This is a genomic window from Anaerosporobacter sp., assembly GCF_031551385.1.
Taxonomy (GTDB): domain Bacteria; phylum Bacillota; class Clostridia; order Lachnospirales; family Lachnospiraceae; genus Anaerosporobacter.
The window spans coordinates 1-56,551 of record NZ_JAVBNS010000004.1; the positions used below are offsets into that span (position 1 = coordinate 1).

General features: G+C 34.4%; 65 protein-coding genes (1 of these 65 cut by a window edge). 44 read left to right on the forward strand and 21 right to left on the reverse strand.

Features of this window, described 5'->3' with window-relative positions; all coding sequences use genetic code 11:
• Positions 1-259: 259 nt before the first annotated feature.
• Together RMR19_RS00120 and RMR19_RS00125 are read right to left on the reverse strand one after the other, a co-directional pair.
• A complete protein-coding gene (locus RMR19_RS00120; RefSeq protein ID WP_310601517.1) occupies positions 260-1,021 on the reverse strand; it encodes a helix-turn-helix transcriptional regulator in 762 nt (253 codons plus the stop codon).
• 9 nt (positions 1,022-1,030) lie between these two features.
• A complete protein-coding gene (locus tag RMR19_RS00125; protein ID WP_310601518.1) occupies positions 1,031-1,219 on the reverse strand; it encodes a helix-turn-helix transcriptional regulator in 189 nt (62 codons plus the stop codon).
• A gap of 124 nt (positions 1,220-1,343) precedes the next feature.
• Between RMR19_RS00125 and RMR19_RS00130 the strand changes: the two genes are divergently transcribed.
• From RMR19_RS00130 to RMR19_RS00140, 3 genes are all read left to right on the forward strand, one after another.
• Complete coding sequence (locus RMR19_RS00130) at positions 1,344-1,751, forward strand: nuclear transport factor 2 family protein (RefSeq protein ID WP_310601519.1); 408 nt, start codon at positions 1,344-1,346, stop codon at positions 1,749-1,751.
• 498 nt (positions 1,752-2,249) lie between these two features.
• Positions 2,250-2,642, forward strand: a complete 393-nt coding sequence (locus tag RMR19_RS00135; protein ID WP_310601520.1) for an ArsR/SmtB family transcription factor — start codon at positions 2,250-2,252, stop codon at positions 2,640-2,642.
• A gap of 554 nt (positions 2,643-3,196) precedes the next feature.
• On the forward strand, positions 3,197-3,436 hold the full coding sequence (locus tag RMR19_RS00140; protein WP_310601521.1) for a hypothetical protein: 240 nt from the start codon (positions 3,197-3,199) through the stop codon (positions 3,434-3,436).
• A gap of 374 nt (positions 3,437-3,810) precedes the next feature.
• Here RMR19_RS00140 and RMR19_RS00145 read toward each other — a convergent pair whose 3' ends face one another.
• Complete coding sequence (locus RMR19_RS00145; RefSeq protein WP_310601522.1) at positions 3,811-4,398, reverse strand: helix-turn-helix transcriptional regulator; 588 nt, start codon at positions 4,396-4,398, stop codon at positions 3,811-3,813.
• A 426-nt stretch (positions 4,399-4,824) separates the two neighbouring features.
• Between RMR19_RS00145 and RMR19_RS00150 the strand changes: the two genes are divergently transcribed.
• From RMR19_RS00150 to RMR19_RS00160, 3 genes are all read left to right on the forward strand, one after another.
• Positions 4,825-5,004, forward strand: a complete 180-nt coding sequence (locus tag RMR19_RS00150; protein WP_310601523.1) for a hypothetical protein — start codon at positions 4,825-4,827, stop codon at positions 5,002-5,004.
• Complete coding sequence (locus RMR19_RS00155; protein WP_310601524.1) at positions 5,005-5,745, forward strand: DUF6678 family protein; 741 nt, start codon at positions 5,005-5,007, stop codon at positions 5,743-5,745. It abuts the gene before it with no gap.
• Between the two features lie 112 nt (positions 5,746-5,857).
• Entirely contained in the window at positions 5,858-6,373 is a 516-nt protein-coding gene (locus RMR19_RS00160; protein ID WP_310601525.1) for a hypothetical protein, read from the forward strand.
• A gap of 118 nt (positions 6,374-6,491) precedes the next feature.
• Here RMR19_RS00160 and RMR19_RS00165 read toward each other — a convergent pair whose 3' ends face one another.
• Positions 6,492-6,623 carry a hypothetical protein gene (locus tag RMR19_RS00165; RefSeq protein WP_310601526.1) on the reverse strand — a complete coding sequence of 44 codons (132 nt, stop codon included), beginning with the start codon at positions 6,621-6,623 and terminating at the stop codon, positions 6,492-6,494.
• On the opposite strand from RMR19_RS00165, the gene RMR19_RS00170 reads away from it, so the two are divergent.
• From RMR19_RS00170 to RMR19_RS00190, 5 genes are all read left to right on the forward strand, one after another.
• Positions 6,568-6,849 (forward strand): aquaporin, encoded by a 282-nt coding sequence (locus RMR19_RS00170; RefSeq protein ID WP_310601587.1) that lies wholly within the window; start codon positions 6,568-6,570, stop codon positions 6,847-6,849. The genes RMR19_RS00165 and RMR19_RS00170 overlap by 56 nt on opposite strands.
• A gap of 124 nt (positions 6,850-6,973) precedes the next feature.
• The gene (locus tag RMR19_RS00175) at positions 6,974-7,411 is read left to right on the forward strand and encodes a GNAT family N-acetyltransferase (protein WP_310601527.1); all 438 of its coding nucleotides are present in this window, start codon (positions 6,974-6,976) and stop codon (positions 7,409-7,411) included.
• Positions 7,412-7,622: 211 nt separating this feature from the next.
• Positions 7,623-8,372 (forward strand): hypothetical protein, encoded by a 750-nt coding sequence (locus RMR19_RS00180; protein WP_310601528.1) that lies wholly within the window; start codon positions 7,623-7,625, stop codon positions 8,370-8,372.
• Between the two features lie 332 nt (positions 8,373-8,704).
• Entirely contained in the window at positions 8,705-9,139 is a 435-nt protein-coding gene (locus tag RMR19_RS00185; protein WP_310601529.1) for a DUF3592 domain-containing protein, read from the forward strand.
• A gap of 8 nt (positions 9,140-9,147) precedes the next feature.
• Positions 9,148-10,119 carry a DUF3592 domain-containing protein gene (locus RMR19_RS00190; RefSeq protein WP_310601530.1) on the forward strand — a complete coding sequence of 324 codons (972 nt, stop codon included), beginning with the start codon at positions 9,148-9,150 and terminating at the stop codon, positions 10,117-10,119.
• A gap of 51 nt (positions 10,120-10,170) precedes the next feature.
• Here the strand turns inward: RMR19_RS00190 and RMR19_RS00195 are convergent, their stop codons facing one another.
• Positions 10,171-11,121, reverse strand: a complete 951-nt coding sequence (locus RMR19_RS00195; RefSeq protein ID WP_310601531.1) for an alpha/beta hydrolase — start codon at positions 11,119-11,121, stop codon at positions 10,171-10,173.
• Positions 11,122-11,316: 195 nt separating this feature from the next.
• On the opposite strand from RMR19_RS00195, the gene RMR19_RS00200 reads away from it, so the two are divergent.
• The 4 genes from RMR19_RS00200 to RMR19_RS00215 all read left to right on the forward strand — a co-directional run bounded on the left by RMR19_RS00200 (position 11,317) and on the right by RMR19_RS00215 (position 13,564).
• Positions 11,317-11,448 carry a hypothetical protein gene (locus RMR19_RS00200; RefSeq protein ID WP_310601532.1) on the forward strand — a complete coding sequence of 44 codons (132 nt, stop codon included), beginning with the start codon at positions 11,317-11,319 and terminating at the stop codon, positions 11,446-11,448.
• A gap of 71 nt (positions 11,449-11,519) precedes the next feature.
• The gene (locus RMR19_RS00205; protein WP_310601533.1) at positions 11,520-12,083 is read left to right on the forward strand and encodes a DUF7832 domain-containing protein; all 564 of its coding nucleotides are present in this window, start codon (positions 11,520-11,522) and stop codon (positions 12,081-12,083) included.
• Positions 12,084-12,279: 196 nt separating this feature from the next.
• On the forward strand, positions 12,280-12,783 hold the full coding sequence (locus tag RMR19_RS00210) for an RNA polymerase sigma factor (RefSeq protein ID WP_310601534.1): 504 nt from the start codon (positions 12,280-12,282) through the stop codon (positions 12,781-12,783).
• Complete coding sequence (locus RMR19_RS00215) at positions 12,773-13,564, forward strand: zf-HC2 domain-containing protein (protein ID WP_310601535.1); 792 nt, start codon at positions 12,773-12,775, stop codon at positions 13,562-13,564. Before RMR19_RS00210 ends, RMR19_RS00215 begins: the two co-directional genes overlap by 11 nt.
• A 101-nt stretch (positions 13,565-13,665) precedes the next feature.
• Here the strand turns inward: RMR19_RS00215 and RMR19_RS00220 are convergent, their stop codons facing one another.
• Positions 13,666-14,781 (reverse strand): site-2 protease family protein, encoded by a 1,116-nt coding sequence (locus RMR19_RS00220; RefSeq protein ID WP_310601536.1) that lies wholly within the window; start codon positions 14,779-14,781, stop codon positions 13,666-13,668.
• Between the two features lie 324 nt (positions 14,782-15,105).
• On the opposite strand from RMR19_RS00220, the gene RMR19_RS00225 reads away from it, so the two are divergent.
• From RMR19_RS00225 to RMR19_RS00240, 4 genes are all read left to right on the forward strand, one after another.
• Positions 15,106-18,045 (forward strand): DEAD/DEAH box helicase, encoded by a 2,940-nt coding sequence (locus RMR19_RS00225; RefSeq protein ID WP_310601537.1) that lies wholly within the window; start codon positions 15,106-15,108, stop codon positions 18,043-18,045.
• An 11-nt stretch (positions 18,046-18,056) separates the two neighbouring features.
• On the forward strand, positions 18,057-18,458 hold the full coding sequence (locus RMR19_RS00230) for a (deoxy)nucleoside triphosphate pyrophosphohydrolase (RefSeq protein ID WP_310601538.1): 402 nt from the start codon (positions 18,057-18,059) through the stop codon (positions 18,456-18,458).
• A 43-nt stretch (positions 18,459-18,501) separates the two neighbouring features.
• Entirely contained in the window at positions 18,502-19,377 is an 876-nt protein-coding gene (locus tag RMR19_RS00235; RefSeq protein WP_310601539.1) for a TIGR02452 family protein, read from the forward strand.
• 119 nt (positions 19,378-19,496) lie between these two features.
• Positions 19,497-19,889: a hypothetical protein gene (locus RMR19_RS00240; RefSeq protein WP_310601540.1), complete on the forward strand. Its 393-nt coding sequence runs from the start codon at positions 19,497-19,499 to the stop codon at positions 19,887-19,889.
• A gap of 98 nt (positions 19,890-19,987) precedes the next feature.
• On the opposite strand, the gene RMR19_RS00245 is transcribed toward RMR19_RS00240, so the two are convergent.
• The 3 genes from RMR19_RS00245 to RMR19_RS00255 all read right to left on the reverse strand — a co-directional run bounded on the left by RMR19_RS00245 (position 19,988) and on the right by RMR19_RS00255 (position 22,874).
• Positions 19,988-20,962: a hypothetical protein gene (locus RMR19_RS00245; RefSeq protein ID WP_310601541.1), complete on the reverse strand. Its 975-nt coding sequence runs from the start codon at positions 20,960-20,962 to the stop codon at positions 19,988-19,990.
• Between the two features lie 122 nt (positions 20,963-21,084).
• Positions 21,085-21,852, reverse strand: a complete 768-nt coding sequence (locus tag RMR19_RS00250; protein WP_310601542.1) for a nucleotidyltransferase domain-containing protein — start codon at positions 21,850-21,852, stop codon at positions 21,085-21,087.
• Complete coding sequence (locus RMR19_RS00255) at positions 21,852-22,874, reverse strand: nucleotidyltransferase domain-containing protein (protein ID WP_310601543.1); 1,023 nt, start codon at positions 22,872-22,874, stop codon at positions 21,852-21,854. Before RMR19_RS00255 ends, RMR19_RS00250 begins: the two co-directional genes overlap by 1 nt.
• Positions 22,875-23,099: 225 nt before the next feature.
• Here RMR19_RS00255 and RMR19_RS00260 point away from each other — a divergent pair, with 225 nt between their 5' ends.
• From RMR19_RS00260 to RMR19_RS00290, 7 genes are all read left to right on the forward strand, one after another.
• The gene (locus RMR19_RS00260) at positions 23,100-23,969 is read left to right on the forward strand and encodes an alpha/beta fold hydrolase (protein ID WP_310601544.1); all 870 of its coding nucleotides are present in this window, start codon (positions 23,100-23,102) and stop codon (positions 23,967-23,969) included.
• A 109-nt stretch (positions 23,970-24,078) separates the two neighbouring features.
• Complete coding sequence (locus RMR19_RS00265) at positions 24,079-24,612, forward strand: RNA polymerase sigma factor (RefSeq protein WP_310601545.1); 534 nt, start codon at positions 24,079-24,081, stop codon at positions 24,610-24,612.
• Complete coding sequence (locus tag RMR19_RS00270) at positions 24,596-25,225, forward strand: hypothetical protein (RefSeq protein WP_310601546.1); 630 nt, start codon at positions 24,596-24,598, stop codon at positions 25,223-25,225. Before RMR19_RS00265 ends, RMR19_RS00270 begins: the two co-directional genes overlap by 17 nt.
• A 17-nt stretch (positions 25,226-25,242) precedes the next feature.
• Entirely contained in the window at positions 25,243-25,743 is a 501-nt protein-coding gene (locus RMR19_RS00275; RefSeq protein ID WP_310601547.1) for an NUDIX hydrolase, read from the forward strand.
• 16 nt (positions 25,744-25,759) lie between these two features.
• Positions 25,760-26,647 carry a S66 peptidase family protein gene (locus tag RMR19_RS00280; protein WP_310601548.1) on the forward strand — a complete coding sequence of 296 codons (888 nt, stop codon included), beginning with the start codon at positions 25,760-25,762 and terminating at the stop codon, positions 26,645-26,647.
• 287 nt (positions 26,648-26,934) lie between these two features.
• Positions 26,935-27,432 carry a hypothetical protein gene (locus RMR19_RS00285; protein WP_310601549.1) on the forward strand — a complete coding sequence of 166 codons (498 nt, stop codon included), beginning with the start codon at positions 26,935-26,937 and terminating at the stop codon, positions 27,430-27,432.
• Between the two features lie 372 nt (positions 27,433-27,804).
• The gene (locus RMR19_RS00290) at positions 27,805-28,221 is read left to right on the forward strand and encodes a YjdF family protein (protein ID WP_310601550.1); all 417 of its coding nucleotides are present in this window, start codon (positions 27,805-27,807) and stop codon (positions 28,219-28,221) included.
• A 140-nt stretch (positions 28,222-28,361) separates the two neighbouring features.
• Here RMR19_RS00290 and RMR19_RS00295 read toward each other — a convergent pair whose 3' ends face one another.
• Together RMR19_RS00295 and RMR19_RS00300 are read right to left on the reverse strand one after the other, a co-directional pair.
• Positions 28,362-29,366 (reverse strand): DUF1848 domain-containing protein, encoded by a 1,005-nt coding sequence (locus RMR19_RS00295; RefSeq protein WP_331654577.1) that lies wholly within the window; start codon positions 29,364-29,366, stop codon positions 28,362-28,364.
• A 172-nt stretch (positions 29,367-29,538) separates the two neighbouring features.
• Positions 29,539-30,405, reverse strand: coding sequence for a MerR family transcriptional regulator (locus tag RMR19_RS00300; protein ID WP_310601551.1), 867 nt, complete (start codon positions 30,403-30,405; stop codon positions 29,539-29,541).
• 252 nt (positions 30,406-30,657) lie between these two features.
• Here RMR19_RS00300 and RMR19_RS00305 point away from each other — a divergent pair, with 252 nt between their 5' ends.
• Positions 30,658-31,338 carry a class I SAM-dependent methyltransferase gene (locus RMR19_RS00305; RefSeq protein ID WP_310601552.1) on the forward strand — a complete coding sequence of 227 codons (681 nt, stop codon included), beginning with the start codon at positions 30,658-30,660 and terminating at the stop codon, positions 31,336-31,338.
• A gap of 166 nt (positions 31,339-31,504) precedes the next feature.
• Here the strand turns inward: RMR19_RS00305 and RMR19_RS00310 are convergent, their stop codons facing one another.
• The 3 genes from RMR19_RS00310 to RMR19_RS00320 form a co-directional block, all read right to left on the reverse strand.
• A complete protein-coding gene (locus RMR19_RS00310) occupies positions 31,505-32,155 on the reverse strand; it encodes a CPBP family intramembrane glutamic endopeptidase (RefSeq protein ID WP_310601553.1) in 651 nt (216 codons plus the stop codon).
• Between the two features lie 500 nt (positions 32,156-32,655).
• The gene (locus RMR19_RS00315; protein WP_310601554.1) at positions 32,656-33,480 is read right to left on the reverse strand and encodes a zf-HC2 domain-containing protein; all 825 of its coding nucleotides are present in this window, start codon (positions 33,478-33,480) and stop codon (positions 32,656-32,658) included.
• Between the two features lie 2 nt (positions 33,481-33,482).
• On the reverse strand, positions 33,483-33,956 hold the full coding sequence (locus tag RMR19_RS00320; RefSeq protein ID WP_310601555.1) for an RNA polymerase sigma factor: 474 nt from the start codon (positions 33,954-33,956) through the stop codon (positions 33,483-33,485).
• 248 nt (positions 33,957-34,204) lie between these two features.
• Here RMR19_RS00320 and RMR19_RS00325 point away from each other — a divergent pair, with 248 nt between their 5' ends.
• The 12 genes from RMR19_RS00325 (at position 34,205) to trxA (ending at position 45,444) form a co-directional block, all read left to right on the forward strand.
• Positions 34,205-35,176, forward strand: coding sequence for an effector binding domain-containing protein (locus tag RMR19_RS00325; RefSeq protein WP_310601556.1), 972 nt, complete (start codon positions 34,205-34,207; stop codon positions 35,174-35,176).
• Positions 35,177-35,326: 150 nt separating this feature from the next.
• The gene (locus RMR19_RS00330; RefSeq protein WP_310601557.1) at positions 35,327-35,767 is read left to right on the forward strand and encodes an Rrf2 family transcriptional regulator; all 441 of its coding nucleotides are present in this window, start codon (positions 35,327-35,329) and stop codon (positions 35,765-35,767) included.
• Between the two features lie 465 nt (positions 35,768-36,232).
• Positions 36,233-36,832, forward strand: a complete 600-nt coding sequence (locus RMR19_RS00335) for a type IV toxin-antitoxin system AbiEi family antitoxin domain-containing protein (RefSeq protein WP_310601558.1) — start codon at positions 36,233-36,235, stop codon at positions 36,830-36,832.
• A 367-nt stretch (positions 36,833-37,199) separates the two neighbouring features.
• Positions 37,200-37,595: a pyridoxamine 5'-phosphate oxidase family protein gene (locus RMR19_RS00340; protein ID WP_310601559.1), complete on the forward strand. Its 396-nt coding sequence runs from the start codon at positions 37,200-37,202 to the stop codon at positions 37,593-37,595.
• A 37-nt stretch (positions 37,596-37,632) separates the two neighbouring features.
• Entirely contained in the window at positions 37,633-37,812 is a 180-nt protein-coding gene (locus tag RMR19_RS21955) for a DUF362 domain-containing protein (RefSeq protein WP_310601560.1), read from the forward strand.
• A gap of 4 nt (positions 37,813-37,816) precedes the next feature.
• Positions 37,817-38,176 carry a hypothetical protein gene (locus tag RMR19_RS00350; RefSeq protein ID WP_310601561.1) on the forward strand — a complete coding sequence of 120 codons (360 nt, stop codon included), beginning with the start codon at positions 37,817-37,819 and terminating at the stop codon, positions 38,174-38,176.
• A 268-nt stretch (positions 38,177-38,444) separates the two neighbouring features.
• Positions 38,445-39,125 carry a phosphoribosylaminoimidazolesuccinocarboxamide synthase gene (locus RMR19_RS00355; RefSeq protein WP_310601562.1) on the forward strand — a complete coding sequence of 227 codons (681 nt, stop codon included), beginning with the start codon at positions 38,445-38,447 and terminating at the stop codon, positions 39,123-39,125.
• Positions 39,126-39,315: 190 nt separating this feature from the next.
• A complete protein-coding gene (locus RMR19_RS00360; protein WP_310601563.1) occupies positions 39,316-40,743 on the forward strand; it encodes an MATE family efflux transporter in 1,428 nt (475 codons plus the stop codon).
• A 205-nt stretch (positions 40,744-40,948) separates the two neighbouring features.
• Positions 40,949-41,899 carry a phospho-N-acetylmuramoyl-pentapeptide-transferase gene (locus RMR19_RS00365; RefSeq protein ID WP_310601564.1) on the forward strand — a complete coding sequence of 317 codons (951 nt, stop codon included), beginning with the start codon at positions 40,949-40,951 and terminating at the stop codon, positions 41,897-41,899.
• 249 nt (positions 41,900-42,148) lie between these two features.
• Positions 42,149-44,308, forward strand: coding sequence for an anaerobic ribonucleoside-triphosphate reductase (nrdD, locus tag RMR19_RS00370; protein WP_310601565.1), 2,160 nt, complete (start codon positions 42,149-42,151; stop codon positions 44,306-44,308).
• Between the two features lie 57 nt (positions 44,309-44,365).
• Positions 44,366-44,893: an anaerobic ribonucleoside-triphosphate reductase activating protein gene (gene nrdG / locus RMR19_RS00375; protein ID WP_310601566.1), complete on the forward strand. Its 528-nt coding sequence runs from the start codon at positions 44,366-44,368 to the stop codon at positions 44,891-44,893.
• A gap of 236 nt (positions 44,894-45,129) precedes the next feature.
• The gene (trxA, locus tag RMR19_RS00380) at positions 45,130-45,444 is read left to right on the forward strand and encodes a thioredoxin (RefSeq protein ID WP_310601567.1); all 315 of its coding nucleotides are present in this window, start codon (positions 45,130-45,132) and stop codon (positions 45,442-45,444) included.
• Positions 45,445-45,529: 85 nt separating this feature from the next.
• Here trxA and RMR19_RS00385 read toward each other — a convergent pair whose 3' ends face one another.
• The 6 genes from RMR19_RS00385 to RMR19_RS00410 form a co-directional block, all read right to left on the reverse strand.
• Positions 45,530-46,072 carry a GNAT family N-acetyltransferase gene (locus tag RMR19_RS00385; RefSeq protein ID WP_310601568.1) on the reverse strand — a complete coding sequence of 181 codons (543 nt, stop codon included), beginning with the start codon at positions 46,070-46,072 and terminating at the stop codon, positions 45,530-45,532.
• A 51-nt stretch (positions 46,073-46,123) separates the two neighbouring features.
• A complete protein-coding gene (locus tag RMR19_RS00390) occupies positions 46,124-47,236 on the reverse strand; it encodes a hypothetical protein (RefSeq protein WP_310601569.1) in 1,113 nt (370 codons plus the stop codon).
• Positions 47,237-47,292: 56 nt separating this feature from the next.
• Positions 47,293-47,547 (reverse strand): hypothetical protein, encoded by a 255-nt coding sequence (locus RMR19_RS00395; protein WP_310601570.1) that lies wholly within the window; start codon positions 47,545-47,547, stop codon positions 47,293-47,295.
• Between the two features lie 51 nt (positions 47,548-47,598).
• Positions 47,599-48,216 carry a glycosyltransferase family A protein gene (locus RMR19_RS00400; protein ID WP_310601571.1) on the reverse strand — a complete coding sequence of 206 codons (618 nt, stop codon included), beginning with the start codon at positions 48,214-48,216 and terminating at the stop codon, positions 47,599-47,601.
• Between the two features lie 50 nt (positions 48,217-48,266).
• On the reverse strand, positions 48,267-48,938 hold the full coding sequence (locus RMR19_RS00405; RefSeq protein WP_331654582.1) for a GNAT family N-acetyltransferase: 672 nt from the start codon (positions 48,936-48,938) through the stop codon (positions 48,267-48,269).
• Positions 48,939-49,003: 65 nt separating this feature from the next.
• Positions 49,004-49,423, reverse strand: coding sequence for a GNAT family N-acetyltransferase (locus RMR19_RS00410; RefSeq protein WP_310601572.1), 420 nt, complete (start codon positions 49,421-49,423; stop codon positions 49,004-49,006).
• 746 nt (positions 49,424-50,169) lie between these two features.
• Here RMR19_RS00410 and RMR19_RS00415 point away from each other — a divergent pair.
• The 3 genes from RMR19_RS00415 to RMR19_RS00425 are packed head-to-tail and all read left to right on the forward strand — an operon-like array spanning position 50,170 to position 53,225.
• Positions 50,170-50,865: a response regulator transcription factor gene (locus tag RMR19_RS00415; RefSeq protein ID WP_310601573.1), complete on the forward strand. Its 696-nt coding sequence runs from the start codon at positions 50,170-50,172 to the stop codon at positions 50,863-50,865.
• Complete coding sequence (locus tag RMR19_RS00420) at positions 50,840-53,074, forward strand: sensor histidine kinase (protein WP_310601574.1); 2,235 nt, start codon at positions 50,840-50,842, stop codon at positions 53,072-53,074. Before RMR19_RS00415 ends, RMR19_RS00420 begins: the two co-directional genes overlap by 26 nt.
• Complete coding sequence (locus RMR19_RS00425; protein ID WP_310601575.1) at positions 53,058-53,225, forward strand: hypothetical protein; 168 nt, start codon at positions 53,058-53,060, stop codon at positions 53,223-53,225. The genes RMR19_RS00420 and RMR19_RS00425 overlap by 17 nt, the downstream gene beginning before the upstream one ends.
• A gap of 112 nt (positions 53,226-53,337) precedes the next feature.
• Here the strand turns inward: RMR19_RS00425 and RMR19_RS00430 are convergent, their stop codons facing one another.
• Positions 53,338-54,663: an MATE family efflux transporter gene (locus tag RMR19_RS00430; RefSeq protein ID WP_310601576.1), complete on the reverse strand. Its 1,326-nt coding sequence runs from the start codon at positions 54,661-54,663 to the stop codon at positions 53,338-53,340.
• Positions 54,664-54,961: 298 nt separating this feature from the next.
• On the opposite strand from RMR19_RS00430, the gene pdaA reads away from it, so the two are divergent.
• Complete coding sequence (gene pdaA / locus RMR19_RS00435) at positions 54,962-55,726, forward strand: delta-lactam-biosynthetic de-N-acetylase (protein ID WP_331654581.1); 765 nt, start codon at positions 54,962-54,964, stop codon at positions 55,724-55,726.
• A gap of 371 nt (positions 55,727-56,097) precedes the next feature.
• Positions 56,098-56,551 carry the 5' portion of an AraC family transcriptional regulator gene (locus tag RMR19_RS00440; protein ID WP_310601577.1) on the forward strand. 14 nt of this gene lie beyond the right edge of the window, so 454 of the gene's 468 nt are visible here — the first part of the coding sequence; its start codon is at positions 56,098-56,100; its stop codon lies beyond the right edge, outside the window.

Here is a 56,551-nt window from a genome sequence, read left to right on the forward strand (position 1 = left end):
TTATCTATACTGCAATGTATAGATGAAGAAAAGTAATAGAAGAATTACAAAGAACCTTGCGAGTTTGAATAATACCAACTTAATACAGATTATTTTATATGACAGGTAGTCTTTACGATTGCCTGTCATATTTAAAATATGGGTATTTTGCCTTCTATAGCAAATCTTTTGTTGCCATGTCAATAAAAAGCACGCCATGGTAAAGGGATAGCATAATAGCGGGAATTTGTAAATAATAGAAATATAGCAGTGTAAGGTGTTATCCCTCTCCGCGCTCCGGAATAGGCGGTGCGTAAACTGATGAAAGCTGCGCCAGATATTGGACAAAATTTTCACGCAGACATTCAGGCGCAAGGCATTCACAATCTGCCCCTAATTTAAGCAAAGACTTGTAGCCCTGCTCGTTGTCGAGAACAAAAACCCTTGCAAGCCAAGTGTTTTCACTTTCTTGTTCAATACAGTCTGGACCAAACTCGTCAATAATAGGGTCAATTGCCCTTTCGTGGATGCGCAGAAGAGCAGGCAAGGCTTTTTCTGCTTCTGGAAAAGCGGGTTGCAGCAGTGGCTGCGGATTAAATGGACGAGGCTCAAATCTTTCGTCTATCAGTGCCACCTCTGACATACGGGATAACTTGAAAATGCGAAAATCCTTCCGCTTCAAGCAATATCCCTCAAGATACCAGCTCATAACTTTCAGAATCAAACGATATGGTTCCACTGTTCGAATGGTTTGGCTCAACTTATGGTCGCTGTAGGCAAAGTGTACTAGGCAGGTTTTCTCCATCGCCGTTTCCAGCAGATTAGCAAGCTCTATGCTATGGCTGCTTCCAACCCAAGGAGATGTGTCGATGACGAAGCGGCCGGCTTTTAATTCAATGGTTTTACGCTGTTCCTCCGGTATAAAACCTTTGATCTTCGCCAGTGTACCTACCACCTCATCTCCTGACCGTGTCGTACGAATGCTGCTAAGGCCCATTAACAGGGGCGTAACATCTGCCGTTGAAAAGAGCTGTTTTTCCAACTTATAGTTTTACATGATGCCTACACCGCCCCCAACGCCAGGATAGGATACAATTGGAACACCCGCCTGATTGATGGCGTCCAAATCGCGTTGTATAGTCCGTGTCGTAACCTCGCATATCTTCGCCAGTTCAGGTATGCTTACCCGTCTGCGTTCCAATAAAATCATAATAATAGAAATCATCCTGTCCATTTTCATAGTGACTACCTCCGTAATAATTTTTATTATACCACAAAACCACGACACATAGATGTCGTGGTTTCTATGTTATTCTGTAAATGTAATTACACGATAACCATACAAATTATAAGGAGGTACACACATGGACAACAAGAAAAAGTATAAAAAAGGAACGGAACCTTTTTTTAACATTGTTATGGAGGGATTGAAAGGTGAGGTGGACGGCGAGTGGTTTGGGGATACAGTTGCGGAGAACGCAGTTTTTGATTTTCTGTATAATTTTCCCGGATTTACAAACAGATTTGAGAGTCGCGACGCCTATATGAAATGGTTTGAAGGATACTCGAACGAGCTTCATTCCGCCGATAATCTTAGAGTTTACAAGGCGGAAGGCGGTGTTGTTGTATTGGAGTACGAAGTCCATGGAACAGTTCCCAGCGGTAAAGCATACGACAATCGGTTTTGCTCCATTGTCACCATCAAAGACCGGAAGATCGTATACTGGCGGGACTACATGGATTCGCTGGCGGTTATGTTAGCAAATTCGTAAGACCATGGCCTTACATTCGGCTTTCCTCTACGGGAGCTAAGACGATGGATAGATCAATAATACAGAAAGCGAGGACAGCTAAATGCTGTCCTTACTTTCTACCTGCTGGAAATCATCTTTTGCATGGGGGTACGCAACCTGATGGCTGGGTATGTTCCCGCATCTTTTCGCACATACTTTCTCTGCCTATACAGGCGAATGACGGTCTGTGACCAGAAAAGCAACTCGGAGCGTCCTCTTTGTTGTTGGATATGGCACTGCAATTAAATTTTCTTTGGAAATTTTTGGTTTCCGCATCATTTAGCCCCAAAGGACATTTGGAATTGGTGTACATAAAACGCCTCCTGTATTTTGATTAGGTAATTACCAAATTAAATATAACACATTAAATCAATTAGGTCAATAGCGAATTAAAATACAATTCGTCGTTGACCTGATTAAAGATTTATGATACATTTAATTCATTGGATTGTAAAATAGTAGGATAGGGGGATTGGAATGGATAAATTATTGGTACTGAAAGCGTTGGCTGATGATTCCCGCATGAAACTGCTGTCATTGCTTTTGGAGCGTACCTACTGTGTGCGTGCGCTAGCGTGGAAGTTGCAACTTTCTGAAGCGACTGTATCCCAACATCTCAAAGTGCTTCGGGAAGCAGGTTTGCTGGTCGGTGAAAAGCGTGGCTATTTCATGCATTACGAGGTGCAGTGTGGTGTGCTACACGAACTGACTAGAGAGCTTGAAGCATTGACGGAAATTAAGCGAGTGGTCTGCTCGCCAGAAATTGGTGGATGCCCACTTGCCGAACAAGGAGAAGGGCACGCTCGGCATATGCTGAAAGAGACACGAAAGAAGCATTGTCCTTATACAGAAGATAACACAAATCAGTAAATCAGATTTGTGAGCAACTTTGATCCTCAGATATTGCTGTTAGGTACAGTCAGCAGTAATCAGATAAAAACGTGGCAACACTTTGGCAACAGAAAATCAGTAAGCCAGAATAAGATGTGTAATTGAGATAAAAAAGAGGCATTTCCCATACGATACTTAAACAAATACATTTAAGTACAAAAGTGAACTTGCCGAGTTTGAATAAAACCAATTTAATAAATATTATTTTATGTGGCAGGTGGTCTTTGAGATTACCTGCCATACTTGCATTATTTCTTAACTAAGAGAAATAGTTCCGTTGCTAATACTGTTAAAAAATAAGCATGATATTCAACTTCTACCTGAAAAATGAAATTCACCAGATGATAGAAGATTTTTGTGAAAAAAAGACTGACATTTCGTTTTGAAAAATGTTAAAATATGAGTTGAAAATGATCAAGTAATTACAGAGTAAACAATAAAATCGTTATTTGACGCCATATGGTAAGATTCTATTTTTATTCGTCAATTCTGTATCGTTTCAAAATAATAACTAATTATGGAGGATGATAAAGATGAAGCGTGTGAAAGCAGCGTGTATTACGCAAACATTGCATTTCATGTTGAAAGAGGATCTCGGACATGACTATGCAGTAAAAATGGTTGACCAGGAGGTATTAAAGTATAAAGGGAGCTTGGAAAAATCGAGAACAAAATATAAAATCTTATCAGAAGAACGTCAAGACGATGGTTCTGTGATTATGGAGATTAAAAAGCAGTATAATACCTCACCAGTGGGTAATTACTTGGAGTAGGAAGAAAGTCTTGGAGTCAATAGTAAGAATAAAATTGAAATAAGAAAAGAATATATGAAAAATCGACACTAAATATTGTTTGAGCTGAACGTCTGAAGGCTTTGATGATATTTAGTGTTTTTTTAATCGCAAAAAAGGAAGGAGGAAAGGCAATGACGAAAACAAAGTTTCAAAGTCTTATTTTTACATTAATGATGGCATTTTGCGTGTAAATATTTTGGTGGAGAATTTGGAGATATATGTATTTAATGCTATTTTCAGAAAGCAACTTTAATGTTGTTTTCTGAAAATAGTTGATTTGAAAAGGGTTGTATATATAATGCTCTCAGTGGCAACACTTTGATAACTTCAAATTTGCAGAACTAGAAGGCTTTTTACAAAACAAAAGATTTCAGCAACCAAGTGAATAATAGACAAACTACAAAGGCTATAACAGCACAGAGAAAAGCTGAGAATACTTTTTGGTAAGGACGCTTTCCATATTCTTCTGCTTTTTCAATCTCATCTAATCGTTTTCCTTCTGTAAAGGATATGATTTCTCTATAGGTCTGAATATTGTTGCTTTTTTTGTATTTTTCAATCCTACAAGCATAATACATGGATATTCCCCATATTACAGCAGATATAAGCAAGCCATAATAACTGAAGAATGCAGATAGGGGAACAGCCGATAAGATGGATAGTAATAATAAAATTGTAAATATTGTACCATCGTGATAGAATTTCTTTAATTCGTTTTTGTCAATTTCTTCTTTCATAATTTCGATATCTCCTTTAATCAATTGATCAAGAGATATGTTGAACAATGAACTTAGTAAAAGAAGACTATGAATGTCGGGATAATTTTTATTGTTTTCCCAGTTGGAAATAGTCTGTCTGGTAACATAGATTTTTTCTGCCAGTTCTTCTTGTGATAAGTTCATAGTGGTTCGATATTTCTTTATTTGGGTATGAAGCTCCAAGGGGTGTCCTCCTTTCTTATGGGTTCTCTTGACCTGTATTCAGCATAATGGATTAAAGAAAAAGCGTCTATCAAAGTGCTTTGACATAGCATGATTTAAGTATGTCAAAAGAGTTTTACATCCGCATAAATACAGTGTTTAAGGGAGGTAGGTGCTAATCTTATGATAAATCAAAGGAACACCAATAACAATACCTCAAATAAATTTTCAGATGAAATGAAAGCGCTATAGATTGTACATCGTAAAATGGTTATAAATTTTGCAAAGAAATCATGATGTATAAAACAGATGCTGTAATTCAATAGATTAAGAACGATAAGAAACGAACAGTTAATCTTAGAGAGAAGAGTATCTTTTGTTTTGGAAAAATGTACTTTTATACTAATATGAAATATAATAGTAGTATGAGCATTGCAGAACGTATAGATGAAAATTAGAAATTATAGAGGTGTATATATGGACGCAAAATGTAGTTCTTTTAAAAAGTGGTATTTAAATCATAAAGAAAAATGGTTTATTCAAGATATTGTAATAGAAAAAAGCCACATAGAAAAGAAATACGGACATCACTATTCATTAGATTTTAAGACAAACAGGAGGATTTGAATGGATATATACAGGAAGCAAAGAGAAGAAATGAATATGCAAGAGCATTTTCAATTTATATATAAGGAGTTCACGAATTCTCTAAATGTTTACAGCGGAATTATTGAGCCAATAAAGATACCTTTTGCTGGTGAACAATTTGGAAAAGTTTTTGATGTTCGATGGAAAGGAGATATTCATTTCGTAGTAACAATGTCAAAAAGAATTCTAACACCAATGTGGTATTATGTTATACGTGATAAACAAAAAATATCAAGTAGTTACTGTTTTTCTAAAGTTGACAAGGAATGTATCTTGCATATGCAACATTTGATAGATGATATAGAACGTGGACGGTACAATAAAAAGAAAACGATGAAAGAACAAACAAGAATACTTGTTGAAAAACGTGGACTTACAAGTTATATGAATCATACAAAATGGAAAGAATTACTGCATGAGATAAATACGAATATGAAGGATATTCCATTAATGTATAAGACTTTTTTGGACGATATAGAACCAAGAGTCTTTTGGTCCATATGCGGTGATGAGGATATTAATCATATTGATCCGATAATAATTGAATGGATGAAGTTTAAGCCAACATATAAAGAATATGAATATCAAGGACGTTTGATGGAGCCTAAAACTATCACAATAGATATAGAAGAGCAGTTATTGTCTGTACTAACAGAATATAATATACCTTATGAATATGATGAAAATGAAAAAACATACATTGTATTTGGGTATAAATAACTAGACCACTTTAAATTTGTGGAGCTGAATAATGAAATGAAACAAGTCTGATATTCTGTAATAGGGTGTGATGAGACATAATAAAGAAAAATTAATTTCATGAGGATAAAAAATGTCAAATAGTATATATATTGAAAGAATAACCAAGATAAATGTTCATATGAGTAACGGGCTGACAAGCGTGTTTTTAGATGTCTTTGGGTTAAGTGGGTCAAGATTGGCAAAAACCGAAAGAGAAAAAATGATAATGGTTTTTGTTTTAGAAAAGAATCAGGCTGTTGTTGGCAATGGGACTGTAGGTTTTGATATAGGTGATATGCCTTGGGATTACAATGATTTTGATAATAACCGTATGTTTGTTTTGTCTGTTATAAAAGGAATGAAAACTAAATTAGGCTGGGAAACATTAGACTATGAACCATGTATGGAATTGTTATTGGAGAAAATAATTGATTTTGAATCATTAATATTACGAATGGTACAAAGTGACATTAATGTTGATGAAATTAACGCTTGGATTGAAGCCACAGAGCTAGATTTATATGACCAAATTTTAAAAGGGTTCCCAGTATGCCCAAAGCATAATGTGTTTTTAACAGTTCATGGCTGTCATGTATGTACAAATTAAGCAATATGCTGTCATTGTAATTATGTATTGAACATGATAAACTAATAATGAATTTTATAAAAATTTAAGAAATGGAAGGTGTATTTTATGGCAAAAATGCAAAAATATATTGCTGAATTCATTGGCATATTAACATTGGTTCTAATGGTATCGCAAATGCTGGTGGTGTTGGTGGTGCAATTATCATAGAAATCATTCTAACATTCTTCTTTGTTTTTACAATTTTAGGTGTTACTTCTGATGAAAGCAAAAGCAGCGTTGCAGGAATTGTAATTGGTTTGACTCTTACATTTGTGCATATAGTAGGTATTCCACTTACTGGTACGTCTGTAAACCCAGCTCGAAGCATTGGACCAGCACTTTTTGCAGGTGGAGATGCACTTACAAATGTATGGGTATTTATCGTAGGACCATTCGTTGGAGCGGCTTTGGCAGCAGTTGTATTTAAGTTTTTTAAGGCGAAAAAACAAGCATAAGCAAGTGTTAATTGTGTAATAGGGGCATAATATTTTCAAGAAATGTTATGCCCCTACGAGGTTCTTATTCTTGTTACGAAACGCTATAGTTGGTCAAATTAGTTAGGTAGAAAGGGAGTAGCACATGAAAATAACTGAAATGTTTCTAGACGATATCAAAATAATTCTTCCCATGTACATAGAACACTATAATGAATATGAAGGTGGCTGCTGGACGGTAGAAACAGCGAGAAAGCGGATACAGCAGGTAGTTAGAATGGACGATTCTTTTTCACTCATTATGAGAGATGAAGAAGAGAATGTAATTGGATTTGTAATGGGTTATTTCAAGCAGTATGATGACATTGTTGCATATACATTAGAAGAGATTATTATTTCTCATAAGGAACAGAATAAAGGATATGGAAGTATATTGCTTAGTGAATTAGAGAAAAAGGTGAAAGAAAAAGGTGGAGCAGGAATAGAACTGCAGGCTGTAAAAGATGAAATGCATGAAAAATATTATGGTAAGGCAGGATATTTTGACGCAGGAAACTTTGTTATGAAATGCAAATGGTTTTGATGATCATGCTTAGTATGCTGTCAGCAGAGGAAAACACATTTCTTCTTTATTATACTGAAAAAGCAAACTTGTTACTTGGGGGCAAGATTGATTATAGGGTCTGAATATGCTATACTTTCATTGGTGATTTTTCTACATAAATTGCCACAATGATAGTCAGATAGCTAGATTTACATAATGGACATAATAAACTACGAAATAGGAGGATATTGTGAAGAAAATAATTTTTGGAGTTATAGTATGTAGTATATTGCTCTTATCAGCGTGTAATGTTAAAATTTCAAAGGATTCTAATACAGAATCTTCTGTTACGAATCAAAACAATGAAATATCAAAAACTGAAAATGAAACGTCAGAAAAGGATAAAACAGAAGCAAACCCTGATAATAATATAACAGCAGAACATGACGATTCATCATCACTACCAATCGATATCGAGTATGTATCTTATGATGATACTGCCGAATGGAAGGATACCGCAGTAAAACTCGGTGAGTATTCTGTAAACATTCCAGAGGAGTGGGGCGTGGTTGATGGTACTGAATATGGTCTCTTAAATGGTGCGTTTTTTGTGCCACCAGAGGTGGATCAAGAGAACTTTAGATTTAATAGCCATGTAGCAGTTGAAATATCAGAAGAACCACTATATGGTGGTGCTGCATATGATTATTCCTTGGAGAGTATACAGAAAGATTTTTTTGCTTCTATGATTGTCAGTACTTTTAGTAAAATGGGTGGACTTTCTGATTTGAAGTTTTCTGTTTGGAATAATAATGGCAGTTACATTTATATTGTTGATTTTATGCGTAGCAATGAAACAATTACTATGTATCAAACAACATATTATGTTATGTATCCTGACAAAACGATATTGGTATACGCAACTACCTTTGGAGAGGATTCTGTGATTCCTGTGCATGAGGCAGCTTGCCATTTGATTAATAATTTGCCACAGGATTAATTTTAACGAACATATGATTAATTGCTGGCATAAGCTACGGCAATTGTGATACATAAGCTTGGTTTTGGTAAAAAAGGTAGTAAGAACAAGTACTCCTTCACTCTTATATTTTATAGGAGTGGAGGAGTTTTTTTGCTTTTACGATGTTTTAGTGATGTGAATGTGAAGGCTAATGCTGTGTAGTAACGATGTCCACGATATCTCCTATACCTAAAACTGCTGTGTAGTAATTAATATTTTCTATCACCAAAAAACATGATATAATATGGTTGCTATTGAAAACTTGTGTCATTTGAACAGGTAATATAATTTGTATTTTGAGGGAGTCAATAATGTCCAACTTTGGTTTGAAAAATATTATTGGAATAATCGTTGGTATTGGAATCATTGTAATCAACGTAATGAATTTCATTAATAAAGAAGCACTTATGCAGAATGGTTTAGAAACAACGGCAATTGTAACGGAGATTAGTACTAGAGGGAAAAATAGGAGCATTAGTACTAAAGTTTATGTCAAATATACAGTAGATGATGTGTTCTATAATAATCACCTGAGTATTCAAAATTATGGAAGGTACATTGGCGAGGAAATAGCTATATTATACAATCCTAATAATCCGAATACGATAACACCAAGAGATCGAAGCATTGCAACAGATGATACGGTTTCCTTGGCTTGGTCTTCTGGAGCAGGAGTAATACTCATTTTACTTAGTATATCATTAGGACGAAATAATGTAAAAAAAGTAAAACGGGAATGGAAATGAGGTCTATTATGAAAAAAATTTTAATCACTTTATTAGGAATTGCCTGTATACTGTTTGCTGTATTGGCGATTATTGGTACAATAGACGAATATATTTCCTATGAGGATTTAAAAAAGACGGCATCAAAAACGACTGGAACAATCGCTGAGATAGAGCGAGAATATTCAGAAAATAGTAGGGGACTTATAGATATAGATTATATTGTAACAGTGAAATATAATCATGAACGTGTGGAGTACACAGGAATTGTTACGTATAGAGACGGCATGTATAAAGGAGAAAAAACAAATATTTACTATAACCGAGACAATACAAATGAAATATATACGACTGTAGAGGGCAAGTACATTTGGAAGGATATCGTACTGTTCATAGCCATTTTAATCGTCGGAATATTATGGATTATGTATGTATTAGGGAAGCTACCGATTATTGAGACGATATCGTTTTATCGTGCAATTGGTGTACTCTTCGTTTTTGCTGGAGTATATGCTTGTATTGTAAACATAGATTCAGAATATTCATACTCGAAGTTTAATAAAACGTCAAAGGAAGAAGTTGCTGTTGTAAATGAGGTAGAGGTGATACCAACGGGTACGCGTAGAACTGGTGGTAGCAAGCATAGATATAAAAAGACTACATACACATCCTTTGTGCAAATCACCTATCAAGTAAATGGTATCTCATACACACAAGATTTGAAACAAAACGATACGATCTCTTCATTGAGTAAGGGAGATAAAATCTCTATATTTTACTATACGGATAATCCCTATGAGGTACAATGGGCAGTCACAAAAGGAAGCCGTATAAGAGGTTTTATAGTGACTCTTATATTGGAGATGGCGCTTACGGCAATTGGTATCGTAATCATACTAAAAGATAGAAAATCAAGAAAAGCTAGAATAGAAAATCACATTTCAAGTGAGATAACAAAAAACGGAAAAGCTATCACAGTAGACAGCTCTTCCGAGTCATGATAAGTGTATTTCATTCGTAATATCTAAATTTATGTATTTGGTAATCGATAATTATCTGTCACTACAACCAAAAATCTGTTTTAGAAATTGGATACGATGAGAAAGACCTTCTTTCGTAAGCTCATTTTCAAGTGCATAGTCGTAAGCATGTACTGTACCCTTTGTTTTATTCAGAATTGTAGCGACACCAGCTTTTTGAAGTGCTTCTGCATAAAGAATTCCTTCATCGCGGAGACAATCGAATTCTGTGACTTCTACATAAGCTTGTGGTAGATCAGCAAAGGAATCAGCTTCTAAAGGAGAGCTGTAGGCACGAAGTCCTTGGTCACCATCTCGCATATAGAGTTTGTAAACCATATCTGTAGCAGGAGCATTCCAAACAGGAGTATCAATAAATGTCTTCATAGATTCTGTTTCTAATCTGGCATCGGTTGTAGGATAAATAAGCATTTGTCCTGCGGTTTTAGGACCATTTTTATCCCTTGCCATTAAAGAAACGGCAGCAGCGAAGGAACCACCAGCACTATCACCAGCTAAAACTATTTTTTGCTTATCAATACCCAAAGAAGTAGCATTTTGATATGTCCACAATAGAGTTTGGTAGCAATCTTCTACAGGGACTGGAAAGGCAACAGCTGGTGCAAGTCGGTAATCTACACATACAACTTTGCAGCCTGTTCCAAGAATATATTCACGAAGAAGTGCAAGTTGGAATGGATTTATTGGTAAGATAAAGCCACCTCCATGATAGTAAACCAAACAAGGAGCTGGTTGATCAGAAATGGTTTGTGGCTCCATAATTTGTAGATCGATTTGTACATCGTCATAACTAGGGATAGACATCTTAGTAACTTTAATCTCTTCATCGGAAGTATTGTTATTCCACTCAGTGAAAAACTGTTCAATCATAGCCTGAGTAACTACTTGGTCGCCTGCTAAAACAGGTTCCAATATTTTTCCGATTGCTTCAAAATCTGGGTGTATCGGGTATTTGTTCGTCATAATTTTATAATATCCTTTCGTAGAATAAGATTGTTATATTATGAGGTGAAATTTCCCACACAATATAATGATACTAGGACAAATAATCATGTGTAGCAATCCGTAGTATACATTGGTTACAATAATTAGTTTACCATATTTCAACAGATAATGAAACCTTATCGCAGCATATTATATTAGCAAGGAGCGGTAAAGTTGGGTAGAGATATTATAGAACCCATTATTTTAGAGGAGAAAAGAATTACTAAGGGTGATAACATAGCAACAATTAATGATGCCATTGAGGATATTGAAAATGCAATGGGTTGGGAAGCGTTTGCTAAATAAAGTTTAGTTTGATGGAAAGCAACAATGAGGAATGCATTAATAAGGAAAATTTGCGTAGGAGGGAAATTATAATGTTATGGGGATTAACAAAAGGTAGAAAAAAAGTAAAAGAGAAAGCAGAAATTAAGAAGCAAGAACATAATAATGAGAATGAACGAAACAAAAAATTCGAATATGATAAGTCTGAATGGTACTGGGATTCAGCCAGTGAAAGATTTTGTGAAGAGCAGAACAAGACGCAAGAGGAGCTTACCGACGAAGATAATGCGAGAATTTGGGAGTATGCCGGAAATCATATTGCTTTTTTCGTAACATGGTTAATTGAAAATGATTTTTATTTTGGTGATGGTGAAGACTTTTTTAAAGAAGATTTAAAACTTGTTAAGGAAAGAAAAATGACAGGAAAGGAATTCTTGACAGATAATTGTGATGAGGTTCTTTCACGAGGTGATATCTGTGAGGAAGTTTTGGAATTTGTAGATCGTTATTATATAGATAAATATATGGCTGATTATAGTGATTTTGTAGAAGAGAAGATAAAGAAAAGTGTTTATGGAATCGCATTTTCATGGGAGGATTATGATGGGGTTAGGAAGGTAATAGATGATGCGTACAGGGAACATAAAAAATACTGATGATTTAATAGACAGAAGAGAGGGAAAACCAAGACCTTGTAGAGCAAATGTGCTTTCTATGAGGTCTTTTATTTGCAAAGAAAGAGTTCAAGATAGAAAATAATAATAGAAAGTAATAATAGGATAACTACAAACTAAAATTTCCTTGTTACCTTTTAGCAGAAACGACGACTAATAGATGAAAGGAGAAGGGGTGATGAAAGAATTTGAAGAGATATATACGCTATATCAAAAAGATGTCTATCATTTTTTGCTAAAACTATCTGGATATGATGATAGTGCAGCAGAAGAATTAACACAAGAAAGTTTCTATCAAGCATTTGTTTCCTTTGGACGATTTCGGGGAGAGTGTGAAGTGAAATCTTGGTTATGTCAGATTGCAAAAAACATCTATTATTCGCATGTTAGAGCGCAGATCAAACAAAATAATATGAAAGCCAAAGTAGATGTGAATCAAGAAGTAAAAGCAGTAAGTGCGATTGTAGAGGAAAAAATAATAGGCATGCATATTAAAAAGATAATTCAAGAACTTGAGGAAAGGGACAGGAATATTGTAGAGTATCGGTTGTTTGGAGAATTACCATATAAGGAAATCGGCATATTATTGGACTTAAAGGACGCAACAGTAAAGGTACTTTTCTCAAGAGCAAAAGTAAAAATCCAAAAACGATTGAAGGAGGAGTATGGCTATGAAATATAAATGCGATATGGTGAAAGACATTATGCCACTTTGCTTGGATAAGTCAGCAACGGAAACTAGTGAGCAGGTTGTGATAGAACATTTAGCAGAATGCAAGGAATGTCTGAACTATTATAATTTACTGAATAAAGATATCTCACTTGATGGTGCAAGTGGCGAGTCAGAAATGAAGTATTCTGTTTTAGCAAAAAAGCTTAGGAAGAGAAAGAGTATTCGAGTAGCGATAATTGCACTATTTGTTTACATTTGTGTTTTCCTAAGTATTAATTACGCCCAAGGATATCGAATGAATCCTCAAAGTGCGGCAGATATAAGCGGGCGATTGAACTACAAATCAAAATTACTTGGCAGTTATGAATGGAATACTTGGAAATTTTATATATACGATAGCTACAGTTGCTATGATGTTGTCTTAGTTAAAAAAGCATGGCTCGGCTGGAAAGTTAATGATACTTGTTTAAGTTGGCCGAAATTTTTTGAAACTGAAGGAAAGAATGGAATAGAGATGGCAGGAGCATTGTTTCACTGGTCGTATAATGACGGAATTCAACTATTTTCTTATGTGGTTAATGATGAAAGAATAAAGAGTGTAGAGGTAACAGTCTTTGGAGAAACGAAAATAGAATCGATTACGCAGAAAGGATTTCATATCGTAACGTTTGAAACATCCGATATTGGTATTACAAATGATGTAGTGGCAACAGCATATGATGATATGGGAAATGTTCTTTATACATTAGAGGAAGAGTATGGATATTGGATTTGGAAATCTGTGGAGTAGGAAAGCGGAGTAGGATTTAATTTTGAATAATAAAAATGATATAAGCAAGGGCGGCATTCGATTTGTTTCTGAATGCCGCCCTTGTTTATCTTACTATATTATTACAAATGTTGAACGGCATACTCCATCAATTCACGTTCAGCAATAATTTCTGACGGATACGGATAGCTCTTGGCAGTTTTCTCAAAACGACGTTTAATTTGTTTGGCTTTCTTCGTATTGTTATTGCCAACTAACGCATAAACATAATGTGTTCGTAGAACAGAAGGAGAATTTTTCATACGTTTTAGAAATTTCTTCTGATCTCTTGTAAACAATTTTACTAGTCGTGCTGGTCGGTTTTGTCCAATTAGCTCGCAGTAGATTTGATCGTTAATCAGAAGTTTACGGTGTACTCCAACGATATTTGCATCCATTTGAAAGAGGCGTTCTATCTCCATATCAGCCACTTCAAATTGCTTTTGATCCAAAAGGCGGTTGCAGTTAAAAACACGAATCGTAGCAATTAAAGAATTTTTCAACATAGCATCAGATGGAATGAAGAACCATTCTTCTGGCATATTCTGAAGGCGAGTTCCTAGTGCCATCTGTTCCCCAATCTTTAATTGTACAAAAAAGTAACGTAATGCTTCTGGATTCTTTCTTAGTGAAAAAACATCATATCCATCATTATGTACAAGTGTTAGACGCAATGGGATTCCATTTGTTACAGCAAAAGCAATACCAGTCACGGAAAAAACCATACATAGATACGAGAGGATAGAAGTATCAGGGGTAAAAAAAGCAATTACTCCAGACAAGATAGAAGTAATTAGGTTGAATAGAACCCCACCTAAAAGATATAACGCATATGGGGTATTTTCATCTGTTTTATCTGGTGGTCCCATTAGGCATTGTCCACCTGTGCCAGCTAATGATAGTTTACGAAGATGTAATTTCTTATCTTTCTTTAGCAACATAAAACTTCCAATACGAAAGGAATTAAAGTGATAGCCTGTTAGCAGACCACCAAATAAGTGCCCAGCTTCATGAATGATAAGTTGAAAGACAAAGGATAGGAATATTCCCAATAATGGTAAAAGCATGACTGTTCCAAAAGATAACCCAGCCTCGCCCATTGCCAGCATACGGTTGGAAAGTAGAAAACCAATAGCAAATCCAGCTAGTAAGGAACAAAGGATTATAAGGAATTGTTTGATTTTATCTTTTTTATTCATAGTTAGAATTCTCCTTATGTTTTTGTGTATTTTGGTGTTGTACATACCATAATTATACAGAGCGAAAAGGAGGTTGTCGATGAATAATTGAATAAAATGTTGAAAATGAAAGAAAAGCAGCATAGGTATTTAGAAACAACAGAAAATCAATGATGTTAAGTAAATTTGCTTGTATAAATAGTAACTTATAATCTTAACCAGTTGTTTTTCATTTTTGATATTGTTTGTTATTGGAAATATATTGTGTTAAAATAGTTTTAAACAAAGAATAAAGCAGATTAATATGTTTTAGGGAACGATACTTAGGCTAGGGGAGAAATAATAATGGATAATCAAATAGAGGAACAGTTACAACAAGGATTTGCAACTGCTTTTATTGATACAAATGTAGCATCAAATTTAGCGTATAAGCCAGAGTTTGTATCGAATAATTATAAAGAAGGACGTAAAGTAATCTCATCGATTGAAGATGAACTATTAAGGTGCCAAGAATTTTCTATTAGTGTAGCATTTATTACGATGAGTGGAATTACACCTATCTTGCAGACTTTAAAGGAATTAGAAAATAGAAATGTCTCAGGGTGCATTCTAACAACTGATTATCTGAATTTTAGTGAACCAAAGGCACTTAAAAAGTTATCTGAGTTAAGAAATATTACATTAAAGATGTATACTACTAATAACGCACAAGAAGGTTTTCATACAAAGGGATATATTTTTAAGAGAGATGAAATCTATCGAATCATTGTTGGAAGTTCCAATATGACATTAAGTGCACTTACTACGAATAAAGAGTGGAATACAAAAATTGTATCGACCACACAAGGGGAATATACCCAAGATATTATTTCAGAATTCAATCAGTTGTGGAATTCGGAGTCTACTCAGAGTTATGAAGAATTTATCGAAGAATATACTGCAAAATATAATGCTATAAAAAAGCAACGCACTATTGCAAAAGCAGCAGAGATTCCTTCTATAGAGCAATACCGATTGCAGCCAAACGCTATGCAGACAGCTTTTATTGTAAATCTGCAGAAAATTCATGAGGCAGGAGAAAAACGTGCTTTATTAATATCTGCAACAGGAACGGGAAAAACATATGCTTCTGCCTTTGCTTTACGTGAAGAAAATCCTAAGAAAGCATTATTTTTAGTTCATAGAGAACAGATTGCGAAACAGGCAATTGCCAGTTATAAAAAAGTATTTGGAAACATAAAAACATTCGGTTTACTTTCGGGTAATTCAAAGGACTATGAAGTAGACTATCTTTTTTCAACAATGCAAATGATGGCAAAACCAGAAACGCTTGAATGTTTTGGTAAGAATGAATTCGAGTTTATTATCATAGATGAAGCGCATAGAGTTGGTGCGGCAAGTTATCAGAATATAATGGAGTACTTCGAACCTGAGTTTTGGCTTGGAATGACAGCATCTCCGGAGAGGACAGATAACTATGACGTGTATCAGGCATTTAATCACAATATTGCATATGAAATACGTCTTCAACAAGCATTGGAAGAGAATCTTCTTTGTCCGTTCCATTATTTTGGAATCACGGAATTAAACATTGATGGTGAAGCAGTAGATGAAAAAACAGGATTACTTAATTTTAATAAGCTAACCTCGGATACTCGTGTAAATTATGTGATAGAGCAAATGGAATACTACGGATATAGCGGAGAAAGAGTGAAAGGATTAGTCTTTTGCAGTTCAAAGAAAGAGGCAAGCACTCTAAGTGATAAATTTAATAATCACGGATATCAAACAATCGCATTAACAGGTGAGGATAGTCAGGAAAAAAGGGAATTAGCAATTGAGAGATTAGTATCAGATGATATAGAGAACAAATTGGATTATATTTTTACTGTCGATATTTTCAATGAAGGTGTAGATATACCAGAAATTAATCAGGTAATTATGCTCCGTCCAACAGAATCCCCTGTAGTATTTGTCCAACAACTTGGACGTGGATTGCGAAAAGCAAACGGAAAAGAGTATGTAGTTATTCTTGATTTTATTGGTAATTACAAGAATAACTTTATGATTCCGATTGCATTGTCAGGTGACCGAAGTTACAACAAAGATAATATTCGTCGATATGTACTGGAAGGTGAACGTATTATTCCCGGTTCTTCTACCATTCATTTTGATGAAATTTCAAAGAAGAGAATATTTGCGGCTATTGATACAGCTAATTTTAGTGATATTAAATTGATAAAAGAAAACTATAAAAATCTAAAAAACAAGTTAGGACATATTCCAAAGTTGCAGGATTTTGATAAGTATGGAGAAATGGATGTTTTACGGATTTTCGATAATAGTAGTCTCGGTTCCTATTACAAATTCCTTGTAAAATACGAAAAGGATTATGCAATACGTTTATCCGATGCAGAAGAGAAGGCAATTGAATTTGTATCAAAGAAATTAGCAAGTGGTAAGAGAATTCATGAGTTGGAGTTATTGAAGCGAACACTGATGCATCATCATGGTTTAATTGGAATGCTAAAGAAATCTTTAAGTAGTGAATATGGAATTTCGTTACAAGATAAGTCAGTAGAGAATGTGGTAAATGTAATGACAAATGAATTTCCAGTAGGTACAGGAAAGCAAACATATTCAGAGTGTGTATTTATACAAAAAGACAACCAGACAGGAGATTTCCGTATCTCGGATTCATTTGAGAAAATGTTAGAGAATCCAGCATTCTATGAAATCTTAAAGGAGTTAGTAGCGTTTGGTATTGAACGTTACAAAGTTAATTACAGCAACCGATATCAAGATACCAATTTTGTGCTTTATCAGAAGTATACATATGAAGATGTATGTAGATTGCTGGAATGGAAAAACAATGAGGTGCCTTTAAATATTGGTGGATACAAATACGACAAGCAAACACAAACTTTTCCTGTGTTTATCAACTATGATAAGAGAGAAGATATTCAGGATACTATAAAATACGAAGATCATTTTGTCAGTACCAATAAGTTGATTGCGATTTCTAAACAAAGCAGGACAAAGGAATCGGAAGATGTTCAAAACTTTTTATATGCAGAGCAACGAGAGATTAAAGTGGAATTATTTGTTCGAAAAAATAAGGATGATAAGATTTCAAAAGAGTTTTACTATCTTGGACGCATGAAGGCAACAGGACAAGTAAAGGAATTTATAATGGTAAATACAGAAAAAACAGCAGTGGAGATTGAATGGTTACTTGATACGCCAGTGCGCGAAGATATTTATGAATACATTGTAAATGGTTAATGGAGGAACGAATGAAAATATGTAAAGTAGTAGCTGCAATTATTATTCATGAAGATAAAGTGTTTGCAACACAACGTGGATACGGAGAATTTAAAGATGGTTGGGAGTTTCCGGGCGGAAAAGTTGAACAAGGTGAAACTCCTCAAGATGCATTGGTACGTGAGATAAAAGAGGAACTAGATACTGAGATTGAAGTTGGGGAATTGTTAGAAACAGTTGAATATGATTATCCTAAGTTCCATCTTTCTATGGATTGCTTTATCTGTAAGGTTATATCAGGAGATTTAGTATTGAAAGAGCATAAGGCAGCAAGGTGGTTGACAAAGGACATGTTAGATAGTGTTGATTGGTTAGAGGCGGATAGAGGGGTGGTTGAGAAGATAAAAAAGTCGACTATTATAAATTTGAAATAAAATTGAAAATGAGCGATAAAGTGAGCGATAATACAATTCAGAAATGAGGAAACCTTATGTTCAACAAAAAAGAAAAAACATAGAAGTATTTCAACACACCGAAAACCTAGTTAAGACAAATCCCAAATTAAAAGATGCACTTCAAAACTCAAGTGCAAGACAATACATCATAAAAGAAACCGATGTATTAGAAACGACAAACACCCAGCGTTTTGAAGAACCATGTAAAATAATTGTATCAAAAAAGAGAAGTCTTGAAGCAGCAAGTGCTTATACAGGGCAGAAGGTATGTGTACATAATTTTGCCTCCGCAACAAATCCAGGAGGCGGAGTGACAAGAGGATCGAATGCACAGGAGGAGGCAATCTGCCGATGCAGTACGCTATATTTTAATATTAGTGAGAGTAAGGTAGTAAGAGAATTCCATAATTATCACAGACAGATGCTAAAGGAAGAAAAACTTAATGTGACATATAATGATGACTGCATCTATACACCAGAGGTTGTTGTATTTAAGTCAGATACGATGGTTCCAGAATTGCTAGAGGAAGATAAGTGGTATAACGTAGATATCATTACTTGCGCAGCACCAAATCTTCGAGAACGTCCAAACAATGCGATGAATCCAGGTGGTGGGAGTAAACCAATTCGAGTAACTGACCGTGAGCTAAAAGAGATACACGTAAAGAGGATGAGGCGGATTCTTGATATTGCAAAAAAAGAGCAGGAAGATGTAGTGATTCTAGGGGCGTTTGGTTGTGGAGCATTTTCCAACCCTCCTCGTGTAGTTGCAGAAGCAATGGCAGAGGTGGTAAAAGAGTATCAGTATGATTTCTTAACGATAGAATTTGCGGTGTATTGTGTTCCTAGAGATACAACGAATTACGATGAATTTAACAGACGATTAGGAAAAAGATAATTCGAAAAATTTGACTTGTAACAGTTCCTAATTCCTAAGAAAACACTGGAAAAAACAAGAGCTATATGATAGAATTATAAAAAATCTAAAATTAGACATTATTCAAGGAGAAATCTATCATGAAGAAAATAAAAGCCATATCCTTACTTGCATCTCTTGTATTGCTACTTTCCGCGTGTTCATCATACACATCAACATCTACCTTTAATGGAAGCCGAACAGGCAATAAAGATCAATTTATTATGGACTATTTAATTTTAAACACAACGGATTATCAACTGTTAGAATTAGAAGAAGGAGATATCGTTGATTTTGATATCGTTAGTAAGTCAGGGAAAGTAAATGTGTCCCTTCAGAAAGAGGGAGAAGAACCCGTGTATGAAGGAAACGATGTAGAGACAAGCTCCTTTAAAGTTACAATCGGTGAAAGTGGTACATACAAGGCTACTGTAACAGGGAAAAAAGCCAAGGGAAGTGTAAGCATCATTAAAGAAGGAAATTCGAATGAGTAATAGCGATAGAATAATTGATGAAGAGTGTTAATGATACAGTAACAAAATAAAACCTTACTGATTTTCAAATTGTAAATGAAAATCAGTAAGGTTTTTGTTTATTGAACAATTATTTCAGTTTCAGATACAAGTGTTTCTAATGCTGTAACCATATCAGGTACAGCAACTGGAGTTACAACTGTTTCACCTAAGCCTAATACATCAAGATTCAAAAGCAAACCATCACCATTATCGTATACAGTGAAATTCAATTCATTGCCGTTTGACTCATTTGTAAGTGTAATATTGTTTCCATCCGCTGTGGCACTACCAACCATAATGATGGATTCGGTCGTGTCAGGTGATAACAATGCTAATACCATAAAGGAACCATCATCATTGTTGGCAATATAGACAGCGATATCCTCTGCAAAAGAACCTGCATAAGCTTCGGTAATTACATCATTGAGATAGCTTAAATCCGTAGTAGAATCTGGAACTACTGCAGTGGTAAGATTCTCAATTTCAAGCATCGCATCAATAACTTCATCGACATCAGCATCACCAAGTGTAGCAATACCTAATTCATCACCCATATCAATTACAATGCCGTCAGCAAACGATGTAACACTGAAAGTAAGAGTAAGTCCATCTTCCTCATCTGTAATGGTTACGGAACCACCACCATTGTCCACAATAGGTCCTACAAATACATAGTGTTCCATTGCATCTGCATCAAGAAACATTAGTAGAGCAATAGAGCCATCGGCGCTACCTGCATAATAGACACCTGCTCCATCTTCTGTCAGACCCATATAAGCTTCCACAAAAAGAGATCTTAAATTATCTGGATCATAATCTGTATCCGTAGGTTCTGTCGTTGAAGCTGGAACAGAATCATTTCCAACTGTATTGTCATCTGCTGTTTTAGTGTCTGCTATGTTGCTATCTGTTGTTTGATCTGCTTTTGTTGTGTTGTCTGTCGTTTGTGTTGGAGTGTTCTTCTTACCACCACAAGCAGTGGCAGACATCACAAGTATAAGTGTCAGTAGCACTGTTAATAGTTTTCTTATAGCATTCTTATTCATTTTCATAAATCTTAATACCTCCCAATATCTAGTTATATGTTGTGACACGCCTACATTAAGTATACGCTAATAGGTGACCAATTTCCTCTGCTGGTAGCATAATATTTTGAGTTTTGCATTGCGGTGGTTTATATATTGCAGAGTATCTCTCTAAATATTGTATTGAGGCTACTCCAGTCTTCCTTGCGATCATCAGGTAGAGACTCCACAATTGATTTTTGATTGGTTAATTCAGAAGCAATAAAGTCAATGATTACTGGAATCTGTGGATTCAAATCTTGTTCATTTGTAATTTTTTTCTTTTCAAGCAATTCCTCAATACCGAGTCGGAGATTATCTGACATATCAATATCAAGTAATTCATCAAATAAAACAGGAGGGGGACACTTGTGTTCTTCAATATATCTACAGGCAAGCAATGGTCTAAGAGCATAAAAATATTTTTTGTATTTTACCATTTCGTCCTGTAGATATTGTGAGTAGGTACTGTGAGCTGTTCCACTATAATGATAAATGGCTGATTTCATGGAGAAATATGATTTTACAGTGTTATATATTTGCTCCCATTCAGCCGTTTTTTTATATACGATAGGAGAATTGCACCATTCAAAAAGTGTTGCATTACCCTTTTTAAAATGTATTAGAGCTTTCTTTAAATCCCACCCATTGATATCCAAGACTTCATCTAACTGCCATTCTATAATATCTTTTGGTTCGTCTAAGCGTAGGTAATCCGCTTCGTTTCTAACATAGATAAAGCGGACATCGTAGTCGCTATCAGGAGATGCAAATCCCCAGGCGCGGCTTCCGGATTCAATAGCCAGGAGGATTTTCACATTTTCTCTTTGCTCTATTTCCGTAAGTTTTTCTTTGATTTCAGTTAATATATCACGCATTAAAAGTCACCCTCAATTGCCTTTCTGTTAACGTATTCAACAAAAGATTCGATTTTCTCCATGTTGGGATTGTCAGGTAATGTAGACTCTTTTGTAGCTCTTTCAAGTTTGGACTCGTAGTCAGCAAGGATATCATAAAATTCTTGATTAAAAGTTTTATCTTCTTTTTGAAAGCCACCATTTCTAATCTTAAGTAGAAGTTCCAAATCATCTTTTCGATTCGTTCGAATCTGTCCCTTTTCCATAATATCAATAGCCATCATAAAAAGACGGATCAGATGCATGGCGTGTTTGTTAAGATGATTGTCATCTTTCTTTTTATTGCGCTTACCAATTTTGTCGTATTCTCTTACAACAGTATGCATAACTGACCACATATTTTCATAGTCACGCAATGGAAGATGCGTATAATTGGCATCTATAAATATTTCGGTATCCAGTGTAGGATTAACAGCCTTATCAATATAAAGATGAATACTTCCATTTTCAAAAGAAGAATAGCGGCGTGTGAAATCATCAAGTGCATTGCGAACAGAATTAAGTATATGTTGCTCTTTTTCTGATTGTGGCATGGAATCTCTAGCAATGGCATTCTGTAATCTACGCAGTTGAGCACTTGCATATCCACCAAAGGATTTAGCAGCACGTTTGGAGAGAAATAAATTAGTATTATCAATTAATTCTTGACCCAAAGCAGTTTTGATTAAGTATTGATCTTCATCAAGACCAAGAATCTCACATGTATTTGGATTACATTCTAAGAGTAGTTTTATTATCTTATTGAAAGAGTAAATCACGGTATCAGTAGTAGCATCTTCATACTGCTCGAAGTCAGTCATTCCAAGTAAATCAGAAGTAGTGTTGAGTGTAATACCTCGAAAATCAATATCACTGTTATCATTATTGGTACCATAAGAATAGCTACCACCTAAACCAAGTAAGATAATACGATTTCCAAGTCTGCTATTTGTGCGGAGAAAATCATATGAGTTTGTGTTCATTAATTCTTTGAAATTAATCATAAAATAATCAATTGCCTTTCTTGCTATCTGTAGATTGTGTTACTATTTGAAACTGATATATTGTATTTTACAGATACTCTTATATTGTAGCAGGGTTGAATAAAAAAAGATACAAAAATATGGAAAATAGGTGTATGATATAAAAGGATTGATTATCTGACAGTAATATTGCATGTGGATATACTAGTAAAAAACAATTAAAGTCTGTGAGGGAATATAATTAGAATGGCGAAGAAAAGAACAATATACAAGACTCAAGAGGGAAAAGCAGAAATTTTTGCATTGTATGATAGTCAATTAAGTAGACTGCCGCTTAAATATTCAGATATGTGGGTTTATACATCTTTCGGGAAAACACATCTTATTGAAACTGGAAATGTATCAGGCGTACCATTACTTTTCTTTCATGGTGGAAATGCAACAACAGCATACAATCTGATTTCTAGTGATTTTTTGTTCGAAGATTTTCATATCTATGCAGTTGATACGATTGGACATCCTGGAAAAAGTGATGAAACATGTTTATCAGCTAATAATTATGATTATGGCAAATGGGCGAGTGAGGTTATATCTGGGCTAGGTTTTGAAAATATTTGCTGTTTTGGCGGTTCTTTTGGCGCTGGAATTATAGCAAAAACAATGTGTGTTGCACCAACGAAGGTAAGCAAGGCAGTTTTATATAATCCATCAGGGATAAAGAATGCACCAGCAATTAATAGTATGAGCATGATGGTTCCGATGATTAGATATTGGGTTACACATAAAGAAGAATGGTTAAAGAAGTGTATGCTTCCAATGGCAGTAACGGAAGATAATATAACAAAGGATATCTATGATACTGCAAAATGTAGTATTGATTATGCTAAAATTAAAACGGGGATGCCAAGCAATGTTAAAAGTACTGATATGAGAAAATGTGATGCTCCTACGTTAGTTATGGCAAGTGAAAAAGATTGTCTGTTTCCAGCGAAAATGGTTATTCCACAAGCTGAGAATATAATACCGAATTGTACTACATATCTACTTGAAGGTAGAGGGCATATGTGTGCTTTGACAGAGGAAGAAAAGTGGATGATAATTGAATTCTTATTATAAATAATATTGCAACATTTTTGTTTCCTCAACTGTATATAAAGTAGAACAGGTGGGTGATACTGAGATTACTCGTATTGCTCACCTTGTTTTAGTGAAGGAGGAAGAAGGTATGAAAGGAAGCTCTCTTTATCAAGAATCAGCTTTTGAAGAAATACAAAGTGTTAATGAAAGAGCAGAAAGACTATTAGATACACACGGTAATAGCATTTTACGACTTGCATACTCCTATTTACATAATATGAGTGATGCAGAGGAAGTTTTGCAAGATACATTAATTCAATTTTTGAAAACAGCTCCGATTTTTGAAAATGTGACACATGAGAAAGCATGGCTACTTCGAGTGGCAGCAAATTTAAGCAAAAATCGAATTGAATATAATAAACTACGTCGGACAGACGAGTTAGATGAAAACCTAATAGCAGAAATGCGAGAGGATTTATCATTTGTATGGGAGGCTGTGAAGAGTCTTCCTGATAAATATAGGGAAGTAGTGCATCTGTTTTACTATGAAGGGTATCCCACAGCGCAGATTGCAAATATTCTTGGAAAAAAGGAATCAAGTATACGTTCCGATTTACGTCGTGGACGGACTAAACTAAAAAAAATTCTAAAGGAGGCGTATGACTTTGAAGAAATCATATGAAGAAATTATGGACACAGTCGAAGTAGACGAGGAGATGCGAAAGCGCATTCTGAATAATATACAATCGGTGGAAGCCGAGAAACCAAGCAAAATTGTACGTTTCTCCAAGTGGAAAAAGTATGGGTCTATTGCGGCCTGTATTGCTATTCTACTAACAGGAGCAATCATGATTCCTAATATTATCAATAGAGAACAGAGTGACACCGATCCAGATATAGTAAGTGTTGTACCAGATATTACGGAAGCATCTTCGGTAGGTGAACTATCAAAAATGGTTGGGTTTGAGGTTGCTGATTTAGAAGTTCTACCTATAACAGTGGAGGAAAGTCGATATGTTTCTTACTGGAAGGAACTTGCCGAGATAACGTATACAAGTGGTGAACAGACAATCGTATATCGCAAATCAATAGGTAGTGATGATAACTCAGGTGACTATAGTAATTATGGAGAAGTTGTTACAAAAACATTTGATACAGAGGAAGTCACATTGAAAGGGAATGGAGAAAATTACAATTTGGCGAGTTGGGTAAGTGGAAAATATTCATATTCTCTTCGTTTTACAGAGGGAGTTTCGGAAGAAGAGATAGGGAGTATTATTTTAGAGAATAAGTAGAAAGGTATGGTTATTTTATGAAGGAGTTATATTTAGATTCAAAAAATTACAAAGAGGGCGGTAGCGTCTATAAACGTACAGCAGTTAGAGGTATCATTAAAAAGGGAGACAGATATCTTATCATTCATAGTAAATATGGGGATTACAAGTTTCCTGGTGGTGGAATGGAAAAAGGGGAAACGTTAGAAGATACATTAATAAGAGAGGTACAGGAAGAAACAGGATATCATGTTATTAGAGATACGTTAGCTGATGGAATTTTAGTGCATGAAAAAAGAAAGGGTGACCCTGACGATTTATTAGAGATGGATTCCTATTACTTTATCTGTGATATCAGTGAAGAGGTTGGAGAACGAAATCTTGATGAATATGAAAAAGAGTATGATTACCAAGTGGATTGGCTACCACTAAAGGAAATAATAGCAAAAAATGAAATGGTACTTGATTATCAAAATATACCTTGGATTGTGAGAGAAAACATGGTGATGAAGGAAATTCTAAAGGAAAGTATGAAATGAGAAAAGGGGGATTAAAATGTTAGCAGATAAATTAAATATAGGAGATACGATAGGTATTATTTCACCAAGTCATGTTGCTACGGTTGAACATTATGCAAATATTATTACAGGAATAGAATCTATGGGATTCAAAGTAAAGATAGGGGCGAACTTATACAAAGATACTTATGGATATCTGGCAAGCGAGATGGAACGAGCAGAAGATTTGAATACGATGGTTAATGATAAGGAAGTTAAGATGATTTTCTTTGGCGGTGGAGAGGGAAGTATTGAGCTATTGCCCTACATTGATTATGAAAACATTAAAAGAAATCCCAAAATATTTTTAAGTTATAGTGATGGAACTTCAATTTTAAATGCGATTTATTCAAAAACAGGCTTAATTACTTACTATGGACAAGCTCCAGGAAATCTTATAGAGTCGCAACAATATAATGTAGAGCAATTTTATTCCCATATTGTAAGACGAGATGCAAGTAATTTTATTAGTAATAGTAAGTGGTATTCTTTGCACGATGGAATTTGTGAAGGAACTTTAATTGGGGGTTATACAGTGAATTTTGCGTTATCTTTAAATACTCCATACTTCCAAATTGACAAAAATAAAAAGTATGTTTTATTCTTAGAAGATCATGAATGTTTTAATTGTGTTGCTGCAGTTAGTACATTTTTATCTTATATAGAGCAAAATGATTTTATAGAAAATGTGTCAGGGTTAGTGTTTGGGAATTATTCTGATACATTATCAAAACAGTTATTGGAACGACTTGAAAGATTTGGACAGAAACATAATGTTCCAGTTGTCTACAATGATGATTTTGGTCATGGTAGTAATCATGCTATTTTGCCTATCGGTGGGGAAGTGATTTTAGATACGAATCAAAAAACAATGCGTTTTTTATAATGGATGTAGAAGTCAACAGAAAAGACAGGTTTTTATGCCTGTCCTTTTTGTCCAATAATTACAACATGATTACTTGAACCTAAAGTAGATTGCTCACGGCATACACGATAGTGATAATCGCACCATGTTTTGAAGTGGGCTTCGTCAATAGCTTAACCTATATCAAAATATATAAAAAGAATAAATATATTTTATAGTGCAACATTTTTATCTCCCCAACTGTATATAAAGTAGAACAGCAAAAATGCAGTTCAATAAATAGTTAAACAAAAAAGGAGAATGAGAAAATGAAGAGGATGATTAAGGTTGCACTTTGCACTATGATGGTACTTTCATTTGTAGGTTGTGGTAAGACAAATAAGGAACAGAATAATTCAAAGGTGTCTGGTGAAAAGACAGAAGTTGCGAATCCAATTACCGCTTGTGAGTCTATGGAGGAAGCTGAGAAACTGGCTGGTTTTGATATTACGGTTACTGATTCAATCGAAGGTTATGACAGTCGTGAAGTTCAAGTAATTAATAAGGAACTCATTGAAGTTATTTACTCAAAGGGTGATGAGGAAGTACGTATTCGAAAAGCTGCTGGTAGTGAAGATATCAGTGGTGATTATACGAATTATAGTGAAAACAATGTGGTTGCAGTCGGTGAATTACAAGTGACAATGAAGGGAAATGATGGTCAGATAGACAGTGCTACATGGACAAATGGTGACTATACTTATTCAATAAGTACAAATGGAATGAGTGTTGATGCTGTTACAGAATTGATTTTATCTATTCAGTAATACAAAGCAGAGAGCTAGTGGTTACTGTTCAGTCCCAAGCCTTGCACTACGCTGCAAGGCTATGGGCTAATAAAGCAGAACGACCAAGAATCCAGCCCCTTCGCCGAAGGCGAACTTTAAATGGGCTGGATTCCATTGCTGTGAACGCTATGTGTGAGCAGTAACAAGTAGCTTGTTGAAGTATCTACTAGGAAATTACAGGCTGTTATGGTAAAATACAGAGGCAAAGATAAAAACACAACGTATAGAGTCTATAAAAATAGTTTCTATACAGATCTGGTAGGTAGTCCAGACGTATTCATCTGAATATAAGTAACCCTCCTCCTTGGTCGTCCATTCTTTGTTCATTACAATTTTAAGGAGGATTTTGTTATGGACAAAGTATCGATTACGTTGAAAGTATTTTTTGAAGAACCATTTTGGAGAGGGCTTTTTGAAAGGGTCACGGACGGCAAATTGTCAGTTTGTAAAGTTACATTTGCCGAAGAACCAAAGGACTATGAAGTCTATGAGTTTATTCTAAAGAATTTCTATCAATTACGATTTAGTCCGACTGTGGAGATTGTTGTAAAGGAAATGAAACGTAATTCTAAAAGGTTACAGCGAGAGGTGCGAAAGCAGATTGATAATTCAGGCATAGGTACGAAATCGCAGCAAGCATTGAAATTACAGCAGGAGCAGATGAAAACTGAACGGAAGGTTATTAGCAGAGAGCAAAGGGAAGCTGAAAGCCAACGTCAGTTTGAATTAAAACAACAAAAAAAGAAACAGAAACATAGGGGCAGGTAGTAATGTACTTGTGCATATCTAATTTATAGATACACAAGTACATTAGAATCCTATAGGACCAAGCAAATAGAGCTTCCGAAATAGCTTCAATAGGCTGTTTCAGAAGCTCTATTATATTTATATACCTATGTTTTGGATAACTATATAGAAAATAAATTAAGCTGCATATTCTTTTGGCTTTTAACCTTACGTTCCGTTACTTTGTCGAGTTCTGTTAGTTGACTACATAAAAGAGGTGCATTCTTATCATATGTTTGTAAAATACGATTGCGGACATCAGTATTATGATTGGCATAGCAATAAACACACCCATTTTGGCAAGTATTATAGAGCCCTAAATCTATGCTTGTAACACAGCCACATTCGAGACGTTGATTTTTATCTTTTTCTATATCAAGGGAACAGCCAAGTAACTTTGCGATAAGTCTACCGTCAATACATCGGGCATGTTCTATATTATAAGAAGATAGGTCAATATCTTCAGCACAAGTATCTATTTTGAGATGGAAGGAATGTGCAATTAAGGAAAGTTCTTTAGCAAGCATCATTTTATTATTGTGTGATAGTTCGTGAATATTCTTTCCTTTAATATTGCTAGAGATTTTGGTATATAAATCAATAAAACTAATAGTTGCTTTTTCTGTATAGTCACATAGTTTACTTGCAATATAGTTGAATTTTTCAATATGCCACTCTACAGTATATTTCTCATTTAATATAATAGGGTCATAACGCCAGATTACTCGTTGCTTTCCAAGTGTATTTGATAGCATCTGAAATGTATTTATGCGTTCATCTAAATCAGGTAGATTTGTTTCAATATCTTTATCATAGGCATTTAAAGTAAATTGAAAATAATACATATATTCATGTAATATATCAAGTTTATCTATTATAGGTTTAGGATTTTTGCTCCAAAACACAATGCAATCTACAACATCAGGAGAAAGATTGACCTTACTTACTTGATGCGTGTTCATGGGATTGCGCACATAGGCATATTTTTCAGTTATCCGATTGATAAACCAATCTGAGAAAAAAGCAGGGATGTCAGTTCGACGACTAGCGCTGATTATCATAATTTTACCAAGCCTTAAATGAAAATGCTGTTTTTCCTTCCTTAGATATTCTTTTATCTTTATCATTTCGATGTAATCTATTATTTTATAGTTACATCCTATCATTCTGTAGAAGATATAACAATAAAAATCTGGTACTTGATAAATTAGTAGCAAAAATCAGATGAAAACTTTTTGCGGACAGTGTCTGCAAAATTGCCAGAAGAATATAAAAAGACATTTTCATTTTTTATCTAAACTATCCATGAAAGTAATATTGCAAAGCTTTAGCAATATAATCAGACGCTCCTGTTCCATATTTCTTGTCAGTTACATCTCTGACAGCATCATTAGAATAACTCTCTATAACCATATCCCAGAAGCCATCACCCATATCCAGACCCATATTTGTTTCATGGGAAAAATCAATCATTTGCTGTACGATAGTCTGGATTTCATCGGAAGCCACATCTTTTGTCATATCAGAAGTCAATCTTATATATAAATCATCACTTTTTTGAGTGATATCATCTATATTTTCTTTAAGATTATCTGCCTGTTCCATTAATTCTGAGAAATGTTCCAGATTGTATTTCATGGCCTCGGTATATTTTTCAACACTACCAAACTGTTTGATAGCAATTTTAGCTACACTGGATTCATCATCTTGAACTTTCTGTATAAACTCATTGAAGTTTTCAAGACTGCCCCAATATTTAATAACATCATCTGCATTTTTTGTTTTGAATTGTTCTAATGCTTCAACATATTCACTTAAATCAAACTCTTTAAAACTCATATAGGATTCTCCTCTCTCTAATTTACTTAGAAGCTCAATAAGTTTGTTCATTCGATTACGTTTAAAAATGAGCAACTTTTTTTGTTCTCTAAAAGCTTCAAGTTTATCAAATTCTGGTGTTTGTAAAATTTCTTTAATGTCTTTAAGTTTAAAATCCAGTTCTTTGAAAAACAGGATTTGCTGTAATTTTTGCAAGGCTTCATCATTGTATAAGCGATAACCAGATGACGTTAACTGACTTGGTTTTAGAAGGTCAATTTCATCATAGTATTGTAATGTTCGTATGCTTATACCTGTTAATTCTGCAACTTGACTTATGGTTTTCACAGTAATCAGCTCCTTGTGTAATAGGAAAACGATATAGAAATTTGCCGGCGTATATCTATATTGTTCTCTAAGATAAAGAATACATTATCACGCTACGTGGTAGTCAATAGTTTTTTTCTAATTTTAGCACACTTGACTCTGCTTTGGCTGTAAATAATTTATAGTTGAAAATCCCTAATACAAATGATATGATTAAAAAAATTTAGTAAGTGTTAGGTGCTATAATTAATTTATATTTTCGGAGGGGCTAGTATGAGGACAGAACAAATAAAAACACATTTCGAAGAAGAAGCGAAAGAATATGATATTATTATTCAAAAATTAATTCCACATTATAACGAAATGATTGATGCACTAGTTTCCATAATACCATTTTCAAAAGATAGTAATTTTACGATGATTGATTTAGGCTGTGGAACAGGTACAATTTCGAAAGCAGTAAAGACTAGTTTCTCAAATGTAGATATTACTTGTGTTGACGTTGCCGAGAATATGCTAGAGATAGCAAAAGATAAAATTGGTGGAGATGTAAATTGCATTCAAGCTGACTTTAATACATTCCAGTTTCCGAAGAAATATAATTTGATAGTATCCTCTTTGGCATTGCATCATTTAGAGACTGATAATGACAAAAAAGAGTTTTATAAAAAAATATACTCCGCACTTACGGATGATGGTATATTTATTAATCTTGATGTTGTTTTAGGAAGTGATGAAAAACTACAGAAGGTATATATAGATAAATGGAAAGAATTTATGTTGCAAAATGTATCCGAAGAGGAAGTTGCGAATAAATGGCTACCTAATTATTATGCAGAGGATAGGCCGACCCAGTTAGTAACACATCTTGCTATGTTGAAAGAATGTGGTTTTTCTTATATAGATGTTGTGTATAAGTATTATAATTATGCTGTATATATGGGGAAGAAATAGCTAGGGCGTGTTTGACTTTACCACAGTATCAAGGAAAAATAGATGATATCAATGCGATTATTGAGACGTTAATAAACTCCAATTAACAAGGTTTTTTGGTTATGAGATAATTAGTAGCTTCTCAATAATCTTAAAAAGAATAAAATAGCATTCCTTTATTGCTTGCTTACAGATTTTTTCTATATATTTTTTTATCTAGCAATATAGCCACTAAGCATACCAAAACATACCCAGCTACTCCAATAATAGAAGATTCAATGCCAAACTCTCCACCTGTCCAAACGAATGACTTTGTGTCTAGTACATAACTATACAAAGAATTTTCATTAAATGATGTTCCTATATTTAAGATTCCACCAATTATAATAATATTCCAAAGAGCATGAACAATCGCACTATTCCATACGGATTTTGTTTTTAAGGCAATAAGTGAAAACATAATACCTACCATTGTTCCAGCCAAGATTACTAGGGCGCAACTTAAAAGGTTAAAATCCATTCCAATAATATGTAATATTCCAAAGAGCAAAGAAGGAACAATAATTGCAACTTTTCTGTCAAATCTTTTTTCAACTACATTCATTATAATTCCGCGAAAAATAATTTCTTCAACAATGCCTGCTCCAAATCCTGTAAAAAAAACGCCTGCTGATACTATTACTAATTTTTGATTCAAATCGATTGCATTTTTCTCAAATGAACCACGAAGTAACAAAAAGCATGCACTTACAAGAACGGGTAAAACAAGTGCAGTAATTACCCACTCTAACTTTAATTTAAAACGAGGAATATAGTAATCTATTCTATCTTCTTTCATATATTTTCTGCATAGCAATTTGATAAAGTATAATGCAAATGTAATATACATAACACCTGACAGTATATTGCAAATAAATTCGGGCATTTTAATCATTATAAATATATTTGCAATTAATAATGCTAATCCTTGTGATGCTACGAGTATCAATATACTTAATATAATTGATAAAAGCATTTTCTTTGTTTTCATGTTCTTCTTTTCTGCCTTTCAAATTATTATTTTTTCAAACAGACAGCAATGACCTTTCGTTTTTTTACTATAAAGATAATCTACAAATCAAAATTTCAAAAAGAAAAATCATTGCTGCTTTGCAAACATTACATATCCGATTTATCTTTTCGACGATGATACATAATACCAATTATAAAAAGAATAGCCCCTACGATACAGCCAGAGAGCAAACATAATAGAAAAACATTTGCATCTAAGGTATTAAAGTTCCAAGTAGAAAGTCTGGCATCAAGGAAAGAAAGGTGCTATGTGCAATTTAAGATCAATTATATAACATCATGTACTACAGCGATAAATATACCACTAATTATCATACATAAACCACATTTAACACAGGCATTATTCCTGATATAGCGAATAATCAAAAATAGAATCCAAACAAATGCAGTACAAAAAGTGGTAATTGCAAATGCTGAAAACCAATAATCCTCCGAACCGGCATATAATCCACTTGCAATAATAATTGCATATAAAAGTATGGTATTTGCAGCCATTGCAATAAGACCTTTATTGTTAACTAATAGCCCTTTTCGTGGTAGCTGATATAAGACAATCGGCAAAAATACAACAGAGAGACCAAACAATATTGGAATTATAGCAACAAAGAACCAATCACCACCAGTATATAGACAGCATGTTAATAGTAATAATATTAAACTTGCTGTGAAGCAACCAATTGACCAAGATGCTTTTCTTTCTATAACAACGAGAGGAACAACAGTAATAGAGGCAACCATCATAAGTGAAGTTAATACAATAAAGAACCAGTCAAGCCCATGTCCGATTGCAAGATTGCAGATTAGACAAACAACAATCGGAATTAATAATACTCCAGCAGTACAGATGCCAACTGTTGCAGCTCTTCTTTTTTCTTTCTTTGCATGCATAGTTAGAACACTATTTTTTTCTTCTATTAGGTGGTCATCTATATTTGTGTCCTTCAATTTCTCGAAAACAGTACTACAGTTACTACATTCTTTTAGATGTTCCTCCACAATCTTTTTACTTGAATTGCTACAGGCATTATCCAGATATAGTGGAAGTAAATCTTGAACCATTTCGCAATCATATAACGTTTGATTATTACTCATATTTATTCCATCCTTTCTTGAATTTTTAGTCTGGCACGGTGATATGTCACACGAGCCCAAGTTTCTGTTTTACCAAATATTTTGCCTATCTTTTGAAATGATAGTTCTCCGAATATCCGTAGTTGAAATACTTCTTTATAAGGTTCTTCCATACTATGTAGGATTTGATGAATCTGAAAACTCAGATTTTCATCTTCAAGCAATTTGGAGATATTTACATCAGAAGGAATATCTTCTGGCATTTCCTTTTTACGTGATTGCTTTCTTAATTCGTCAATACAAGTATTTTTGGCAATTGCACATAACCAAGTGAATTCACTTGAGTTCCCTTGATACTGTTGTTTGGTTTTCAATGCTTTAAAAAATACTTCTTGTGTAATTTCTTCTGCCATATGTGTGTTCTTTATCATTGTCATGACATAAGAGTAAACTTCCATATAATAAGTATTATATAACTTATCAAAATCTACAGACATAGAAACCTCCTTCCTGTTTTCATAGATTAGACGAGTAAAACAGGATTTCGTTACAAAATATTTTGAAAATATTTTTGAAAATGTTTATAATAATAAAAATGCGAAAATTATCTTATTTTACCAGAACAAAGTATACTATATAACTTGGTATTTGGCTAGAAGGATGAATATTAAAATATTTTTGAAATCATGCTTGACTACGACATCGTGTCGTACCTTAAAATTTATTTAGAGGAGGCGATAGAATAATGGAAATAATGACAGTAAGTGATGTGTCAAAACAGTTTAATATATCTACTAGAATGCTGAGGTATTATGAAAAAACGGGACTGATTGCAAGTACACGTATTGAAAACTATTCGTATCGTGTATATGATGCAAATGCCGTAAAACGTTTACAGCAGATTCTTGTACTTAGAAAACTAAGAATTCCAGTAAAGCAGATTGGAGTAATTCTTGATGACGAAGAACAAATTCAAACATTAGAAATTGTCCAAAAGAATCTGTCAGAACTGAATGAGGAAATTGTAGCATTAACTACAATACAGGATATATTAAAAACTTTAGTATCAAAACTTGATGAAGGTATAAGACGAAAAATACGATTGGATTTACTAGAGGACACAGAGCTTATCGATATCGTACATGTTCTAAATTCTCCCAAGACGAATCTAAAGGAGGAACGATCAATGGATGAATTAGTTAAAGCAAGCAAAGTGTTAGAATCAAAGATGGAGGTAAGAATTGTGTATTTACCACCAGCAACAGTAGCATCATGTCAGTATATTAGGGACAATCCAGAAAATTATGTTGGAGAAAAGGTATATGCATTTATTAAAGAATCCAATCTACTAAAAATTAAGCCAGACCTTAGAGCTTATGGTTTTAATAATCCGTCACCACAAGAGGGACAGAAGGATTATGGTTATGAGTTTTGGGTAACCATTCCTGAAGATATGGAAGTTCCAGAACCACTTATAAAGAAACAATTTGCAGGAGGACTATATGCGGCGCATTGCATAAAACATGGAGATTTTTTTGAATGGGAAGGATTTATTAATCTGCTAAAGGAAAGCGAAGAGTATGATATTGATTGGAGAGAGCCAGAAGGAATGGGTGGCTGTTTGGAAGAAGAGATAAACATCTATACGAATATGTTAGAAGGATTAAATACAGCAGGACAGCTAGATTTGCTTATCCCGATAAAAAGAAAAGGTTAAATTACTAGAAAAGTATTGACTGTAGATAGACACTGTAGTATTAGGTGGTTTACTACTGCTTGCTTGGAATAAATGGTATACTCGTGTTAATTGACATAGTATAAAAAACAAAGTAAACTGAATAGGATAAACGAAAGTGAGGAAAATCCTATGCAGATTTCAAGTAGATTTACAATTGCAGTTCATATATTTGCGTGTATCGATACTTTTGAGAAGGAATATAAGATTACAAGTGAGTTTTTGGCTTCCAGTACGAATGTAAATCCAGTTATTATAAGAAAATTGTTGGCACAGCTAAAAGCGGCTGGACTTGTGAGTGTAGTACGAGGAAGTGGGGGCGCTTCTATTGCAAAGCCACTTCAAGACATTACATTTCTTGATATATATAAGGCAGTAGAATGTGTAGAAGATGGAAAATTATTTAACTTCCATGAAAACCCGAATTCAAATTGCCCTGTTGGCAAAAATATTCATCATATACTTGATGATAAATTAGAGAGAGTACAGTCAGCGATGGAGAAGGAGCTTGCATCTATTACATTAGAAGATATAAAAAAAGATACAGCAAAGCACATACTAGGGCGTGTTTGAAAAATCATTCCACTGTTCTGCACCCTCCACTCAGCGGTCTGAAAGCTCAAAATTCAGTCAATGTAGCTCGCTACACCTCCTGAATTTTGAGCTTCCACCCCACTAAGTGGAGTGCACAGCCCAGTAAGAGCATTTTTCAAACACGCCCTAGAAGAGTAGAGGATAACTCTTTAGAAGGTCGTAAAGCAAGGTGTTTTTGCTGGGTGAAAGTCACAAAAAAACATAAATGAAAACATATAGTCCTGAATAGTTATAGTAAGAAGTTCATCAGAAAGGCATCCAGAAATTCATTCTGAATGTCTTTTTTGATGAGCTTGATTTTACTCCACCAAAAGATAATACAAAAACTTAATACCATTGTACATGATTAGAGTAACCTTGTAATTCTATAAAAAAGTTGTTATAATAGAACTTGATACAAAAACTATAAAGTAATTGTACGAAGTTGTATTAGGAGTGATGTGTATGAATACCCAAATTGATTACGAGAAGATTTTTGAAAAATATAATGGAATTATGCGTACCTGCGAGCTGACAAAAGAAGGAATCTTTTATCAGAGACTGCAGGTGCTAATAGAAGAAGGTAGTGTTGAAAAGATAAAGTATGGTTATTATCAGTGGCAGGATGAAAAGGCATTTACGGAAGCATCAGTTATAGCTTCGCTTTTTCCAGAAGCCATTCTCTGCAATTCATCTGCAATTATGTATTATGGTTATACGGATCGTGTTCCGGGAATATGGCATGTAGCGGTGGATAATAAGTCCGCACGAAATAAATATAAGGTTGACTTCCAAAAAATAAAGCCACATTTTATTGAACCACACAGACTTGAGATCGGTGTGAGCGAATGTGAAATAGATGGAATTAAACTGAGGATTTATGATAGAGAAAGGCTAATTTGCGATTGTCTTAGACATGTAAATACAATGGAGGGAGAAGTTTTCAATACTGTGATTCAAAGATATGTTCAGGATAAGAACAAAAATGCTACAAGATTGATGGAATATGCAGTAAAACTTGGAGTGGAGAAGAAAGCAAGGAGGATAATTGGAATATGGCTATAAAAGATGGAAGAACTATAATCCTGGACCGGGATTGGTGAAACCTGAGTTTCATGATGTGCTTATGCAAATAAATCGATTTGTTGGACCAGTCTTTCAAGCTATCGTGAACGAAGATGAATTTTTCGGTACATGGGTAGGAGACCAAAATGAATGGTGTTAGTAATGATGATAGTAATCTTGTAAGTATTTTTACTATGCTTACAGGGTTATTTTTTTACCCTTTTTTATTAATAAAGGAAAAGTCACATAAGTTTTTTGAATTTTAATAGTTGTAACTATTGACATTACAACACGAAGATGATATATTGGAGTTGTAATAAAAATGATTACAACGAAAAAATGAAAAACAAGTGGAGGTAGATTATTTATGACAAAAGTAATAGAGTTTTTACATGCAAACCCAGTACAGTATTTGGCAACAGTAGGAAGAGATGGAAAGGCAAAATGTCGTCCATTTATGTTCTGTTTCGAAAAAGACGGAAAGTTATGGTTCTGCACAAATAACACAAAAGATGTATATATGGATATGCAAAGTAACGCAGAGGTAGAGATAAGTGTATCCGATTCCACATATGCATGGATTCGTCTTAATGGCAAAGCAGTATTTGAGAATAACATGGAAGTGAAGGAAGCTTGCATGGCAAATCCTATCGTAAAGGGGCAATATAACACAGCCGATAATCCTATCTTTGAAGTATTCTACCTAGATAATCCACATGGTGTAATTGCTGATTTCTCAGGAAATCCACCTTATGAGTTTTAGAAAATGAAGACAAAAGACTATCTACAAATGCTAAAAAATGAAATCCTCTGGATTCTATATCACAAAACGCTGTCATGGTTGTAGAATTTGTTATTCGAAATGTCCGCAAAAATGTATTGATTTATCAGTAAAACCATTAGTTATTCAGCAAGAAAATTGTCTGCACTGTGGTAATTGTATGTCGGTATGTCCATTTGGGGCAGTAGAGAAGAGGTAGGGATATGGAGTGGACACAATTTTTATCAGCAATGCCTGCAAATGATTATATATTTTCAAAGTCCCCATACGAAGAACAGATAAATCGAGCTGCAGATATGCTTCAAGAAGCTGAGAATGTTTTAATTGGAGCAGGAGCAGGACTATCAACTGCTGCAGGTCTTATATATGGAGGAAAAAGATTTGCCGATAATTTTGGTGAGTTCATTGAAAAAATAAAATTTCATTTTCCTCAGGAAACAGCGGCCAGAATTGCAGTAGAAACAGTTAAAGAGTTTTTGCAGACAGATACACAGATAGAAAAAGTGATATTCAATGTTTTCAAGCAAGAGGATTATGATATCTATACAAAAATCCTTGGATAATATTAAATTAGGAATCGTCAATTACTCAATTCGAGACATTAGCTAGCTGACACATTATGTTCAATTAATAAGGTAATTGCATATTAAATGATACGAAACTTAACTTATAAGTCACAATTATAAATGAATATACAAAATATGATAGCGAAACTAGTTGATTTATAAATTAAACCTGTGATAGAATTTTAATATGGAAGTATTAACTTGAATCCTTATAAAATTAAGGATGTGCTACCTAAGATAGATTCAAGAAAAGGAGTAATGAACGATGAAACATGTTTATGAAGGTAAGACTAAGACAGTTTATGAACTAGAGAATGGAAACTATTTATTAAAATTTAAAGATGATGTAACTGGAACAGATGGCGTATTTGACCCAGGAGCGAATACAGTAGGACTTTCTATCGAAGGTATGGGACAAGGCGGTCTTAGATTGACAACTCATTTCTTTGAATTACTTCAAGAACAAGGAATTAAAACACATTATGTGAAATCAGATATTGAAAATAGCACAATGGAAGTTCTTCCTGCAACTACATTTGGTAATGGTCTTGAAGTTATCTGTAGATACAAAGCAGTAGGAAGCTTTTTACGTCGCTATGGACAATATGCAGTAGAAAATCAAGAATTAGATTCATTTGTAGAAGTAACATTAAAAGATGATCAAAGAGAAGATCCTCCAATATCAAAAGATGCATTAGATATGCTTAACATCTTAAATCATGACGAATATGAATCTTTAAAAGCTCAAACACAAAAGATTTGTGGAATCGTAAAAGATGAGTTGGCAAAACATGGCTGTGACCTTTATGATATTAAATTAGAATTTGGTCGTAACAACGGAGAAGTAATTCTTATCGACGAAATTTCTGGTGGAAATATGCGTGTATATAAAGATGGTAACTATGTTGAACCCCTTGAAGTTGTAAAAATTGTATTAGGTGAATAAATTTAATAGTAAAAACTATTTGACTTTTCTTAAAAAAGTCTGTTAGAATAACTACGAATCGAGTAGCGAAAAGCGTAAATCCAGATAAAATGGGTTTGCGCTTTTTTTATGTGTTAAAAGATACTTGATGAGGTTGTGGTAGCTTTCCGAATAAAAAGACTCCGAATATTTTCTATAGATGGAGGTAATGATGAGTAAAAAAGAATCAACAAACAAAATGGCAACAATGCCAGTGAATAAGCTTATGCTATCTATGGGCATACCGATGATAGTATCTATGATGCTACAGGCACTATATAATATCGTTGATAGTGCATTTGTTTCGAATATGAAAGGGAACGGGGAATCTGCACTGAATGCATTGACGTTAGCATTCCCAATACAGATGATGATGGTAGCAATTAGTATTGGTACAGGTGTCGGCATGAATGTACTTCTAGCAAAGAGTCTTGGAGAAGGAAAGAAAGATAAAGCAAGTAAGGCAGCAGGAAATGCTATATTTTTAGCAATAATCATTTGCGTAGCTTTTGTTATCTTTGGAATTTTTGGAGTAAGGGCATATGTTGCATCACAAACAACAAATGAACAGATTTTGACAATGGCAGTGGATTACTTGCAGATTTGCTGTATCGCTTCTTTTGGTATTGTATTTTTCTCGATTTTTGAGAAGCTATTACAAGCAACAGGACGTTCGCTATATTCTACAATAGCGCAAGTGGCGGGAGCTGTAATCAATATGATACTAGACCCAATCTTGATTTATGGTTACCTAGGGTTTAAAGAGTATGGGGTAAAAGGTGCTGCTTATGCAACAATAATAGGGCAGATTGCTTCTTTCCTATTGGCACTTGCATTCCATGTAAAACACAACAAAGAGATTACAAATGGAATAAAATACATGAAACCTTCCGTAACGATTATAGGAAAAATATATGCAATTGGCCTACCTGCAATTATAGCGCAAGCATTAATGTCTGTTATGACATATGGACTTAATATCATATTCGGAAAGATTGACGAATCAGTAGTAACAGCATACGGACTTTACTATAAGATTCAGCAGTTTATTTTGTTTGCAGCATTTGGACTTCGAGATGCAATCACTCCAATTATTTCATTTAATCATGGAATGAGAAGTAAGTCTCGTGTGAAGGACGGGATTAAATATGGAATGGGATATACACTTATAATTATGGTAGTTGGGTTGCTAGCATTAGAAATTTTTGCACAACCGTTCTCAGCAGTTTTTGGATTATCAGGAGAAACGCAGGAATTATGTATAGGAGCAATGCGAATTGTATCCTTAAGTTTTATCTTTGCAGGAGCAAATATTGCATTTCAAGGAATATTCCAAGCGTTGGATAGCGGAATTGAGTCATTGGTTATTTCGGTTTGCAGACAGTTTGTGTTAGTACTTCCTGTAGCATGGGGATTTTCTTTGTTGGCGAGAAGCTCTATGGATTATATGTGGCTAGTGTGGTCAACATTTTTAATAGCGGAGGCAATATCAGCGGCAATTGCTTGTGTTTTTATGAGAGGAATTAATAAGAACAAGATAAATATAATGAAAGAAGAGGAATTAGAAGTACCTCCGATGCACATGATAGAAGAATTTTAAGTGATTGTGCAATCGCAAAGCAGTTACCGTCACAGAACAACGGGCTGTGACAGAAATAATTTTAAAAATTGGACGAATATATGCTAGATATTGATAGTAAAATAGAGTATTATAGAATAGGCTATAAAGAGTGGTGTCACAAGTTTAGGATAAAATAGCTATTAACTATCAAGAAAGGACTGCTATGTAGCAGAAGGTGAGAAATATGTACAAGATATGGAGTAACTATCTGAATACAAATCAGATTGTTATGATAGGTATCGTTGTAGCTTTTATTATGACATTTCTAGCATTAAAACATCCGTTGCCTTTCCTACCAAGTGACAAGGGACGAGAATATGCATTAAATGGAGCATTATCCAAGGGGAAGATTCGAGGCGTTGGCTTAACGTTTGTAGTATGTTTTTTAATATGTAGTTTTCTGTTTCTTCCAATTGACCGAGAATATATTATCTATGCGATTCTTTTGTTTGGAGCTATGTTAAGTGGATATCTAGATGATGCTTCCGATACGGCTTGGAATGAGTATAAAAAGGGATTGATTGATTTAATTTTATCTGTAATAGCAATTCTAACATTTATTGATTTCAATTCAACAACCATTTACATAGGAACTTGGGAGCTAATTCTTCCAAAAGTAGTATACGTGATTCTTGGAATTATTCTGTTCTGGGTATCAATTAATGTAACAAATTGTACGGATGGAGTAGATGGACTGTGTGGAAGTGTTTCGTGTGTTGTACTGATATCATTTGCAACAATTTTCAGTCAAACATTAGGAAAATATGCAATGGCGAACTTCTTGTTTGTTGCAGTATTGTTAGCGTATCTGTATTTTAATACCTCCCCAAGTAGTATGCTGATGGGAGATGCCGGTTCACGAGCCATTGGATTTTTTATAGCAATTATAGCAATCAAAACACAACATCCATTAATATATATTCTACTTGCAGGAGTATTTATTATTGATGGTGGTTTAGGACTAGTTAAAGTTTTCCTACTACGTTTCTTGAAGATTCGAATTTTAAAGAATACATTAACACCAATACATGACCATGTAAGAAAGAATTTCCATTGGTCAGATACACAAGTTGTTATGCGATTTTTAATTATACAAGCATTGCTGGCAGTTGTTGCATATGTAATTGTTGCATAGATTTCTTATCAAGAAAAAAGGCGTACTAAAAATTAATAAGAGAGTATACATTTTGTCGGTGTATACTCTTTTTGTTGTGCTCAAAAACGTGAAGGAATCAACGTTTTAACCACTTTATGATGTGTTTTTTATACAAATGACCCACTATATCTTGTGAAAAATAAAAAAATTATACTAAGAAACAATTGAAAAAATCATTCACTAAGATTATAATAGATTTTGCACATTAATTTGAGGAGAGATTATGAAATGAAAATTATAAAACGAAATGGTTCAGAGGAAAAATTTGACCTTAATAAGATTATATCAGCAGTACTTAAGGCAAATGAAGTGACGTTAAATACTATGCTTACGAAAGAACAAATCAGTGAAATTGCTGATTATGTTGAATATAAATGCCGAAAGATGAATCGTATGGTATCGGTAGAAGAGATTCAGGATATGGTAGAGAACCAAATTATGTCTACAGGGGCATTTGATGTAGCAAAATCTTATGTTAGATATCGTTATAGACGTTCTCTTATACGAAAAGCCAATACAACAGATAACACAATACTTTCATTGATTGAATGCAATAATGAAGAAGTAAAACAGGAGAATTCGAATAAGAACCCAACTGTAAATAGTGTTCAACGTGATTACATGGCAGGTGAAGTTAGTAAGGATATAACAAGAAGATTACTTCTTCCATCTGAAATTGTAGAAGCAGATAAAGAAGGTATTATACATTTTCATGATTCCGATTATTATGCACAACATATGCACAACTGTGATTTGATTAACCTTGAAGATATGCTTCAAAATGGAACAGTAATTAGTGAGACATTAATTGAAAAACCACATAGTTTCTCAACTGCTTGTAATATTGCAACACAGATTATTGCACAAGTAGCAAGTAGCCAATATGGTGGACAAAGTATCAGCTTAGCACATTTAGCACCATTTGTTCAAATCTCTCGTGATAGTATCCGTAAGGATTTAGTAGAAGAGTTAAAACAATTAGGTGTAGAAGCATCAGAAGAGTCAATTAATGAGATCACAGAGAAGAGATTACGTAAAGAGATTACAAAAGGTGTTCAAACAATTCAGTACCAAGTAGTTACTCTTATGACAACAAATGGACAAGCACCATTTTTAACAGTATTTATGTATCTAAACGAAGCAAAAGATGAGAGAGAGAAGAAAGACCTTTCGTTAATTATAGAGGAAACATTAAAACAAAGATATCAAGGCGTAAAGAATGAAGCAGGAGTTTGGGTTACACCAGCATTTCCAAAATTAATTTACGTTCTGGAAGAAGATAATGTGCATGAAGATTCGGCATATTATTACTTAACAGAGTTAGCTGCAAAATGTACAACAAAGAGAATGGTTCCAGATTATATATCTGAAAAGATGATGAAAGAGCTAAAAGAAGGAAACTGCTTCCCAGTTATGGGTTGTAGAAGTGCATTAAGTCCATGGAAAGACGAGAATGGTAATTATAAATTCTATGGTCGATTCAACCAAGGTGTTGTAACAATCAATCTTGTTGATGTTGCATTATCATCTGGTGGAGACATGGACAAGTTCTGGAAGATATTTGATGAGCGTTTAGCATTATGCTATCGTGGACTTATGTGTCGTCACAATCGTTTAAAAGGAACATTATCTGATGCAGCACCAATCCTATGGCAGTACGGAGCACTTGCTCGCCTTGAAAAGGGAGAACCAATCGATAAGTTACTTTATGGTGGATATTCTACCATTTCATTAGGATATGCAGGCCTATACGAATGTGTAAAATATATGACAGGAGAGTCTCATACAAATCCGGAAGTTACACCATTTGCACTTCAAGTGATGCAGCATATGAGTGATGTATGTGATAAATGGAAAGAGGAAACAAACATTGCATTCAGCACATATGGTTCACCAATCGAAAGTACAACATATAAATTTGCAAAGTGTCTACAAAAGCGTTTTGGTATGGTAGAAGGAATCACCGATAAGAGTTACATTACAAATAGTTATCATGTAAATGTAACAGAACCAATTGATGCATTCTCAAAATTGCAATTTGAATCAAAATTCCAAGCATTATCATCAGGTGGTGCGGTAAGTTATGTAGAAGTTCCAAATATGCAAAACAATATTCCTGCCGTTCTTGAGATTATCAAGTTCATCTATGATAACATTATGTATGCAGAGTTGAATACAAAGAGTGATTACTGTCAAGATTGTGGATTTGATGGTGAGATTAAAATTGTTAATGAAAAAGGCGGAAAATTAATATGGGAGTGCCCAAAATGCGGTAATCGCAATCAAGATACTCTTAACGTTGCTCGTAGAACATGTGGATATATTGGAACACAGTTTTGGAACCAAGGAAGAACCCAAGAGATTAATGAGAGGGTACTTCACTTATAGGATTTCATTGTAACTTTTTGATGCTTGAATATTTAGAGATGAATAATGGTGGTATAGATGAATTACGGTGAGATAAAAAAATACGATATTGCGAATGGGGAAGGGGTAAGAGTTTCTTTGTTTGTATCGGGTTGTACCCATCACTGCAAAGGGTGTTTTAATAATGAGACATGGGACTTTGCGTATGGAAAAGAGTTTAATGATGATATACAGAATGAGATTTTAGAGGCACTTGGTAAATCATTCATCAATGGATTGTCTCTTCTTGGAGGAGAACCGTTTGAACCCCAAAACCAAGAAGTGCTGTTGCCTTTCTTATATAAAGTAAAAGAGCGATATCCACAGAAGAATATCTGGTGTTATACAGGTTATACATTAGATAACGACTTGCTTAGTGAAAGTCGGGCAAGATGTGAGTATACTGATGAGATGCTTGGATTAATCGATGTTTTAGTTGATGGACAATTCAAGGAAGAGTTGAAGGATATCTCCTTAGCATTCCGTGGTTCTTCGAATCAGAGGATTATTGATGTGAAAGAGTCTTTAAAGCAAGGGAAGACGGTATGGTATGAGTTGAAGGATTGAGTGTTGGAATCTTAACCTGTACTTGTTTGCTATTTTGTTATTCTTAAAATAAGTGGAATTATTTAAAATTAAGACGACGATACTAATTGTGTAAAATGGTATCGTCGTTTTTTTCAATGATTCTTTGGGTCGCTAACGCGGAATGTTTGAAAGTGTGACAAACTCACAGAAATACAACTTCATACAGTGTAGAATACAGATATAAACAAAATAAATCACTAATGGAGGAAATGATTATGGCAAATATTCTAACTGTAGATAGTTTTAATGAAAAGGTAAAAAAAGAAGGAGTTGCTATCGTAGATTTTTTTGCAACATGGTGTGGGCCATGCAAGATGTTGGCACCAGTGTTTGAAGAAGTAAGCAGCGAATTAAATGATAGAGCAGGATTTTATAAAGTAGATATCGACGAGAGCATGGAATTAGCAAGCGAATATAGAATCCAATCTGTACCAACAATGTTAGTATTCAAAGATGGAGAAGTAGTAGATAAGGTAGTTGGTTTTACTTCGAAAGCAGCACTTAAAGAGAAGGTAGAATCACAATTATAGGTAAAAGCCGTGACTGTTTTAGAGTCACGGCTTTTGTAGGATATTGTTAAATTAGAAGTTGTTGACTTCATGCTATACTTATACTTCAATTAATGTTCATATCTGTCTGGAGGTCGTAACGATTAACATTCAATCCGGATTCCTCCCCATGAATCGTGTCAATATACACACCTCCATTGGCGAGAATTGTTTTATTGCTTCCAATGTTTGTATCACGACAAACAATTCGCACGTTATCAAACCCGAATGCTTTTGCTTTCTGTAAGCCAAGCTGTAATTGCTCTTTTGCGTACCCTTTTCCACGTTCGCTTGGGCAAACTGAATAGCCTAAGTTTGAGGCAAATTCTATATCGTCATCATCGTATTCAAGCTTGTGACGAAAAACAATGAAACCGACAATCTTACTGTCACTTTCACGAAACGCCATATACCAAGTTAATTTGTCGGACATATTTTCGCAAAACTGAAGCCAGTCAAGTACATTGTCGTACTTTTCAAGATAATCCATACCTGGGATTCTGCTTGGGTCGTATGTAACCCTCTCGCGTTCAGCAGGAAACTCTGCTCTATAAGCTTCAATTTTCTGTGCATACTCAATAGATGGTTTAATCAACTTAATTTCACTCATTTTTTTACCTTCTTTCATGATTCATTATGATGTCTGATTTAGTCAGTAAAGTTATGTCTGCTGATGTAATACCCCAATAACTTGGCAGCTCTTACAGATTTCAATATAGGCATTGCCTTCCATGTCGTCTAATACGGTATCCCATTGGATTTGGGCAAGATATTTCATGGGTTTTCCACAATCAGGACAAAGCTTTATATCACAATCCTGAATCCAGAATGCGAATCCGCCAATAGAAGAACCACCCTCCCAATCGGCAGCATATCTCGGTGGAACAGGGATATCCCCTAGAATATAGGAATTGGAAGCAAGCTCTTCAATTCCCTTATCCTTTAGATAATCTTCAGTGATAAAAGAATCATTCCCAGAGATGAGTTCACTTTCGCCATCTATTTTATATCTGCAAAAATCACCATCCGAATACTCAAAGCAATTTGGACAACACTTCACCTTGATAACACCGTCAATTTCGAGAAAATCCAAGCGGGGATCCCTGCCATCAATCTCCATGAGATTTACAATTCGGCAACCACATTTAGAGCATTTTTCATCTGTTTTAACACCGATTTTTACAGGGCTGCAATTTTTCTCATCCAAAGTCCCTTTCACCATGGGATAACATTTTTTGAAATTTGTTTCAATAAATCTGTGACTGTTGTCGTATGACCAACCACCGTATGTAGCATAAAATGAGGGACTAACATACAGTTCTTTTCTCCAATTACGTGGATGCTTTTCCAGCTCTAAAAACGACTGGAATACTGTCTCACCGCCATGAACGGCAAGACATAGTAGCAGATGACCTGCAAGGCGTGAATTTAAGTTGTCCTGCATTATCATTTCTATCATCTCTGTAATTACATCAGCGGGAGCATCTTTATATAATTCGCAAGGGTAGAAGAGATTATTTTTGAAAGCAACTTCGGCTATTTTTTGTGTATCAATATCTCTGTAATTAAGTAGCTTTTGGAACAAATCTCTTTCTTCATCTAACTTACCTTTTATTTCTATTTCATTGCATATTTGTTGTATTGATACATCCATTTCTTCCTGTGTTAATGCTAATATTCTGTTTCTTTCATTTTCTGTCCGACAAGAAATGCAAATTCCATCAAAATAGATTTCTCGCCCACATTGTTTACATTGCTGTGCTACTCGTTCCATATGGATACCTCCTTTACTTCATATAAGCCTCATTTTGAGAGGCTATATTTGTGCCTCTAATTATGAGACGACTCAATACGAACAGCAGAAGCCATTCCACCATCACCATACGATGGATTTTGTATAAATTTTTTTGATGCCTCACTCAATTCATTATTGTTTGCTATGGAATGAACGATTTCATCTTCCCAGCCATTTAGCCTCAAAATTGATATTGATTCGATACCCAATAATGCCTCTGCGATATGCGTGTGATAACTATTGATATGTTTTTCAATTATGAAACGCATTAGTTCCAGCCGTTTATTCATACTTTTGACATTAGCTGAAACAGGATTTGTACGGTAATTAATCAATGGCTTTTAAATAATTCCAATATATGCTTCGGGCATAGTTTCTAACATACTTAAAAAGAAATCCCAATCTTCAAAACCAGAACGCATGGTTTCATCATACCCCCCACATCGTTCAAATGCTTCTCGTCGAAGAATATGCGTTGCTGGACAACAATTACGAGATAGGAATGGTAATAAGTTCCCACCAGTAGGGCAGACAATAGCATCTAAAATTCCAAAGGTATGCATCCAAGATGAAGCCGCAACCATCAAGGGATTATCACGAAGCAATCTGCTTACATGCTCTATATAAGTTGGTTCAAGTTTATCATCGCCATCAAGAACTAAAACGATGGAAGCTTTAGCCTTTTTAATTCCGATATTTCTTGCAGATGAAACACCTCCATTTTTTTTATAATGGATAGTCACTGGAATAGGTAGACTAGAATTATTTTCAATACTTTTTAAAACATTAATTGAACATTCATCCGTAGAACCATCATCTACAATAATAATTCTATTTGGTAATAATGTTTGATTACATAAAGATTCAACAGCTTCTAAAATCATATCTTGTTGATTAAAACTCGTTATAACAGCTTCAACATCGGTATCAATGTTATATATATTATCGTTATTATTCATATTGTAAGCCTCCACAATTCTGATTTAGTAATTTATATCCAAACTTCTCTTCATACAGATTCACCCCAGTCATACTCGCCGTCCAAATTTAGTTTTCCATTAAACTCGGCAGCCCGTTCTTCAAGTGTTTCATGTCTAAATGGTTTAACTACTTTTACATCTAATACGTCATCAATTGCAATACTTGCTCGTTCTACAGAATACAGAAAGAACTCCATATCTACAGACCTAAAATTCTTAGTATCTTTATCAATAATCTTCATACCATTTCGAACAGCAACATTTTGTGAGGCTATATTTGTGTCTCTAACAATAGAATAAACGCTACTTGCATTAAGAACCGAGAAAGCGTATTCTCTACAAGCAATTGCTGCTTCTGTTGCATAACCTTTGTGCCAATACGCTTTTTGAAACAAATATCCTATTTCCAAGACTTCTCTTTCTCGCCAGCCTTGTATAGTCAAGCCACATTGACCAATCATTACATTTGCTTCTTTTAATACAACAGCCCAAAGTCCAAAACCATACTCTGCGTATCTTTTAAGATGTCTGTTAAGCCAACTTTGTGCTTCTTCATGGCTGAATGCACTTTCATAAGTAGCACGCATTACGTCCTCATCACATAATATTCTACACAATGCTTCATAATCGGATTGCACCATTTCTCTAATTATAAGCCGTTCTGTTTCTATTAAAACTTTTCCGTTTTCTATAATTTTCACTGGCAATTGTAATACCTCCATATAAATTCTGATTTGGTAAAATCAACTATTGTACTAGATTTCTATTAAACTTTTTTAATTCTTTTAATCATGCCGTACCCTGTATATCCCATTGGTATTTTTTCGAAACCACATTTTTCATAAAAGGCTTCTTTACCATTCATTGATACTAGATTTATACTACTAGTTTGTCCTTCTTTCGTTCGACTTTCAACTTCTGATGTTATTGCATCTATGATTTTTTTACCAATACCATTTTTCTGATATTCTAAACGTACAACTACATCAACTATCAAATAATAGATTCCATCGCCTATAACTCTAGCCATACCAACAACTTCATTATGAATCATTGCTTTTTTAACAATAGTACTACGTTGTATTGCATCTTCTACTAGGTTTGCTTCTTTAACATCCCAACCGATAGATTTTCTTAACTTGTTATATTCATCAACTTTTAAATCGTCTCTTAATTCAATTATCATTTCAAATCAATCCTTCCTTTAACTTCTGATTTAGTAAATTATATCACAGATAAATGCGTAAGGGTTCAGCAAAAGTTCTGCAACCACCTTATTCATAGATTTTCTTTAGAATTTCTTAAGAAAACACACCATTTCATATTTAGATTTTCTAGTTATTATTACATATGTAAGAAGCAAGGAGTAAAAAAACTCTTTTAAGATTCAAATATCAAAAGATAAAGTTACTTACAAAACCTAAAAATAGTTATTTATTCGCCAATTAACAGTACTTGTGTACCAACAAAGTAGCAAAGCAAAACTTAGTAACTTACACTTGCTTATTCGCTGCGGTATGAAAACAAAGAGTAAAGAACACTCTTAAGAAACGATAGCGAAATACCATAGTACTTCTTAGTGTGTACATGAATAACCTAAGAAGGCGAGGCATGGACGCCGAGCCAGCCTGAGCTGAGGCAGGATGCCGAATCGAAGGCGGTTCTGCAAAACTGCGATACCTACTCGTACACACGTAGAAGCACTAAGGTATGTAGCGTGTTTCGTGTTATCATACCGCAGCGAAGAAGCATAGAAAACCTAAAAAGTTTTGCTTCTAAAATATAGTACACAAGTACGTCAATTAATCTAAACCATGGAGGTGAGAAAACTATGTTTCATGCAATTATATTTAGGAAGGTTCTTGTATAATGAGGCATGCTGTACTAACATATAAGAAAGGATAGTTGTATGGAAGGAGCAAGAGAAGAGGCATGTATCAGATATTAGTGGTGGAAGACGATAAAGAGATATTAGAGGGAATCAGTATATACCTAAGAAATCAAGGGTATCAAGTATTTGGAGCATCGAACGGAGTAGAAGGATTAGAAGTAATTGAGAAAGAAACAATACATCTAGCAATTGTAGATATCATGATGCCAAAGATGAATGGAATCACAATGACAATGAAACTAAGAGAGAAGTTTGATTTCCCAGTAATTATGTTATCAGCAAAATCGGAAGATATGGATAAGATAACGGGACTAAACATAGGGGCAGATGATTATGTGACAAAACCAGTTGTACCGATGGACCTACTGGCGAGAGTGAATTCGCAGTTAAGAAGATATGCAAAATATCTTAAAGTAGTGGAGGAAGCTCCGAAAAGTAATGTATATACAATCGGAGGACTTGAGTTAGATGAGGATATGGTGGAAGTAAGAGTTGACGGAAATATCGTCAAGTTGACACCACTTGAATTTAAGATTGTGCAACTATTAATAAAAAGCCCTGGGAGAGTTTTTTCACCAGAAGAAATATATGAAAGAGTGTGGAACGAGAAAGCAATCACAACCGATACCATTATGGTTCATATAAGAAAGATTCGTGAAAAAATAGAGATAAACCCAAGGGAACCGAAATATTTAAAGGTGGTGTGGGGAATTGGATACAAAATCGAAAAGCAGTAAAGTAATAGGAAGTATAATATTAACAGCAGTAATCATTATATTTGCAGGAGTTATCGTGAATTCCTATGATTATTTTGAGAAAGTAGTAGAGCGAGAAACGAAGTATCCATATAAGCAAGAATGGTTTAGTGGACGTCTATCAGAGTATGCCTATTCTCTCTATGTCGATGTGGCAGAAGAGAGAGCAGGTAAGGAACTGCAACCTTCGGAAGTCTATCTAGGTGTTAAGTCTAAGGAAGTTACAATAGATAGTGATGTTAAGATAGTGGAAGATCGTGAAGATGACTATATAGAAGATGTAGAGGAAACGACAGCGATAGCAGAATCGTATACCTATGAATATAATGATTATAGAGGATATTCCATTGAAGAGATAGCATATGAATTTAATAGTCAGATGGATGATATATCTGATGCAATTGTCAAATATAACCATAACCTAAAATACCAAGTTATTGATAACAAATCGGGTAAAGAAATTACTTCGTATGATTGGACATTTAGCGAAAAGACAAAGGCTGAATACGATACCTATGTAACAATCGTTTTTGATGAAGACGGGAACGTTACGATAAAAGACGGCTTTGCAATGGATGAAGATGGAGTAACGGAACAGATTGATTATTTCAGACAAAGATTTAGAGACAATTATGGTAGTAAAGCATTAATAAGTCAGATTAATGATGTAACATTTCATTTTGCAGTACCAAAAGAATTGCAACGATATGATCATATCTATTATATGAGCGGGAAGGAGCAAGGAGCATTTCGAATCTATGAGAATAGTGGATTCCTAATTATGTTGGCAGGAATAGTAGGTATCATTATGTTACTGACATTCGTATTGTCTAGCAAGAAACTTTGCAAATTAGGAACAGGAATGTTATCCAAGGTGCCATGTGAAGTAGCCTCGTTCTTAGCGATTGCAGATATTACACTGATATTCTATATGTGTCAAATCATTCATGCTACGTATACAGGGCATTTAGCGAAAGAGTTTGTGCAACTAGGAATTACAGATAAAATTGTACCAATTCTTAATATTGGATTATGGATTGGAATTCTTGGAACAATAGCCATTTTGACATTAGCAATAAAGCAGTTATTTGTAAAAGGATTAAAGCGTTACTGTATAGAAAATGTACTTGTAATTCGTATGATTAGCTGGTGTATTCGAAAGTTTAAGAATTTTATTAGCAAGATAACAGCAATTGATGTTAACGACACAGCAAACAAATATCTGGTTAAGATATTGTCGGTTAACTTTATTATTGTTACAGCGCTATGTCTTATGTGGTTTTTTGGAGTTTTTGTTTTAGTGATATATACAATCTTACTATTCTTCTTCTTGCAAAAGAGAGTGAATGCATTGAGAGAGAACTATGACAGTATTGTTACTATTACAGATTCTTTAGCAAAAGGAAATCTGAATGTAACAGAGTCAAGAGATTTAGGAGTATTTGAGCCAATAAAAGAGAATTTAACAAAAATTCAAGGTGGATTTAAGAAAGCGGTTGAAGAAGAAGTAAAGAGCCAGAATATGAAGACGGAACTAATAACGAATGTATCGCATGATTTAAAAACACCACTAACAGCAATTATCACATATATCGATTTACTCAAGAATGAGGAAATTAACGAGGAAGAGAGAAAATCATATATTGAAACATTGGATAAGAAATCACAACGATTAAAGCAATTAATTGAAGATTTGTTTGAAGTCAGCAAAGCAAACAGTGGAAACATGGAAGTGGAACTAGCAACCGTAGATGTTCTTTCCTTGATAAAGCAAGTTGAGTATGAGTTAGCTGAGAAGTTAGAAGAAGCAGGAATTGAAATTAACATTCGTTCTAATGAAGAAAAGGTAATGCTAGAATTAGATGGACAGAAGAGCTATCGAGTATTTGAAAACTTATTTGTAAATATAATTAAGTATGCGATGCCAAATCGAAAAGCTTACGTTGATGTTATCGTAAGTGAATCAATAACACAAATCGAAGTAAAGAATATGTCAAAAGAAGAACTTGACTTTGATATAAGCGAGATTACAGAGCGATTTGTACGAGGTGATAAATCAAGAAATTCAGAAGGTGCAGGACTTGGTCTTGCAATTGTGAAGAGTTTGGTTGAACTTCAAGGTGGAAGATTTGAGATTGTTACAGACGGAGATTTATTCAAAGCGATTATTACGTTTGGTAGAGATGAATAATCTAGCATATGAACAGCTCTTAGAGAAATACAATAATGCATTATCGGATGTGCTAGATCAGGAAATATATATCAGAGAACTCCGAGAAGATGTAGATCTGTGGTGTGGATATGCCAAATATCTGGAAGGATTGCTTAATAGTAGAGAGTAAAATAGTAGAATATGCCGTAAATATTAGTCCATGCTAATATTTACGGCATATTTGTAATTAGTGTTATTGTTCACACAAAACATTTACAGCAACAGATTGAATCGTTTTCAAATTAAGAAGCGTTACAATATGTCGCTTTTTTAGAGCGTAGATATAAAACAACTCCAACGATTGCTACAATCATTTCCGTTAAAGGAAATGTAAGCCAAACACCAGTCATGCTTGCTATAGCAGATAATAAGAATGCCATAGGGATAATAATAATAAATCCGCGTAGGATAGAGATAATGTGTGCTGGAAGTACACGTTCTGTTGATGTAAAGTAAACAGAAAGGATAATGTTAAATCCAGCAAACATACAAGCCGTAAAGTAAATGCGTAACCCTGTGATAGCAATGCTTTGTAAAGTTGAATTATGTTCACTATTAAATACGCTAGTGATGGAATCTGCACCAAAGAATACGCAAACATAGACAAGGGCAGAAATTATAAGTACAGTTACTAAGGAGTACCGTAGAATCTGTTTCGTATTCTTTTGATTTCCTATACCATGGTTATTGCTTATAATAGGTTGAACTCCTTGAGCAATGCCTGTATAGATAGAGATGACTACAATCGAAAGATTTGCAATAACGCCATATGCAGCAACACCAATATTTCCTTGTAATCCTAATATAATCTTATTGAAAACAATAATAACAATACCAGAGGATACCTCTGTAATTAACGAAGGCAAACCAGTTGATAAAATATTGCGAATCATTACACCTGAAAGTCTACATTTGATAAGATGAAAGTGGTTTTTCTTCTTAAAGAAAAATGGAGACATAATAAATATACTAATGATAGGAGCAAGTCCTGTTGCAAAAACAGCACCAAAGATACCCATGTTAAAAGGAAATATGAAGATATAATCAAGGATAACATTCGATAAACTTCCGCCAATCATTGCGAGCATCGAAAGTTGAGGAGCACCATCATTTCGAACAAAACATAATAGCATACTGTTTAACATAAACATTGGAGTAAACAACAAAATCACTCGTAGATAAGTCTTTGTCATCTGATAAACAACTTCATCTGCACCTAGTAAGCGTGTAATAGTACTAGAGAAGAAGATACCCATGAAAAAGAAGATAGCAGCAAGTCCAAGCGTAAGCAAAATAGTGTTTGTAAATGTATGATTTGCTTCTTTTGTCTTATCCTGACTCTTTAGAATAGAGTATTTTGTAGCACCTCCCATACCAAGCATTAGACCACTTCCATTAATAAAGCTGTAGATGGGAATTGCAAGATTTAGGGCAGTCAGCCCATTTGCGCCGAGACCTTTTGAAACAAAGAATGTGTCCGCTAAGATATAACAGGACAGACCAATCATACCAAGAACATTTAGCGATGCATACTTTGCAAAGTCTTTTAAAATTGTGGAATCTTTCATAAAAATAACCATGCCTTTCTAATAAAAATAGCGCCAGAACTTCATATCTTCAATGGCCTAACGATATGAAGTCTGACGCTTAGTTTAACTTTACCCGGCGGTAAAGGACAAGTCAGAATATATATTCAATTTGTTCTACGTCATTCTAGCATAAAGGAGGCGGGATTGTCAAACAATAAATCAATTTGCAAAGATACGGCATAAATGGATAAAAAAATAATATATTTATAAAAAGGTGTTTTATAGGTGTAGTATGAAGAAAAATTATAAGCCTCTTATAGTGCTTGGCATTGTCTATATGATGCTGTATTTTGTAGGTGCAGGAGCAGGAAAATTTGTTACTACATGGAGTAATAGAAAACAATCAGTCCAATCGGGAAGTGAGAACTGGGGATTAGGTTTTTCTACGGAAGGACAGCCGCCAACGGGAAATGCAACTCCTGATGAAATGAAACAATATGATGCCTATTACATGGGGACGAGTGGGGATAAAGTGATTTATTTGACCTTTGATTGTGGATATGAGAATGGAAATACAGCACCAATTCTTGATGCATTGAAGAAACATAATGTATCAGCAACTTTCTTTGTAGTAGGACATTTTCTTGAAACAAGTCCAGATATCGTGAAACGTATGGTAGAAGAGGGGCATACCGTAGGAAACCATACCTACCATCATCGAGATATGGGGGCGATTTCGGATAAATCAGAGTTTGAGAAAGAGATGGTTGATGTAGAAACTCTATTTGAAGAGATAACAGGTCAAAAGATGTGCAAATATTATCGTCCACCACAAGGAAAGTATAGTATAAGTAACTTACAGATGGCAAAGGATATGGGATATAAGACATTCTTCTGGAGTCTGGCTTATGTTGACTGGAACGTAGATAGCCAACCATCGAAGGAGGAAGCATTTAATAAATTATTAAAGAGAATCCACCCCGGGGCTATCGTTTTACTACATAGCACATCGAAGACGAATGGAGAAATCTTAGATGAGTTGTTAACGAAGTGGGAAGAGATGGGTTATACGTTTAAGACATTGGCGGAGATAGATTCGTAAAGGGAAAGCAAAGGGAAGACTGGGATAGTGTGGAACTATTGAGGCTTTCCTTTTTTTTGCTTGTGTTGCGTTTGTTTTGAAATGGTGGAAATTTAGAAGAAATCCTATGAAATATTAAGCATAATGGTATGTAAAAGGGTACAAGTACAGGAAAATAAATTGGTTAGATTAATAATGGTGGATAAAGCTTGTAATAGCAACTGTTTGCAAGTGAAAAAAAACGAGATAATTTGTATTTTAAAGTGAAAATACAAAAAAAACCAAAAAACAAGTTGACTCATAGGGAAATATAGGATATAGTTTGACTGTGTTAAAAAATGTAGAATGTAAACAAACGTATACTTTTTGTGTATGGGAGAAGGGAAGATTAGATGGAATTATTAGAAAATCAAGAAATAGAAGAAAAAAACTTGTTATCAATTAGGAAGAATGTAACCCAACAAGAAATTGAACAAGTACTTACAGAAATGCATAGTTATATAAAGGAATCAGGAGCAGAAATAGTTGGGAAAACAATAACTGCTACTCATGGAATAAGTTCAAATAAGGGATATACAATATTGGATTTGGAAATCCTAATACCTTTAGATAAGGAAATTCTAACGGGAAATATTTATTCATTTAAAAAGAATTTTAAAATTACAAATGCAATTAAGGTAACGCATAAAGGAAACCCAGCGTTATTGGATGAGACATGCAATGAATTAAATCAGTATATTGCTAGAAATAAGTTGGTTCCAATTACTGTCGGTTATAATATGACATTGACAGCAGATAATAAGGATAAGAATAATACTGAAATTGAAATTTATGTTGGAATTAGTC

Excerpts from the sequence above, each read along its gene's own strand:
- RMR19_RS00365 (WP_310601564.1), top strand. The coding sequence starts at position 40,949 with ATGTACAAGATATGGAGTAACTATCTGAATACAAATCAGATTGTTATG.
- RMR19_RS00225 (WP_310601537.1), top strand. The coding sequence starts at position 15,106 with ATGGATAATCAAATAGAGGAACAGTTACAACAAGGATTTGCAACTGCT.
- RMR19_RS00410 (WP_310601572.1), bottom strand. The coding sequence starts at position 49,423 with ATGATAATTGAATTAAGAGACGATTTAAAAGTTGATGAATATAACAAG.
- RMR19_RS00390 (WP_310601569.1), bottom strand. The coding sequence starts at position 47,236 with ATGGAACGAGTAGCACAGCAATGTAAACAATGTGGGCGAGAAATCTAT.
- RMR19_RS00245 (WP_310601541.1), bottom strand. The coding sequence starts at position 20,962 with ATGAAAATGAATAAGAATGCTATAAGAAAACTATTAACAGTGCTACTG.
- RMR19_RS00190 (WP_310601530.1), top strand. The coding sequence starts at position 9,148 with ATGAAAAAAATTTTAATCACTTTATTAGGAATTGCCTGTATACTGTTT.
- nrdG (WP_310601566.1), top strand. The coding sequence starts at position 44,366 with ATGAATTACGGTGAGATAAAAAAATACGATATTGCGAATGGGGAAGGG.
- RMR19_RS00250 (WP_310601542.1), bottom strand. The coding sequence starts at position 21,852 with ATGCGTGATATATTAACTGAAATCAAAGAAAAACTTACGGAAATAGAG.
- RMR19_RS00395 (WP_310601570.1), bottom strand. The coding sequence starts at position 47,547 with ATGAATAAACGGCTGGAACTAATGCGTTTCATAATTGAAAAACATATC.
- RMR19_RS00205 (WP_310601533.1), top strand. The coding sequence starts at position 11,520 with ATGTTATGGGGATTAACAAAAGGTAGAAAAAAAGTAAAAGAGAAAGCA.
- RMR19_RS00310 (WP_310601553.1), bottom strand. The coding sequence starts at position 32,155 with ATGAAAGAAGATAGAATAGATTACTATATTCCTCGTTTTAAATTAAAG.
- RMR19_RS00385 (WP_310601568.1), bottom strand. The coding sequence starts at position 46,072 with ATGAGTGAAATTAAGTTGATTAAACCATCTATTGAGTATGCACAGAAA.
- RMR19_RS00285 (WP_310601549.1), top strand. The coding sequence starts at position 26,935 with ATGAAGAGGATGATTAAGGTTGCACTTTGCACTATGATGGTACTTTCA.
- RMR19_RS00350 (WP_310601561.1), top strand. The coding sequence starts at position 37,817 with ATGGAGTGGACACAATTTTTATCAGCAATGCCTGCAAATGATTATATA.
- RMR19_RS00255 (WP_310601543.1), bottom strand. The coding sequence starts at position 22,874 with ATGATTAATTTCAAAGAATTAATGAACACAAACTCATATGATTTTCTC.
- RMR19_RS00315 (WP_310601554.1), bottom strand. The coding sequence starts at position 33,480 with ATGAGTAATAATCAAACGTTATATGATTGCGAAATGGTTCAAGATTTA.
- RMR19_RS00140 (WP_310601521.1), top strand. The coding sequence starts at position 3,197 with ATGAAGCGTGTGAAAGCAGCGTGTATTACGCAAACATTGCATTTCATG.
- RMR19_RS00290 (WP_310601550.1), top strand. The coding sequence starts at position 27,805 with ATGGACAAAGTATCGATTACGTTGAAAGTATTTTTTGAAGAACCATTT.
- RMR19_RS00240 (WP_310601540.1), top strand. The coding sequence starts at position 19,497 with ATGAAGAAAATAAAAGCCATATCCTTACTTGCATCTCTTGTATTGCTA.
- RMR19_RS00155 (WP_310601524.1), top strand. The coding sequence starts at position 5,005 with ATGGATATATACAGGAAGCAAAGAGAAGAAATGAATATGCAAGAGCAT.
- RMR19_RS00325 (WP_310601556.1), top strand. The coding sequence starts at position 34,205 with ATGGAAATAATGACAGTAAGTGATGTGTCAAAACAGTTTAATATATCT.
- RMR19_RS00360 (WP_310601563.1), top strand. The coding sequence starts at position 39,316 with ATGAGTAAAAAAGAATCAACAAACAAAATGGCAACAATGCCAGTGAAT.
- RMR19_RS00415 (WP_310601573.1), top strand. The coding sequence starts at position 50,170 with ATGTATCAGATATTAGTGGTGGAAGACGATAAAGAGATATTAGAGGGA.
- RMR19_RS00430 (WP_310601576.1), bottom strand. The coding sequence starts at position 54,663 with ATGAAAGATTCCACAATTTTAAAAGACTTTGCAAAGTATGCATCGCTA.
- pdaA (WP_331654581.1), top strand. The coding sequence starts at position 54,962 with ATGATGCTGTATTTTGTAGGTGCAGGAGCAGGAAAATTTGTTACTACA.
- RMR19_RS00235 (WP_310601539.1), top strand. The coding sequence starts at position 18,502 with ATGAGGAAACCTTATGTTCAACAAAAAAGAAAAAACATAGAAGTATTT.
- RMR19_RS00280 (WP_310601548.1), top strand. The coding sequence starts at position 25,760 with ATGTTAGCAGATAAATTAAATATAGGAGATACGATAGGTATTATTTCA.
- RMR19_RS00275 (WP_310601547.1), top strand. The coding sequence starts at position 25,243 with ATGAAGGAGTTATATTTAGATTCAAAAAATTACAAAGAGGGCGGTAGC.
- RMR19_RS00355 (WP_310601562.1), top strand. The coding sequence starts at position 38,445 with ATGAAACATGTTTATGAAGGTAAGACTAAGACAGTTTATGAACTAGAG.
- RMR19_RS00320 (WP_310601555.1), bottom strand. The coding sequence starts at position 33,956 with ATGTCTGTAGATTTTGATAAGTTATATAATACTTATTATATGGAAGTT.
- RMR19_RS00265 (WP_310601545.1), top strand. The coding sequence starts at position 24,079 with ATGAAAGGAAGCTCTCTTTATCAAGAATCAGCTTTTGAAGAAATACAA.
- RMR19_RS00125 (WP_310601518.1), bottom strand. The coding sequence starts at position 1,219 with ATGAAAATGGACAGGATGATTTCTATTATTATGATTTTATTGGAACGC.
- RMR19_RS00175 (WP_310601527.1), top strand. The coding sequence starts at position 6,974 with ATGAAAATAACTGAAATGTTTCTAGACGATATCAAAATAATTCTTCCC.
- RMR19_RS00160 (WP_310601525.1), top strand. The coding sequence starts at position 5,858 with ATGTCAAATAGTATATATATTGAAAGAATAACCAAGATAAATGTTCAT.
- RMR19_RS00210 (WP_310601534.1), top strand. The coding sequence starts at position 12,280 with ATGAAAGAATTTGAAGAGATATATACGCTATATCAAAAAGATGTCTAT.
- RMR19_RS00150 (WP_310601523.1), top strand. The coding sequence starts at position 4,825 with ATGAAAATTAGAAATTATAGAGGTGTATATATGGACGCAAAATGTAGT.
- RMR19_RS00295 (WP_331654577.1), bottom strand. The coding sequence starts at position 29,366 with ATGATAAAGATAAAAGAATATCTAAGGAAGGAAAAACAGCATTTTCAT.
- RMR19_RS00185 (WP_310601529.1), top strand. The coding sequence starts at position 8,705 with ATGTCCAACTTTGGTTTGAAAAATATTATTGGAATAATCGTTGGTATT.
- trxA (WP_310601567.1), top strand. The coding sequence starts at position 45,130 with ATGGCAAATATTCTAACTGTAGATAGTTTTAATGAAAAGGTAAAAAAA.
- RMR19_RS00135 (WP_310601520.1), top strand. The coding sequence starts at position 2,250 with ATGGATAAATTATTGGTACTGAAAGCGTTGGCTGATGATTCCCGCATG.
- RMR19_RS00335 (WP_310601558.1), top strand. The coding sequence starts at position 36,233 with ATGAATACCCAAATTGATTACGAGAAGATTTTTGAAAAATATAATGGA.
- RMR19_RS00400 (WP_310601571.1), bottom strand. The coding sequence starts at position 48,216 with ATGAATAATAACGATAATATATATAACATTGATACCGATGTTGAAGCT.
- RMR19_RS00340 (WP_310601559.1), top strand. The coding sequence starts at position 37,200 with ATGACAAAAGTAATAGAGTTTTTACATGCAAACCCAGTACAGTATTTG.
- nrdD (WP_310601565.1), top strand. The coding sequence starts at position 42,149 with ATGAAAATTATAAAACGAAATGGTTCAGAGGAAAAATTTGACCTTAAT.
- RMR19_RS00260 (WP_310601544.1), top strand. The coding sequence starts at position 23,100 with ATGGCGAAGAAAAGAACAATATACAAGACTCAAGAGGGAAAAGCAGAA.
- RMR19_RS00305 (WP_310601552.1), top strand. The coding sequence starts at position 30,658 with ATGAGGACAGAACAAATAAAAACACATTTCGAAGAAGAAGCGAAAGAA.
- RMR19_RS00195 (WP_310601531.1), bottom strand. The coding sequence starts at position 11,121 with ATGACGAACAAATACCCGATACACCCAGATTTTGAAGCAATCGGAAAA.
- RMR19_RS00220 (WP_310601536.1), bottom strand. The coding sequence starts at position 14,781 with ATGAATAAAAAAGATAAAATCAAACAATTCCTTATAATCCTTTGTTCC.
- RMR19_RS00130 (WP_310601519.1), top strand. The coding sequence starts at position 1,344 with ATGGACAACAAGAAAAAGTATAAAAAAGGAACGGAACCTTTTTTTAAC.
- RMR19_RS21955 (WP_310601560.1), top strand. The coding sequence starts at position 37,633 with ATGAAATCCTCTGGATTCTATATCACAAAACGCTGTCATGGTTGTAGA.
- RMR19_RS00230 (WP_310601538.1), top strand. The coding sequence starts at position 18,057 with ATGAAAATATGTAAAGTAGTAGCTGCAATTATTATTCATGAAGATAAA.
- RMR19_RS00330 (WP_310601557.1), top strand. The coding sequence starts at position 35,327 with ATGCAGATTTCAAGTAGATTTACAATTGCAGTTCATATATTTGCGTGT.
- RMR19_RS00215 (WP_310601535.1), top strand. The coding sequence starts at position 12,773 with ATGAAATATAAATGCGATATGGTGAAAGACATTATGCCACTTTGCTTG.